This is a genomic window from Sporolactobacillus mangiferae (assembly GCF_023336505.1).
GTDB lineage: Bacteria > Bacillota > Bacilli > Bacillales > Sporolactobacillaceae > Sporolactobacillus > Sporolactobacillus mangiferae.
Genome location: NZ_JAMAST010000001.1, coordinates 461,374 through 504,529, shown reverse-complemented (window position 1 = coordinate 504,529; position 43,156 = coordinate 461,374). Strand labels below are relative to the sequence as shown.

Sequence of the window (43,156 nt, the reverse complement as noted above, 5' to 3'; positions counted from 1 at the left end):
CAGAAGGGCCGGTGCTTTTTTATGAAAAAAGAAAAAGAAAATAAAAGACTGTTGCAATTATGGTTAAAAGTTCCACGAGCATATAAAAAAATAGTTATGGAAATTTTATGGATTATTGGCTGGGGTACAGCGCTTTTTACTGCCTGTAAATTATTTTTCAACAAATAGCATGAGAAAGTAAATCCAATTGGTTAATTTCAGTTGGGCATCAAGTTTGGTAAGAGAATTGGCGATTTCTGCACCTGGAAAATCTTCATATTGAAAAGAATTATTACATGTTATTGGTAAAATATACAGATAAAGCAGTAAGCTTGCTAAGTAGAAAGGGCTCAAACAGCCTCGTGTGTACATCCAACCGCTATATGTGCGTACATATTTTGCAAATAAGTGGGAAAAATGGAGAAAGAATAAAGGGAGGAAAAACAATGGTCAATATACCTGATATCATGTCTGCAACGGTTGATACAATTAAAAGGCTGTCTGACAATGAAGAGCCCCCGGTCCATGTAGGTGAGGCAATGGCTTGCTGGACGTATCTGACTCATCTGGATGCTGTTCTGGTTTTTTGCCAGATCGAGATGAATACAACAAAAGATCAGGAAGTGAAACAAGTCGTTAAAGAGTCCGTCGATTTGGCTTTAAAACATCAAAAAGAATTACTCGAATTTGCAAAAAAAGAGCATATTCCGCCGTCCAAAGGATACCAGAAAAAGCCTGAGGGTAATCCTGATGCTGTACCGAACAGTGTAAAATTAACCGATGAAGAAATTATGAATACGGTGCAAATTAATATATTGGTTGGATTTGAGCAGTCTGCAAAAAATGTTGTGCAGTCCCTTCGAACTGATTTGCAAATGCTCTACTTTAAGAACATGGCTGACTTGATTGTTATTGGAAATAAAATACGTAAACTGTGTGAAAAAAAGGGATGGATCAAAACCCCACCAACTTATAATCCTGCGATTCCTGCTCAGCAATGATCGTGATGAATGGGAAAATGGACAAATGGTACATCATCGGGCTTTCTTTTGTGCGGGGCGCTGTTAATCTATACGGATAATTTTTCATATGCCTAAGAAAGTACACAACCTTTAAAAATGATTGCAAGAGCGCAAATCGGTGAATGATCCGGTTCAGAGTGAAAAACAGCATAAGGCATGGATGATTGATTTTACAAAGTGTAAATTATGATTGACTGGCATCCAATGAAAAGCCCCCATAAATGGGGGCGAGCAATGATATATAGTTACTGATTGGCACAATAATAAACCCATGCCACATGCATCACACACAGGATTACGCAGATTTCACCCGAAAATCAACGCGTCAAGACCGTACGCACCGGAACCGATCAAAACAGTACCAATGGAGACGGCCATAATGAGAAGGTTGTATTCATAGCCATTCTGAGTGGCCCAATAACCGTTCTTACCATGAACGGTAGCAATGGCAATCACCATCGTGCCTGCGATAATCAGCCCTGCAAGAGGGGTCAGCAAACCGGCAGCAAACAACAGTCCGCCAAGCAGCTCAGATAAACCTGCAAGAACGGCCATTAGAAAGCCCGGTTTTATCCCCGTTGATTCAAAGAATCCTGCAGTGTTCTTCAGTCCGGGCCCGCCGAACCATCCAAATAATTTTTGTGCGCCATGACCTACAAAGGATAATCCAAGCACCAGTCGAATAATAAGTATTCCTAAATCCAGCATTAAAATCACTCCATGATCTTTTTTGAAACAAGTGAATCATAAAAAAAATAAATGCCTAATTCAAGAATTATGCTTGAAAAATTTTTTGTGAGAAAGTATATAATTTTATCCTCTATTAACAAAACAGTGTCACGGATATCCATCAAGACAGAGGGTGAGATGCCTGCGGAAACATTCCTGCTGATCGCATACCTGTATCTCCACATAGATTCTCCTTTATCTGAGGAAGGCGACAAGTTAAATGTATACAGCCGCATTCACAGTGAAAGCAACTTTCGATAAACGTGTGCACATATTGTGTATCAAGTAAGAGCCCTGTATCCGAAAGTAAGTCTCATATGTATTGATTCTGCTGATTTTTACATAGGTATACAGTTAAAAGCCGCATCATTTGTTTGGCGGCAGCGGTATAAAGTCTAATGAATGGCTTTATACCGCTTTTTTTGCTTGCACGCGGTTAAAAAATAAGTTCGTTATACCTGAATATATAAACCTATAACAAAATGGTAAAATATGTCGATAGTGAATATGATAGGAAATATAGGGAGGAATTGTTGTATGTTCAATGCTCAGTATTCAATAGAAATTCAGTCGCAAACCAAAGAAGTAACCATTGCTGTCAGCGGAAGTTTCCAGGAAAAAGATGCGCAATCCTTTGTTAACAGCTATCAGAGTAAAGTGGGCTCAATTAATGCCGAAGAGTTTGATCTGATTGTTGATAGTAAATCATTGGTGGTGGTTTCACCCAAAATCCTTCCACTGCTTGAAGAATGTTACAAGATGTACAAAGCCAGTGGATTTAAAAGTATTAAATTTATAGCGGGCAGTGCAACGGTGGGCATGCAACTGAGGCGTATTGCCAGTAAAACCGAACTGAGTAATGTGGAAGTAGAAGTCATTTCAAAATAATTTCGTTATAGGCGCATCCGTGCTGCAAGACGCTGTGAAATACTGCTGTTGATTTTCGACTCATTTGCATCGATCATCGGCGCAAAATAAAGAATGATCACCTTCCTGGGTCAGACAAGCTGATGATGGTCAATCATGTGATGAAAAACAGCAGAATGCTTTAACCGAGTGATTGTTAAAAAAACGATGGTGTTTTTTTATTTGGGGGCATGTTAGTTGAAAATAACGATTCGTGCAGTCGGTGCATATCATCCGAAAACAAAAGTAACCAATGAATTTTTTCTTAAACATTTTCAAGATCAAGGTAAGGATATTGATCATTTGTTAAAACATATGGGACGAAAAAGCCGCTATATGATCCAGAACCAGGAAGAAAATGGATTGACCATGGGCATCGAAGCTGCTGAAGATGCTTTAAAACGTGCAGGCCTTAGTGGTGAAGATATCGATATGATCGTGTTTTCAACTCAGGTGCCGGAGTATACGTTCCCGACCAATGCAACTTTCATTCATCATGCCATTCATGCCGGATCACGGACAATTATTATGGATTCTAATGCGAATTGCGGCGGAATGACAGTAGCGGTCGATCATGCTTGCAGGTATATGCTTACCAATCCTGTTGTGAATCGGACATTGGTTGTCGGATCTGACTTCAATACGTTGCTTTGTGATCCAAATGACGAAGTGACCTATGCAAATTATGGCGATGCAGCCTGTGCCGTAATTCTGGAGAGAACAGAAGGGACATCTGGTTTTCTGGAATCCAGCTATTATTCGGATACATCGGAAAATAAAGATAACATTATCTACCCTTCACTTGGCTTATCACAGGCGTTGCGAGATGGGAGGAGCGGGCGTTATCTGAAATGGGTTCCTTTTGATGGAGCCTGCGCGCTTCCACCTGCTTATAAGAATATTCAGGAGCTTTTACATTCGGTTCAATTAAAGCCAAGCGATGTCAAAGCCTATTGCCTGTCCCAATTCTCACTCGCCAATATATTGGAGATTCAAAAACATTTTCATCTGAATGATGAACAAATTATTTACATAGGCGATCGATATGGCTATACGGGGACAAGCAGTCCATTCCTTGCCTTGTATGAAGGGATCGAAAGCGGGCGCATCCATCGAGGGGATTATGTGATTTTCTGGACGGTTGGTGCGGGTTTTCAAACTGTTGGCCTGCTTTTTAAATACTGATGGAATGAAACACAACATGTATATCAGGGTGTCTCAAAAATCGTTTGACGATGAGACATCCTTTTTTTAAACAAGCATGCTGGGTGTCGTGCTGCGTTCTTCTCTGACTGGCATTTATAAAAAAAGGCGGATTTTTCACTGCCTGCTTTTAATGGTTTGTCGATCAGCAGAAATACAGTGTTTGCAGCGGCCTGATTCATACAAATGGCGTGTATATTGCTTATTTTATATACAATACTCGTTCAATCTCTTTTTTACCATAGTACGTAACGGTTACATGAATTTGTTTAATCGGATATTTTTCATGGATCACAGCGGCGTAGAGTTTGTTAATTTTTCTTAATCCATCGCGTCGCGCGTTTTCGCTCGACCACTTTGATCCGTCCCAGCCATCGCCTTCAGCATGGACGGTCATTACCTGGTCTTTAACACGATAAAGAATAACACCGTCATCAAAGATTCGCGTGGCTGTATGGTGAAGAGTCACGGGATTGCCCAACGCACGATACGCAAAAGCCACACAAGAAATAAAAATGATTGCCATTAAAATAATTTCAATACCAGTTCTTAGGTTATGGCGTGACATAGTGTGGACCGCCTTACTTTAAAAATTTCACTGATCCATATAATCATAAAATAGTTGACATAAAGATGCATAATGAATTGCATCTTTGTGTCAGATGAGCATATGATCAACCGTAGATATAAAACAGATATAAACCATTAATAAGATGCAGGAAGATGAAGCTGGTGGCCATTGAAAGCGCACGCCGGTCAGACTCATGTTATCGATAGCTATCACCCTGTCTTTTGCAGGAATATTCAGCTTCCTAAAGAATACAATAACTGGGAGGTGTTGTCGCTTGCAAACAACAGGCATTCCACGTTTTAACTTTATTGAACACAGAGAGAATCACAAGCATTCGGAACACATGTATTTTGTTACCACAGACGTACATGAAGCGGTTGCCCATTATCTTCAGCGCATCCAGGAAGGGAAACCGATTTATATGACGATCAGCTCCGTTGACGGCAAGGTCTGTTTGGCAGAGTCACATGGGTTAGACAGCGATCATGCGAAACCAAGGATCATTGCAAAAGCACAAATCAATGACAGGTACTATAAAGCATTTACTTGTGAATTTATGAGCGTCTTTGCGCATCATTACGCAAGAACGAACCGATGAATTTCGCGAAGATAGCGAAACCATATGTTCCCCTTAAGCCGGGTGGATAAATGACATTCGGCTTAAGGGTTTTTCATAGGAACTATTATCGCGACAATTCAAAAAAATGGTTAGTATAGATTTGTTGATGGCATTCTTTAAAAGAGATAAAGTTATGCTGCGTAAGTTTTTTCATTCTGGTGATCTCAGATTATCCTATTTAGATTTTGGGGTGGGGTAAACTTATAGATTAACTGTTTTTTGATAAAAGCGGGCATACCATCCATGATTGTGAATCGTCAGGCTGTATTTCTTAAACTAATTCATTAGAAAGATTGGTTTCGCAGGATCTGATTAATATGTAGAGCGTGTACATTCAAGACAAAAAAATCCTACACAGAGGTAGGATTAAAATGAGATGATTGTTGTGTAATTAATTGTATCACAAATGTTCGAAAGTGATCTATTAATTTCTGTTATGTTTACAATTAGTATGTATGAGTAACACAAAATTTGGTTTCAGATGTGTGTTGTTCATGTGTTGCTTCTTTATTGCCTGCGGTGAAGTGTCTGTGGACGAGTTTCTTTCAAAGTGGCTTGGTAAAGACGAATCGTCCCTTTGGCAGGCCTTGCGGCATCCGCATTTGGGGTGAAATCATCATTCAGCGTGATGGACCAAACGGCCTGATCTGCATGCTTCAGAACCACTGCCAATGTTCCAAACTGTTCAATCTGATTCCACTGGAAACGTTCCGTTTTGCCGTTTGCGGTGACACTTATTCCATGGGTATCCGATGCCACTTCTGCCTCATTCGATTGCCAGGTTCCTTGAATTTCTGCCGCTACATGGCTGTAACCGCCGTTGCCGCGGCTGCCATAGGTGGCGAGATACTGCCGGAGCTGTTGATCCGCTGACCGATAGGTGAGTGCGGCAACATCAGAAGTAATCCATTTAATCTTAATCGGTTTTTGCGGCAGGCCGGGCAGTGCTTCTTTGGCACGTACAAAAATCCAATAATATGGTCGGTAGTAGATCGTTCGGCCGGAACGACGATCCGTTTTGACAACAAGCAGACGCTGCTGGTCAGGCGACAGACTGGTTGTCAGGCCTTCGTCATGGCCCACACCGGCAACCAGTATCCCACTGATTACGATGAAGAAAGCGGCAATGCCGCCAATCAGGTACTGACTTTTTTTCTTTAGTGTCAGTAAAAAGATGAGGGCCAGCGACAGACTGCAGAGACAAAGGCTGTTGATGAGATAAAAATAGCGTTTATCAAAATATTCGATGCCGAACTGCAGGTGCAACCAAAAATAACCGCACTGCAATCCGAAGAAGCCAAGGGAAAGAGCGAAGCATAGCCCGCCTATGGTCTGCTTAATCCGTTTCATCTGCAGCCACCTCCTTCAAGAAGGTCCATGTACGTCCCTGATCTCTGGAAATGAATTTTCCTTTGACTTTATTGCCTTTATAATCGCCGCTTTCTCCCTGATTGATCAGGAGCATCAAGTGATCATCTTCATATTCCGGCGTCTCAGCCTGAACAAAGACATGACTGTACTTGGACGGCATGTGTATGCTTGCCTGCAGCCAGTGCTTTCCACCGTCACGTGTCACATAAAGACGCGGCCTGTCCGGATTGATCGTCCCATAAGACATGAACCCATTTAGAGCACTGACAAACCCGCCGTCAGCAATCAATGCAGTCGTTGCCGGGCTTTTGGTTTTCTTCCATGTATCTCCACCGTCCGGGGTCAAATAAATATATGTTCCTTCCTGCGCCATTGTCCGGTCGGCGGAAACGATGACATAACCGAATTGGGAAGCCGGAAAGCCTATTTTTCGAAAACGAATGCCAGGTACATAGCTGGTCACCACTGCATGTCGCCAGGTTTTTCCTTGATCCTCCGACATGACAAGCGCGAGTTTCATTTCATTGTGATCTGTAGCTTGTTCTGTTAAGAAAACAGTTTGACTTTTCGTCAGCAGATAGCTGCCATCAATCAATTCCTGCCGATTGCCGCTGTATTCTCCTCCGAACAACTGATCCTTGCTGACGGGGACGGTTGTCCATTGCTTTCCCTTGTCATAGGTGACATGCAGTTGATTATTTTGCAGTGTATAGCTGATTTTCTGCGTCGTCTCCGCATACAACGGGTTTTTTGCCTTTACCGCTTTTTGCGGGTGATTTTTCTGGAAAAGTACGTGAAAGGATCCGGCGACAAGGTCACTTGTCTGGTAATAAATCGTGACTGCGATCAATGCCGCAGCCATCAGTATCGCCGTCCAAAGCATAAACCGTTTCATTGGCGAACTCCTTTTTTATACTCTTGAAAGTATATAAATTTTAAGGAACATAGTATAAGTGCGATGGCGGCTTCGCTTTCGCCAGAAGCTTGGCGAAGCCAAGTTTTCTAATGGAATAAGGGATGTGGGCTTGCTTCTATTCATTTTTTCAGGGCGCACCGAGTCTGGGTGGATCGTGTATGAGAGAGGGGGCGGCATATCGCTTGTTAGCTTGCTCAGGGTTAATCATACGTTACTGAGCCGAGCGATTTATTTCTATGTATAGTCAAAAACTAGCATAAGATCTTTGAATGTTCAAGGAAAAGTATGGTGGTTTATCACTTATGCAAGAGCGGACCTCGAACGATCTGGCAGACAATAATGAAGAAAAATGCCCTTTTCCAGGATATAGTCGGGAAAAGACGTATCAGGGATTGTTTTCCATTGTCCCAATCGGTTATACTAAAGAAGTTGTTGTTTAAAAATAAGGCAAAAAAACACTTGCAATTCACATGAAATAGTGATAATATTTTAAAAGTCGGCGGCGAGATTTCGTGCCTGTGGTTATTGTGGCCCGTTCGTCAAGTGGTTAAGACACCACCCTTTCACGGTGGGTTCATGGGTTCAAATCCCGTACGGGTCATTGTTTTTCTTGATTTTTGATCAGCCATGTATTAGAATGTAATGGTGTTTTTAGTGGCTTGTTCAAACTTAATCTGGAGGATTAGCTCAGCTGGGAGAGCGTCTGCCTTACAAGCAGAGGGTCATAGGTTCGAGCCCTATATCCTCCACCATATCATCGCGGGGTGGAGCAGTCTGGTAGCTCGTCGGGCTCATAACCCGAAGGTCGCAGGTTCAAATCCTGTCCCCGCAATTATTGTGGATCCGTGGTGTAGGGGTTAACATGCCTGCCTGTCACGCAGGAGATCGGCGGTTCAAATCCGCTCGGATCCGCCATTTATTATTTTTACTATTAACAGCAACTGGCTGTCACATATTTATACATAATGGCTCGATAGCTCAGTCGGTAGAGCAGAGGACTGAAAATCCTCGTGTCGGTGGTTCGATTCCGCCTCGAGCCACCATTTATGCCGGTCTAGCTCAATTGGTAGAGCAACTGACTTGTAATCAGTAGGTTGGGGGTTCAAGTCCTCTGACCGGCACCATTTTATTTTATATCCTTTTATTGTGGAGGGATAGCGAAGAGGCTAAACGCGACGGACTGTAAATCCGTTCCCTACGGGTTCGAAGGTTCGAATCCTTCTCCCTCCATTACATAATTATAGGGGTATAGTTTAAAGGTAGAACAGAGGTCTCCAAAACCTCCAGTGTGGGTTCAATTCCTACTACCCCTGTTGTTTTAAATAAATGTTTAAAATGGAAAAAAGGGCGCGGGAGCAGGTCAGATCATCGGCTTCGGCAGCGTTTTTCCCATGATTTTAAACAGTCACTATTATTATGGCGGTTATGGTGAAGTGGTTAACACACCGGATTGTGGTTCCGGCATGCGTGGGTTCGATCCCCACTAACCGCCCCATTTATTGGCCCATAGCCAAGCGGTAAGGCAACGGTTTTTGGTGCCGTCATGCGCTGGTTCGAATCCAGCTGGGCCAGTTTTATGCGGAAGTAGTTCAGTGATAGAACATCACCTTGCCATGGTGAGGGTCGCGGGTTTGAATCCCGTCTTCCGCTCCATTATTATTTCAATATGGCGGCATAGCCAAGCGGTAAGGCACGGGTCTGCAAAACCCTTATCCCCGGTTCGATTCCGGGTGTCGCCTCCATTTAAATTTTAAATTATTTTGTTGTGCCGGTGTGGCGGAATTGGCAGACGCGCACGACTCAAAATCGTGTTCCTTCGGGAGTGTCGGTTCGACCCCGACCACCGGTATTTTGAGATGAATTTTGATGAAGTTATAAACTTCCGGAAAGCTTGTAAATCCTTGATCTAATGGGATTTATGAGCTTTTTTCATTTTTGGAGAATACGATAGAAAACGATAGGATTCTGAACCATTTTGCACATTTATTGCACAAGCAAGAAGGTCATCAAAAATCTTTACTGCTATTGATTCGTCACGTTGATGCTGTTCTTTGAGCATATCCCCTGATAAATTTGGTTCGGCCCCAAAAAAATTTAAAATTAATCTGAACGAACAGATCAATGATGATGACGTATAGAGTTGACGGAAAGGGCATTTATGTATAACTGTTATATTGTATATACAATAATTACGTGTTATTGTATATACATCATAATGCTTGCATACAATAGAAAGGAGAATATTGTGATGGAGCGTGAAATGACATTGGAACGCAAAATTTTTAAGATGGGCAACAGTTATGGTACAACCTATCCAAAAGAAGTTTTAAAACATCTTGGTGTGACTGCCGGTGATGAGGTTACGTTTGAAAATTTGGATGACGGCACGGTTAAAATAAGTAAACGTAAAGCCATAAAACTTCCAGAGGGAATCGATACAGAATTTATTGAGATGGTCAATGAAATCGTTAAGGAAAATGATTCTGTCTTTAAAGGCCTTGTTGATCGATGACCTATTATCTGACTAAAACCCAAGTGATTTACTTAAATGCTTTTCTGATCAGGAAATACTCCCCGGAAGAAGATATTGGAATTAAAGACGCTCACTTATTGGAAAGTGCCATTAACCGTCCGAGAGCATCAGCATTCGGAGCAGATGCCTATCCGACTTTATTTACGAAAGCTGCCGCATTATTTCAAAGCTTAGCTCAGAATCATGCTTTCTTTAATGCAAACAAAAGAACAGCTTACGCGTCACTGGAAGTTTTTTTGAGAAAAAATGGCTATAAAATACATGCGGATCCAAATGAAAAAGAAGATTTTACAGTTAAGATATCTGATCAAGAGAATAAGATCGCCACTTCTCAAATTAGTACATGGATAGAAAAACATTCTATTAAAGTATGAGAGATCATTAATGGTGGTCATACTGCCTCAAGCTCTATCGAAATACGGTAGAGACAACAGCTATGTCCTCCTAATGTATTAAAGTTCCATCTTTCGGGAATTGAAGATCTTCAAAATTCTTTGCTGCGATATTTTGTTCGTGTGAGTTTCTCCCCTTAATACATGAGCCTAATGCTCTTTAACGGGGCAGTACTGTTTTTCTGTTCAGGAAAAAAGCAACATTGGATGAAAGGTTTCGGAATTACTAGATCTTCGGTGCAGATCAACCTGTCGTTCAACGGTCTTGTGTGAAAAATCCACTTTTATTATAATGAAGGTAAGCTTAACCTGGTAAGGGAAGGATAGATCGTATGCAATCAGCCAGACTTCGTTTCGTACATTGAAGAATTTGTAATTAAATACTTCAATGGCTCTGTTGTGATCAGAGTTAAACGGAATAAGTCTGTCCATTTTTATAATGTCTGGTAAACACAGGAATAAGACGGGAAGGTGGATTTTCTGCCTTTCTTTTTTATGGATTATTATTGGGGTTAAGCTGTCTCTGGTTCGAGTTGTTCTCTCTTTTTTTCTGATCACCACAGGCCATTTGGTGATTGATTAAGGAGGATACAATGAGAAAAACCAGGCACAGGTACAGTAATAAGAAGCTGAGCCGCGGTGAACCCCCAAATTTTACAGGACAGCACTTGATGCACAATAAAAGGACCGTTCAGGATATTGTGAATAAAGCATCAATCAGAAAAAGTGATACGGTCATTGAATTTGGTGCGGGTAAAGGCGCGCTGACGAGTGAACTCGCCCACAGGTCAAATCATGTACTGGCAGTTGAAATCGATGAAAAATTTGTAGCGGTTTTAAACAAAAAACTTGCTTCATATGAAAATGTGAAGATCATCAAACAGGATATTTTAAGCGTTCATTTACCGCGAAAGGAATTTATCGTCGTTTCAAATATTCCGTATGCGATCACGACGCCTATTATGAAGATGTTGCTTAATCATCCAAAGCGGAAGCTGGTAAGAGGTATCATTGTTATGGAAAAAGGGGCTGCCAGACGGTTTGTATCCAGGCGGATAAAAGATGCTTATGTTCTTCAGTGGCGGATGTACTTTGATCTGCGGATCGAAAGAACGATACCGAAGACACACTTTTCACCGCCGCCCAAGGTGGAGTCAGCGATGCTCAGCATCCGAAGAAGGGATAAGCCGATTATCCCCATTCAATACGCAGAACAGTTCAGAACATTAGCCAAAGCCTTATTACGAAAACCGGATGAATCGGCAGGGACCGTTTTGGCATGCCTGTTCACAGCCAAACAATTAAAGCATCTGAGGCGGAGATTAAGTATAAAAGACGAATGTAAAGTGGGCTGTCTCAGCGAGGAACAGTGGGGCATTATCTTTAATACAGTCATCAAATACGCACCCCATCATCTAAAACGGAAGGCATAATGATTGCTTTAATACAACGGTCTATGTCCAATGATCATCTTTTGCGGTTTTTACGGCTGATGGTAAACAGATTACGGGCATCGTCAATAATTAAAAAACAGCATTTAAACAGAGGGGACGAGAAATTAAATGATTTTTCGTCCGCTTTTATTATACTACAAGAAAGTATATAAATTTTAAGGAAAATAGTATAAGCGGTCCGAAAAAACGCCGCGTCCTGCGGCTTAAAGGCTTGGCAAAGCCAAGTTTTCTAAAAAGATAAGAAAGTATATAATTTTTTGGTTTAGTAATACAGTGCAAACCAGACACGAAGGCGCGAGACGCCTGCGGGATCAGCGAGCCAGGGGAGACCCCGCAGATTAGTGATTGTTTGAGGAGGCTCCCGGATCGCCCGCGGCAAGCGAGCAGCTGGAGTGTCGCATAAGCACAAGGTCGATAGCAAAGGACCGGGCGCTTTTTGCCCGGTTTTTCTTATCGACTAATTTCTTTACGGTTCAAGTAATGCTGCATTATACTTAAAATCAAATCAGGATCTGAAGAAACAGGCCGGGTGATGCTATGGATTATCTAATTGTTGATTTTGAAGCAAATACAAGCCATGTATATGCAAATGGGATTGATGAAATTATTCAGTTTAGCTGCGGAATCTATCACGATCACACATCTGAGGATAAAATCAAGTTTTTTAATTCCTACATTAAACCCAACTTTGGCATTCAGAACTACATCCGGAAACTGACCGGAATAACGATGAACGATGTCAGTCACGCTCCGTATTTTTCTGCCTTTGTATCTGCGTTGAACCGGCAATTTTTTGAATCGGTTATCTTTGTCAGCTTTAGCCATGACGACATCCGTTTTTTCTTAGACAATGCTTTCAAATATCACGCCAATACAAATTGGATTAAAGGTTATATGAATCTTCAGGAGATCATCATGGCAGATCATCAGTTAACGGCTCAGCCGAGTCTGCGCACAGCTTTATCATTATATGGCATTGATTTTAAAGGGAAATGGCATAATGCTAACGATGACGTATTAAACACCACACGACTATTCCGACATATCGAAAAAAATCACACCAATCTGAATAGATGGATTTATAATCGCCAGCAATTTTTTGAAAAATTCAATATACTGCTGCGGGCAGATAAGGATGGATATATCGTCATCACAAAGCAAGGTAAGAAAATACTGCGTAACTTAGTAAACCGTTATCCGGATCGAGATGTAAACTTCCTTATGCATACAGGAATCATGAAAAAAACTCTGGAAAAAAATCGGATAGACAACCAGGAGAAGAAAAAAATGAAAGCTCTTCGTCGTTACATCCAACACCTTTACAATGAGAGGCGGTATGCGGTATTTTCAGACGATGACCATTTATCCAGGCATCATTGAATGCTTTTCCGGTGAAATTTCCGACAAATTCAAGATATAAAAAATATTACTGCGTTATAAATAACCTGAATAATCTGGGTTCCATTGTCACAGGAAATCTATTTTTTTGTACATGTCTCCCATTTCCGAATCCGAAAAAAGAATCATGAGGGCCTTTATATCCCCTAACAAAATCTACACATTTACTGGTTAGAATGAGAGAATTCAGTAATTATGATGCCCCTCCTGATCTGGATGAATGAATCGTGATTCCTTTATACTAAAATTTATGAATTGTCTTTTGCAAAAAATTTTGGTACATAAGTGAACGATGCTTGTGGGATCTACGGGTTGCAGGTAATCGAAAGCCGAGGCAGATGATGAGCATGGAAAAAATAACTATTTTGATGGTCGACGATGATTGGAAACTGCGTAACCTGCTACGCATCTATTTATCAAAAGTAGGTTTTGTTCCTGTTGAAGCGGCCGATGGACACGAGGCACTTTCGAAGATGAAGCATCAATCATTCGATCTGGTTATTCTAGATGTGATGATGCCGGGCATGGATGGCTGGGAGGTCTGTCGGTCAATTCGTATGGCCCAATCGGTTCCCATTTTGATGCTGACCGCTTTAGATGAAACAAAAGAAAAGGTTCAGGGACTTGAACTTGGGGCGGATGACTATTTGACCAAACCGTTTGATCCGGAAGAACTGATTGCCCGTATCCGCGCGCTGATTCGGCGCGCTTCTCTGACTTTACTGAAGCAAATTGAGAATCATATGCTCCGTTTTCCTGAACTGGCGATTGACAGTGAAGGACGTCAGATTTTTGTCCGTGATACACCGATCGACTTAACGCATAAGGAATTTGAGCTGTTTCTTACACTGGCTGAAAATAAGGGGCGGGTTCTTTCGCGAGAACAGCTTATTGAAAAAATATGGGGCTTTGATTTTGAAGGAGACATTCGTGTGGTTGATATACATGTGAAAAATATCAGAGAAAAATTAAAAAAAGCACATCTTCCTTATCAGCCGATACAGACGAGTTGGGGTGTTGGCTATAAGTTCGAAACAGGAGCCATGCAATCATGAACCTCAATCGAATCGAGATTAAGCTGGGGACGGTGATGATGATCATGATGATCGTGATTCTGGTTTCTCTGGGATTAGCTGTTGATCGACTCTTTACTAATTTCTATGAGAAGCAAATGAAAGAGGATACGGATCAGCTTGCCACGCATTTTGTTACAATGGCTGAATCCGGTGACGCCACTGCTCGATCAATGATTCGAACGTTTGCCGAATTTTCCGATGTGAGCGTTTTGCAGGTAAACCATCAGGGCGGCCTTCTGCCTTACCCTGGTGAAAAGAAGAAGTATTCCGAATTAATCAAAACGAGAGATATCCGTCGCCTGCTTAGAGGACATTCGGATTCCTTTATGAGAAGAGATGCCCACGGGAAACCTTTTTATGTTGTCGGCAAATCCATTCAAAGTGGAACGTCGGCACCTTCGGCTATTTATGTGATTGCTTCGATGGAGAAAATGGAAGCCTCTTTGGCGCAGCTTCGGAATTTGTTGATGCTTTCCGGACTTGGCGCGTTTTTGCTCGCTCTTGGTTTCATTCTTATGATAAGCAAACTGCTCTCAAGGCCGCTTCTGCAGATGCAGCAAATGACCGAAAAAATGGCTGATGGTGACTGGGATGCCCGGCTTCGTCTGAGAAGTCGGGATGAACTTGGCAGGCTGGGGCATTCAATTAACGGTCTGGCGGCCAGTCTGCAAAGATATCGAGACTCGCGGCGTACTTTTTTCTCAAATATTTCACATGAACTGCGAACCCCGGTCACCTATCTGCAGGGCTATGCCAAAGTCTTAAATGATGGATTAGTGAATACTGATGAAGAGAAAAAACAATCGCTTTCGATCATTTATCAGGAGTCTGTCCGTCTGGAACAGCTGATTCATGATCTGTTTGATCTGGCCAAAATGGAGGAAGGTCAGCTTTCGCTCGCCATAGAACCTGTTGACCTCAAAGAAGTCGCACAGACAGCCGCACAAAAAGTCATGATCAAAGCAGAACAGAAAAACATAGGTCTGCATGTTGAACTGCCTGATCACATGCCGCACCTGCTTGGCGATCGTGGAAGAATGGAACAGATCCTGCTGAATTTGTTGGAAAACGCGATTCGGTACACGGAAAACGGACGGGTTTCTGTTCAACTGATCGATCAAAAGAAGACGGCTGTAATGACGGTATCGGATACAGGAATCGGCATCCCTGAGGATGAGCTTCCGTATATTTTTGAACGTTTTTATCGTGTGGAAAAATCCCGGGCACGTCAGTATGGCGGAACCGGCCTGGGTCTGTCGATTGTGAAAACATATGTTGAGATGCAGGACGGGACGATCCAAGTGACCAGCCGGAGGGGCAAAGGAACGACATTTACTTTACGTTTTCCTTATAAAAAACATCGGGGAAAGGAAAACACTCCGTCATGAAAAAAATCGATTGGTTCTTCTCACTTTTCCTTATTATTATGGGCCTGACTTGTCTGCTTTTCTCCGCTAATGCCTTTGGACATGAAAGTTTTCACGTTTTCGGGAAAACACTCGTTAAGGTCTGTATGTGGGCAGCCTGCCCCGTAATTGCCTTTTGCAGCCTCTACTTGTGGCTGCACTATAGAGCCAAGAGAAAATGAAACCTAAAATTTTAAATGACGTGTTTCCTCATGGTTTCCACACAGATTCCACACATTTCTTTCTTAAACTGGTGATTGATGAAGGAGAGGAGGAAGAAATCGATGGATTGGTCCTGGCTGGCGCTGCTTGCCTGTCCGCTGATGATGCTTCCGATGATGTTGCTGATGATGAGAGGAAATCATCAACAGAGTGGAGACGATCATTCGGAACACGGGAGAGGCGCAGCTGAATTAGATGAGTTAAAAAAACAGAATACCCTTTTGCGTGAACAATTGCAGCAACAAAAAGGCAAAAATTAATCGAGGTGTGATGATCATGAACTGTTGTGGCAACCATGACCAGCATGGGAAAGAAAATGAAAACAACAGTCAGCAAGGGCGACAGCAACACAATCATAGCCTGATGCTGGCAGTCTGCATAATCATTCCGATTATTGTCATCGCCGGTCTGTTTCTCAGCGGCGGTGTTTCAGGGTCCGGTAATCTGCTTTTACTGGCCGCGGTGCTCATTTGTCCGCTGATGCATCTGTTTATGATGCCGCGTATGATGAAAAAAGGAAATGAGCATCATCACTAATTAAAAACTCAAATAGAGGGGACGGAAAATTGATCGATTTTTCGTTCCCTTTTATTTATTTTCGAAGGCAGCAGCATTGTTTCAAAGTTTCGCTCAAAAACATGCTTCTATGAATGTAAACAAAAGAACGGCAGTCACATCGCTTGAAGTTCCATGAGAAAGAAGTTAACAAAGCGAAGTTCAGGGGAATTGTAAGACAATCGTACTGAATTGTACTTTTTACGCGCCGCGCTGCACATCCGTATGCAGCTGTTTGATGTTTTTCAGAATCTTTCTTGATTGGGATTCCAATGCAGTGATTGCTACGGCTTGCTGATCCGACAGCTGATGGACGATGTCCTGAAAAAGAAGCTCCATCTCTTCAAGACTGTCGGCAGCTGCGCCGTTGTAGGTGATTACATCGGTGTAGCGATCACTTTTAAAAATCGCGGTTTCAATAAACGGTGCATATGTTGCGGTCAGACGGGGCAGATAAGCATTGAGATAGCTGATTCCTTTTTTGATGGCGTGAATGGTTTCTGAAAAATCATCCAGTGGCTTCATGGCATGGCGAATGTTCCGATTGAGACGTTCATCCCAGTCTGTGAAAAGTCCGATCAGTAAGGTCGGCAGCGAACCGTACCAGATGGCATTGCCGGCAAATTTGATTCCACCGGAAATTGATTCTGAGATGCCTTCCAAAGTGGCTAAGGTGCCATAAATCGTGCCGACAACTGGGGTCAGCTCCGTTTGCAGCTTCATTTTAAATTCGTTTTTTGCATGATTGACTTGAATGGCTTTTGTTTTTGTCCTGTAGGGCAGGTTATTTGATGGTTCAAGTGAAGGGCCGACTGAGGAATGAACGGAGATTTGATTGGATGGAGTCGCTCCGCTGCCTGCCGCTACCGCAATATCGGCGTTCTGAAAATTTCTGCCGGTTTCTCTCACTTGTTTCCGATAGATTTCAATTTGCCGGTACAGCGTTTTATGGTGTTTGCCGACGATGACTTCATGTTTGTAGAACGCATCAACAACCGCATCAGCCGCACCTGTTGTTTCATTGGCGATCAGGCGTGGAAGATCTTGTTTCACGATTCTGGACGTATTGCGACTGAGTTGGTCAAAATGATGGCGCAGGTCATGAACCGAGCGCAGTGCTTGATCGATTAAACCCGATAAACCAAGTCCTTTTACTGAGACGAATTGGGTTATTTTTGCAGGCGGGGAGAAAATAGTGTGCTCAATCGAACGAACACAGACATCGATGTTCAGTAATTGCTGTTGCAGGTGATCAAGCACGCTCTGTATCATGTACCCGCCGGCAGCCATTCCTTTAAATAACGGACTGTTGCCAAATCCATCTTCAAGAATCGATTCAAACTGTTTTTCGAGTTTTGCCAGACGGTGTGCCCGTTGTGCTTTTTCAGCAGCGACAATTTCATTGGCATTCTGAATATAATCACTTGCACGCTTCAGGCGTGCCAATACCTGACTTTTCAGCGCATCGGCCAGTGTATCCAGACTTGCTTTGTTGATCTTGATTCGTCCTGAACTGCCACCATACAATGGCTCACCGGTCCAAATACTTGTGACGATGTGTTCATCGGCTGCGATCTCGATTGTGCCGTAACCGGGTTCACCTTTTTTGCCGATTTCGATCGTTTGCGGATCTTCGCCATTGTAGCCGACATGATTGGACGCGAAGGCCCTAGAAAAATAAGGTACACCGGAATTAATTTGATAGATTCTGCCGGGAAAACGATCACCCAGATTTAAACCCAATTCTCCGCGTGTCAGGCCGTCATACTTGGTAAAATAGTTGGTTACATTCGGATATTCGCGATCCGCTTTCACCATACCTTCAGGTAAAATTGCCGGATCAAGCGTGACGGCGCGAACGTTCTTATGATGAACCGCTACGCTGTTAGCAAGCGCGCCGCCTAAGGAGTTGCCGCATACCGAGTGAACACCGTATTTTTTATTCATCCGATCAAAGTAAGCACGTGCGGCTTTCACCTGTTCCGGTTCGGTGCTGCCGAGGAGCTGAATGTCGGTGATCATGTCATGCATGCCGTATTTGCCCTTGACTTGCGTGCCCTGAAAGACAACGGTGTATTCACTAGTTTTTAGATTTTTAATAACTATAGCATTTAAACCAGTTTTATCTTTTACTTTATTACGAATTACATATTCATGACCCTGTATCCAAATCTCAGTACCAACTTTGTATTCCTTATACGCATAAAAGCCTGCTATTTTAACAAGATCTTTATCCGAAGTTCTGTTGTTCAAATGATCAAGATCTTTAGCTTTTATTTCTTTCATGTTAACGTACACCTCCCCTTACGTCAGTATTTTATAATTTCCTTTGGATCTCCTCGTTCCAAAGAGTTTTGCTTTTGTCCATTATCATCCTTTTTATTAATTTTATTGTCATGAAGCAAGATAGTATATGCACCTGGTGGAATATTTTTAATTTTTTCAATATCTATAACCAATTGTTTAAAAACTTGTTTATTAGGTTCTTGATCAAGATCTTTCATATATAATTGAATTGTTATAAAAACGAGTTTAGGATTGACCTCTACATCTTCTGTTCTATTCCTCCATTCATTATGATTCCTATGCGGATGATTTAAATATTCCTTAAAAAGATCTGTACTAAATGCATCTTCGGATATAGATAGGTAGTAATAAGGTGTGCTGTATCTATCACCGCCAACATTTTCAACTGCTTTTTTATTTAACCCAATAACTGGGTATACTGATACAAACTTTTCTAGCAGGTTATCTAAATTTTTAAATTCTCGATCATAGATCATTGCATAAATTCCAGTTCTGATGGCATCTTCAACTTGCCCTTCTTCAGAAAATACATGATCGGTTGCGATTTTCTGTTCGTTGATAGGCACAACGGCATACGTATAAAAATGTGGTTCACCGATTGATTCAACGAAAACAGTGACCCCGTCTTTGTTGCCGACAAGGTTGTGGACTTTGACCTTGGTTTTGTATTTGCTTAAAAAGAACTTTTCAGCAGCTTTAATGACTTCATCACGATGGGCTTCTGCGATTTTATCGTTTTCTTCGCCTCCATCAAGTGAATAGCCTTGACCGGTGTATTTTTGCACACTTATAAAATTGTTTTCATATTGTTTTTCCTGCTGTTTTTTTGTCGATGAAGCATCTTGATGATCGTTATTCAAAGTGGAACAGCCTCCTAAGAGTAAGGACAGGATGAGGGCGGGGATCACAAGTTTCATAGCTTTCAATAGATGAGCCTCCCAATATGGAGTGATGTAGGAGTTATAAACGATTTCAATTCTTACTTTTTTTAACGCTGCATAGTGATCATTTGAACATTTTATGACGCATTCGCGAAAAATAAGGATGAAGTCCCAGTTTTGAAGAAGGCATTTGTGCCTAAGTGCTGTGTTTTGGGTGATTAAACGGCGATGGAAAGCGTTGTAGGATTTCATTGGCATTCTGAATATTGTCACTCACACGTTTCAGACTGCGCATACTTGATTCTCCTGTACGTTAGCAAGCGCGCCGCCTAAGGAGTTGCCGCATACTGAGTGAACACCGTATTTTTTATTCATCCGATCAAAGTAAGCACGTGCGGCTTTCACCTGTTCCGGTTCGGTGCTGCCGAGGAGCTGAATGTCGGTGATCATGTCATGCATGCCGTATTTGCCCCTGACTTGCGTGCCCTGAAAGACAACGGTGTATTCACCAGTGTCGACATTTTGGACGGTCATGGCATCGAGACCGGTTTTATTTTCTTTTGGACCAATTATGCTCACAATTTGATATTTTTTATCATTCACTTTAATAAAGCGATATCTTTCCCCCTCTTTTATTTTATATGATTGAAAACCAGCTAATTCCACTAAATCTTTATGGTTTGTTACACTGCTAACCTTATTTACGGTTCGTTTTAAAATGATTGGCAAATTTATTCCTCCTTTCGTTATTAATATTTAATAATTTGATTTGGATTAGCTCTCTCCAGTTCATTTTTTTCTTCTCCTCTTGCAGTAGCCTTATTAATACGATTACTATGAAGAATAATATTGTAGGAACCTGGAGGAAATGCTTTGCCATTTTTCAGACCAGTTACGATTTCATTCATAATCGCTTTATTTGGTTTTCCAACTGTTTTTTTCATATAGAATTGCACAACAATACTCACAAGCTTTGGATCAATTTGAGCATTTGTGAGTGCTTTTTTCCACTCATTTTTCCCCCACTTCGAATGTTTAAGATACAATCTATTCAAATCAATGTTTACAACGGTGTCACTCGTCATAGAAACGTAATAATAGGGTGTGCTATACCCATTACCGCCAACATTTTCTATGGCTTCTTGCTTTAATCCAATAATCGGATATTTTAATACTAATCGTTGAATATAGTTATCCAGACTCTTGAACTGCTGATCATAAACTAAAGCATAAATCCCAGTTCTGATTGCATCATCAACTTCTTCCTTCTGTGACCAAACTTGATTCACTAAGATCTTTTCATTCTTAATTGGAACCACAGCGTACGTATAAAAATGTGGTTCACCGATTGATTCAACGAAAACAGTGACCCCGTCTCTGTTGCCAACAAGGTTATGGACTTTGACCTTGGTTTTGTACCTGGTTAAAAAAACTTTTCAGCGGCCTTAATGACTTCATCGCGATGGGCTTCTGCGATTCTATCATTTTCTTCGCCGCCATCAAGTGAATAGCCTTGGCCAGTGTATTTCTGCACACTCATAAATGGACTATCTGATGTTTTTTCCTGTTCTTCTTTAGGCGTTGAATTTGATTGTTGGTTATTATTCAAAATAGAACAGCCTCCTAAGAGTAAGGATAGGATGAGAGCGGGGATCACAAGTTTCATAGCTTTCAATAGATGAGCCTCCCAATATGGAGTGATGTAGGAGTTATAAACGATTTCAATTCTTACTTATTTTAACGCTGTATAGTGATCATTTGAACATTCTGTGGCAGCATTCGCGAAAAATAAGGATGAAGTCCCGGTTTTGAAGAAGGCATTTGTGCCTAAGTGCCGTGTTTTGGGTGGTTAAACGGCGATGGAAACAGGAAAACAAAAGACAAGATCATCTGAATTTTATATATTAAAGTCATGGTATGGGATCTCTCTTAGCTTTTAATATTTAATTTCATTTCAAAGTAAAAATCATTGCTTCACACAAAGTAGAAAATTGAAATTATGGAAGGAAATTTACCATATATTGTCGAATATTCATGTATTATAGTGTTATTTATTAACTTTTGTTTACAAAAAATTTATACATTGGTCTCTATAAAGCCTTATTAAATCAGTACTTTGACAATAAATTCGACCCGAACCGTGGATCGGGAATTGAAAATACATCTCAAAAATAGTTTAGGAGCCAAACAATGAACTTTGGTAAATCCATTCGCATTTTTCTAATTGAAGGTGATTCGAACAGCCGATGGGTTTGCGAGCTCTCGAATTGGACGGGAAAGGCATATAAGATTCCTCGTACCATGGTCAAGAGCAGTTCTGACCGAGAGGAACTTACGCATACAGGCATTTATTTTCTGTTTGGAAAAAATGATGAAGATGGCTCGAATCAGGTATATATTGGGGAAGCAGAGAATATCTATGATCGACTGAATCAGCATCTATCAAGCAAGGAATTTTGGACTGAATGTATTGTCTTTATTAGCAAAGATGATCATTTGAATAAAGCGCATATCAAATATCTGGAAAGTCGCATTTATTCCATAGCCAGGGAAGCCAATCGTTATCAATTAATGAATAGGACCATCCCGACGCAATCTTCTTTATCAGAGGCGGATTGTGCAGAGATGGAAGAGTTCATTGAAAATACAAAATTACTGATGAGTGCTTTAGGGCATAAGGTATTAGAACCGGCCATTGACTATAGCAATAATAAGGAAAATGATGACTATTTTTATATTCATGCGATTCGCGGTGCAAATGCAAAAGGCAAGCCGGTCGTTGATGGTTTTGCCGTAACAAAAGGCTCTGCTATCGCGACACAGGTTACGACTTCGATGTCTGCTTCATTAAGAAAATTACGTAAAGATTTGATCGCTACAAATATTATCGATGACAATTATATATTTACAAAGGATAGAATTTTTTCCAGTCCCTCTTTGGCAGCATCAATTGTCATGGGGCGCAATGCGAATGGCAGAACTGCATGGAAAAATAAAGATGGGAAGACCTTAAAATCCATTGAAACGGAAAAATAAGCTGTCAGACTTGCTATAAACTGTCTTTTCACTCTTTCTAATCGGTAGTTCAATAGCATGTTCGAGAATGAATAAAAAAGATCGTGTTACGGGCAGTTACAACGGTAACCTAAAATTTGGACAGACAATCCGTCTCTTTCTGCTGAAAAATCAGGTATTAATAACAAGATACCAGCTGTAACCATCAATCCAGCTATTTTGGGGTTAAACAAACGCCCAAAGGAATGCAAAAAAAGTGAGAACGAGTGATAATGGAAGCAGTTCTATTTTTCGTGCCGTGAATCTGACGAAGTGATCGTTGCCTAGTCATTGGGGGGGAATCACTTGCTTAAATTGCCAAAGGAGTATTTGGATGATGTGCTGGTTCGTTTTGCGCACCATTCCACTGCTATTGAGGGGAACACTTTGTCCCTGACGGAAACGATATCCATTGTTCTTTATGATACGGTGCCGCCTTCTAAGAGAAGTGTGAATTTAAGAGAGATTTATGAGGTCAAAAATCATGAACAGGCTTTTTATTATGTTTTGGCCGAATTGGATAATAGTCATCTTCTGACTATGACAACTGTTAGAACGATTCATGCAGCGCTGACTGATCGCCTGCAGCATGACCGTGGTCAATTTAAAAGTGCTGATAATGCCATACTTGGTGCCGAGTTTCAGACGGCCAGTGCAGTGGAGACACCACTTTTGATGAGTCAATGGGTCGATCATTTAAATGATCGTTTGGAACATACGCAATCAGACGACGAGCGTTATCTGGCCGTCAGCGAAGCCCATATCGCTTTTGAGTGTATTCATCCGTTTTCAGATGGTAATGGACGTACCGGACGAATGTTGATGAACTATTCATTGTTGCAGCATAATTTACCTCCAGTCGTTATCAGGAGTCAGAAAAAGTCGCAGTATATAGCTTATTTGGCTACTCAGGATGGGAAGGGGTTAAGCCGATTTATTCAGGGAGAGGCCCAGGAAGAATTGGACCGTATGAGACGTTTTCAGAATATGCAGGATCAGGCGGTACAGGTGAAACCTTCTGGAGAGACACGGCAGAATAACAAGGGAAATACGAACCGATGTAAAAGGTAACCATTTTAAACCTCCATAATACGTTTGATGTTAACTTTCTCATCGGCTTGTTGCCTGAAAAATCAATACAGAACATCCCAAAGAATGACTTTTAAGTGATCATTAGCATCGATACGAACCTTTTAAAGTGCCGGCGTTAGAGGATCAATGAGTCGTGGCGCTATGTTCACAGCTACTTGAGCTGTTTTACAGCATGAAAAGTTGATCATTATACATGTGAAAATGAATACGCCGACACCGGAAGGGCAGGACGCTTACATTTTTAACTTTTCTCAGGTGACGTGGGTGGCCAAGAATCCATAAAAGGAAAGTATTGAATGACTGCATGTGTGGACACTCGAAAAAAAGCCCCAACTGTGTTGGTGATGATGCGCATAAAAAATATTTGCAATGAGTTTAAGATGTGGATGATCCACTATTTGCTGCTTCAAGAACGATATGCATTTTCCTCGCATCCTCAATGTTGTTTCTACTAAAATATTTCCCGAGTAAGAGTCAGCACGTTCATTCTATTTACTCGATTCAAGGATATGAAACGTATTTTTTATACAAAGGAAAGTCAATGAAAAATAGATCCATATAGCAATTACTTGAAGAAAAATATTTTTCGTGGTATGAAATAAATTACAAATTGATTATTTTGTGATAAAAGTCATGGCTTTTTAATGAATCTCAAATTTTTTTAAAGAAAAATTAATTTTTTTATATTAATATGTTCGCAAAGCTAGATGGAGGGATTACTGATGAAAGATACAACGGTTCTGTATCAGCATGGGACACTGGCAACGCTTGTGGCTGGACTGCTGGAAGGTACGACTACGGCTGGTGCGCTGCTGCAGCATGTTGACACCGGAATTGGCACTGGAGAAGGCCTCGATGGTGAACTCATTATTTTAAATGGACAGGCTTATAAGGTTGATGGGCAGGGGCAGGTCACCCTAGTCCCCGATTCGTTTAAAATTCCATTCGCCAATGCCCACTTTGCTGATTTTACGGATGGGGATCACTTTGAAAAGATAAGCAGCAAAGCGTTCCAGGACAAGCTGCTGAAGGAAAAGCATCTGGAAAATATTTTCTTTGCCGTCCAGGCACAGGGAACGTTCCAGCATATGAAAACCCGAGTTGTCGAACAGCAGCAGCCTCCCTATCCGACATTAGCGGAGATCGCAAGCCAGCAAAAACTGTTTGAGGCGATTAATGTGAGTGGAACGCTGATTGGTTATTATTCACCAGACATTTTCAATGGAGTTTCTGCTGCCGGCTACCATATTCACTTCCTGGCGGATGATCACAGCATCGGCGGTCATGTATTGGATTACACAATCAAACAGGCCAAGGTTCAGCTTCAGGTACTGGAGACATTGGAACAGCATCTGCCTGTACAGAATGCTGCCTATCTGGAACATGACTTCGCTCAGCACGATATTATCGGCGATATTGCGCGATCAGAATAAAAGGTTGCTTTGTCATTGAAAAAGTGACAGGTTACTGTGACAAATCATGGAGTAAAGGAAAAGCTGAATCATCGAAGACCGGTTGCATCGCGGATCTCGATGATTCAGCTGTTTCAAGGTTCATAAGGGGGGCGTCAAGAGTATGCGTTACCTGGTATGCATTCGGACGGAGGGGCCTTATTCCTGAAAAAAGATTTCCATCCGCTCTTTTTCTTTACCCAAGTTCCTCCTTTTCAGGTGGATCGGGCCAATCTCTCCCGTCCGGTGAAGATGTGTGCCGCCGCACGGGACCTGAGCGAAGCCTTCAATTCTCCAATACCTTCGTTGATTTTGCTCATCACTGAATGCGCTAATGATCGGCAAATCCTCCTCAATCATCTGATTGACGCGCCGTGTCAGTTCAGAAAAAATCGTTGCAATGCTGCCCTCCCAATAGAAATCAATCCGCGCTTTATCTTCATTAATATTTGCACCGATTTTCTCCGGATGATTAAAGAACTGGTACACATTTTCGAGCACCAGTTCCGCCGCGAAATGAAGCCGCATCAGCCGATAGCGCTGAGGCCAGGCAATTAATTGTCACGATAACGTTCTCTCCAACATGCAAGCGGTGCGATTCAGGGCAATTCATAGCGAATCTCCTTGCCGTCTTTTTCTGCGGAAAGAATCGGCCATCCACCAATTGTTCCGGTATCTGATGACTGTCCCCCGTTAAAAGTATAGGCGACGGTTTGACTGAGGGTGACAGCCTGTGCAGATACTGAGGTAATCGTTGCGTCGATTTGCGTTAAATAAGGATCCTCCCAAAATACCTTTCTTACAGCCATCATCGATACCTCCGCGGACATTTGAATTTGAACTAAGTATACTAAAACACAATGAACAATTATTTAAGCATTTTTTGGTTTATCAATGTCTCTATTCTCATCCTGGTTGTTGTTATGGTTTTAATTTTCTGGATACGTTCACTCATCCTGCATGGATAATCAGCTTATCCATATTTGCAATCGGAATGATTTGTCAGCCGACATTCTTGGGACATCACGTTTGTTATCTCAGGTTCAGCATCAAATACCGTTTTCTTTAAGGTGTACCTGTCACTCTGCATTTAATTTTGTTATAGTTAGGCTAATTGGTATTCTTTTAAGAAGGATCTGTAAACGTTTGATAATAAGACAACGTCTTCGCAGCTCTCTGGCTATTTTGGGGAGCCTTGCATCACGTTGATTTTTTGATTCGGACAAAACGATGAAAATGTTGTGTGTAATAGTGATAAATGAAGCGAATAGGTGTGTAGGTATACATGGTTCAATTAACAGAAAAAATAATAAAAAACTATTTTTCCCCAATAATCTATCAACGCGGATACAGCTATTATAGTGAAGGACATGTCGAAAGCCTGCATTTTGATCCAGACACCGATTCTTGGCAAGCGGAGGTTGAGGGGACAGACTACTATCTGGTTGATATACATTTTGAAGGACGATCGCTCGTCTATCACTGCGACTGCCCGGCAGCCGAGCAATTCTCATCGCCTTGCAAGCATGTTGCCGCTGTTCTTTTAGAAATAAAAGAATATCAGGAGGATGGATGGGGCATATCGAGCTATAATGCGACCGAGCATTCCAATGAGGGGTTAATGAATCAATTGATTGATACGTTTGCGCGCGTTCAGCAGAAGAACCATGATCGGCAGCATGGTGACCGAAAACTGGTGTTGCAAACGGAATGGACGATCGGCCTTCACTCATCGTGGTTGACACTGCAGATGAGAACAGGCATCAAAAGGCTGTACGTTGTCAAAAAGATCAGAGATTTTATTCAGGCGGTGATTAACCAATATCCGCATACATTTACACAAAAGTTCTCGTTTATCCCATCGGAGCACAGATTCACACCTGAAGATCAAGCGGTGATTGAGATGCTTGGTCAGCAAATGGGCTACCGAAATTACAGGATGATGCAGAACGCGTATATCGGGAGTTACTCAGGTTCCGATGAGCGCCAGTTCATCATTCCGCCGATGCTGTTTCCAAAGCTCCTGAACCAGCTCCAATTCTGCTCTCTGAATTTTGACAATGGCTTTTTGGGTGGGAGCCGGATGACGTTACATAAAAATGAAATTCCATTTGAATTTCGTCTGGAAGAGCATTCACAGGGTGGTTATGAGGTGGATCTGTCCGATCTGAAAGAGGCAGACTATTTAGATCAATATGGTTATCTTTTAAAAGATGGGGCATTCTATTCCCTTTCTTCCGACCAGCAAGGGCTGATTGGTAAGCTCTTCTCGATTGTCAACCGTTCCGGTGTGACCACGCTGCCGATTGGAAAAGATCAGATTGAGCCGTTTCTTTCCAATGTCGCACCCGGTTTGAAAAAAATCAGCAAACTGACGATTACCGATACAGTTTCCGAACGCATCGCATGGCATCCGCTGCACGCGAAACTGATGGTTGATCGTGAAGAGGATCAATTGATTGTTCAGCTTGAGTACCATTATGGACAAGCGGTTGTGAGACCCTTTGAACAGAATAAAGAGACCGGCGTGGAGGATCAGATCTTTATTCGCGATGCGGAAAAAGAACAGACCATTATGGATATGCTCGAAGCCTCTACACTCAAAATCAGTGGGAAACGGCTCTACGCCGAAGGAGAGGAGGCCATCTACGAATTTCTGTATGAGGCACTCCCGGAACTGGAAAACGTTGCGGAAATTTTGTTGACCGGTTCAGTCCGAACGCTTCTGATGCCCGAACAAAAGACACCGTTCGCGAAAATTGATATGGACTCAAGCGAAAATTGGCTCGATGTCCGCTTCCAGCTCGACGGAATCAATGAGAATGAGATCCAGAACATTCTTCAATCCCTTGTTGAAAAGAAGCGCTACTATCGCCTCCCGAGCGGCACCTTTGTCCCTTTGGAGGATGAGACATTCTTGCCTGTCAAACAGATGCTGGACGAACTGAATGTGTCTAAGAAAGAACTTCAGGATAATCAACTGAACGTGCCGATTTACCGCGGCGGGCAAATTGACTCGATACTGGGTGAAAAGCACGCGTCCGTTGGGTTTGGCAAAGGCTTTCGACGCTTTTTGAACCGACTGAGGAACCCGGATTTGATTGAATTTGAGTTGCCCGATTCGCTCCACGCCGACCTCAGAGACTATCAATATTATGGCTATCAATGGCTGAAAACATTGGGAAATTATGGTCTTGGCGGCATTCTGGCCGACGAGATGGGTCTGGGTAAGACGGTACAGGGGATCGCGTTTCTTTTATCGGAAAAAGAAACAAAGCCCGAGGTTAAGCCGGCATTGATTGTCACGCCGGCCTCGCTGATCTACAACTGGAAGAATGAACTGGCAAAATTCGCGCCTGACCTGGAGGCTGTTGTTGCATCCGGAACAGTGCGGGAACGGCAGGCATTGTTTCAGCAGGGACAGAGCCCGGATGTCTGGATTACGTCCTACCAAACGCTGCGTCAGGACATCGACGCTTATGAAAATGAGACATTTAGTACACTGATCCTTGATGAAGCCCAGACCATCAAGAACTTTAATACAAAGACCGCCAAATCTGTCCGTAAAATCAATGCTCGAAATCGGTTCGCAATGAGCGGAACACCGATTGAGAACTCAATTGATGAGCTCTGGTCGATTTTCCAAACGCTATTACCTGGATTCTTTCCGGGACTTTCCGAGTTTAAAAAGATGGAGCAGGAAAAAATCGCGAAAATGATTCGGCCGTTTCTGCTGCGCCGCGTGAAAAAGGACGTACTATCGGAACTTCCGGACAAAATTGAAACGATCCAGAGCTCCGAACTGACAAAAGATCAGAAAGAGCTTTATTTGGCCTACCTTGAAAAAATTCAGAAAGAAACAAAGGATTCACTTGAAAAGGAAGGATTCCAGAAGAGCCGGATCAAGATCCTTGCCGGACTCACCCGTCTGCGGCAAATTTGCTGCCATCCTGCTCTCTTTCTGGAAGACTATCATGGAGAATCCGGGAAGCTGGAGCAGCTGCTTGAAATGATCACCGATTATCTTGAGAACGGGCGGCATATCCTTATTTTTTCTCAATTTACCAGCATGCTGGCGATTATCCGTACGGCCTTAGAGGAGAAGGGCTTGAGTTTCTTTTATCTGGACGGCCAGACCCCGGCAAAACAACGCGTCGACATGGTTGACCGGTTCAACCAAGGGGAACATCCCATCTTCTTGCTGTCGCTTAAGGCGGGAAACACAGGGCTGAATCTGACCGGCGCCGATACGGTCATCCTTTACGATTTGTGGTGGAATCCGGCGGTTGAAGACCAGGCGGTCGGTCGGGCGCACCGTATTGGCCAGCGCCATGTCGTGCAGGTGGTTCGCATGCTCACCCAAGGCACAATTGAAGAAAAAATACACGAACTGCAGCAGAAGAAAAAGGATCTCATTGAATCGGTCGTTGAATCCGGTGATCAATCCCTGTCACGAATGACTGAACAAGAAATTAAAGAGATTTTGAGTATATGAGCGGGGTTTCCCGGTGAAAAAGAAATAATAAAAAAGTGCCGTCCACTGAAATGAGCGTGCGGCGCTAATGACATTCTTTCAAGCGATGACACTAATGATTAGTTTTGGAGTGCTTATCTTAATGCTGTCAGACAGAAAGAAATAATTCGCCTCATATGCTCTTGCAGGAGCTGAAGCCGATATTGCCATCCCGTCAGTGTTCGAAGCACTGCCGGATTTATTTTGCTTTGAACTAATATTAGTTTACACTATTCGGATAATTTAATGCAATGGTTTTTTTCTTCTCACAGCACCATTAATCCAGGAAAGATTCAATCGAACAGTCCGGTTGAAGAGGCAGTGAGCAAAAACAAACGGATACTGTCCTAAAAAGATTGGCACAATAACTGCCCACTTAAAGATTCGAACATACATTCCATGATATAATTTTAGACAGGCAATAGATGATGCATATGAGCGGATGCGGTGACACCCTTGTGAAAGGGGGTGACGCCAATGACAGTATTTCAAGCGATGACACTTATGATTAGTTTTGGAGTGCTTATCTTGATGCTGTCAGACAGAAAAAAATAATCCGCCTCATATGCTCTGGCAGGAGCTGAAGCGGATCGGTCAATAGAAACGATTTAGCTAGAAGGCACTGCATCCGCTCTACGCGGATATTGCCAGCCGTCAGTGTTCGCAGCACTGGCGGATTTATTTTGCCTTAATCTAATTTTATTATACACAGTTCGCGCGAGTTAATGCAATGTATCTTCTCTTCTCACAGCATCATTAATCCAGGACAGTGTTCAATTGGAATTTCCAGCATTGTGGGGACGAGGGATCCTTCGGGCGGATCGACTACATGTCATTCACCGCTGCTTCGGCTTGGTGTCTCACCTTGAGAGATCTTTTGGATTTGGGTGTTGTTCAATCTGAATTGAACACCGTCCGCTGAAATGAGCTGGAGACGATTTTTAGTGATGTTAAACATGATGACTGTGTATCAACACACCTAATTTTTCAGCTATTCAAAGAGGAATACAGTTTTTCGTGGGGTATAAAGACCTTTTAACTGAATACAATGTTTAACGAAATTGACAAATCGTTAATCAAGCATAAAATGGAGGTAAAGTAGATGATACAAGTGCCATCAGCCATTTCAGATAAAACGAAAGAAGAAATTGAGCGCGGAGTTCATGGTCAAGATGCTGATACGGTGTATGAAGCCTTGGAAGGGGTATTTTCTACTTTAATACTTAAATTTCAACGCATCTATAGCAAACGAATTTGAAGTATCATTGTAGATACCCAAGAAATGATTGATACATTTAAAATTTATCGTCTACCTCTGCAAGCACAAAAATAATGTTGACGCGCCATTTTAATACTACGTGGGTGGAAATCATGAAGTTTTTGGAAAGTTTGAAGAATCATAAGAAAATCGCGATCTCCGCAGCAGCTGCTGTGCTGATCGCAGGCGGTTCCCTGACCGCTTTGGGCGTTGCCCATGCAAATCAGGAGGCATACAGCAATAGGGTTAACTCGGAAATCTCATACGTAAGCAAGGCTAAGGACCAGTTCAAGGGGACCAACGACAACCGGTTGGCAGCCCTAAAGAACCTGGAGGGGTCATACAGCTCGTACCTGAAGCGTGACTCAGCCACGCAGGATGGCAAGGTTGTGGATAAGTTCAAATCCACCATTGCATCCGAGAAGCTGTACCTGAAAACCAGGTTAGATAAGGAAATCAAGGACTTGGAGTCCACGGTGGTTAAGTCATCTGAGGATTCGTTAAATGACCGCTTGGATGTGTTAAATGGTGAGAGCAAGGTTGTTTCAAGCTACACTGGTACGGTTTTGACGAAGGATGAGGAAGCCACATTCAGTAAAAGAATTGATAGCCTGAGCAATACTGCTAAGTCTGATATTAAGGCGATCAAGGAGAAAAAGGCAGCTGCTAAGAAAAAGGCTGAGGAGAAAAAGATTGCTGACGCGAAGGCGGCAGCTGCAAAGAAATCTGCAAGTAACGGATCTGATGGATCAACAAGCGGCGCAGACGCTAATGGCAACGGTGGTAACGGATCCAGTGCGGCAAGTTTGTCAAATGGGTCCAGTAAAACGTACAAAGCTTCTGGTTCCCCAAGCAGCGCCACAAGATCATCCGGAAGCTCAACAGCAAGTAGGTCTTCTAAAGGATCAAGCTCAAGTTCAAGTAAAGCATCAAGCGGAACAACAAGTGCAAAGAAATCCAGCGGTGGGGGAAGTGTAACGACTCATAGTTATGGCGGGTATGACAAAAAACATATGCATAGTGTAGGCACAGCAAAATGGACTGATAAATCTGTGGAAGTTTACGATAATAGTGGTAATCATTCAGGTGGGGCAAATTTCGGTGATTGATTAATATTAGTGGGAGAAATCCCGCTTTTTCATTTATAACCTTTATTGCCAGAATATAATGTATAATTTAACAGCAGGAGGTGTGAATGGTGATATGCGAAATATGCGATAATTCGTATCGCAAAGGATATAAGGATGGAATTAAATTATGTTCCTCGTGTCGAGAGAGAATACAAAATGAACTACCAACTGGTAATATAAATGCAGATAGTATATTGAAATCCCCGAATATAACTGAAATGGATAAATACATAAATAATGATGGTAATGTTACTTACTTGGAGATAAAATATAAAAAATTAACATTCCACTACTTTAAATGCTCTGAGTGCAATGAATGGTTCTTAAAAATTAGGAATGCTAGGAATTTGTATGATAGGATGAAGGTAAATAGACCTGTATTGTGCAGTAGAAAATGCGCCAACAGATCCATTAACTGGAGATGCTAGTTGAATGGGTGCATCATTTTGCTGCATCCAATTCCAATAGCTCTGATGTCGAATTTGGCAAACTTAAAATTGACTTGGAATTCTTGTTTCTCGAGTTCGGTGGTAAAGAAATCAGCTTTGAATACAAAGATGATTATCTCCTGACACCAAAAGAAGCAGAAAAAGAATTAAAAATATCTAATGCAACGTTTAGCAAATATGTTGGAAATAGCCGATACAACGCGCCATAAAAAAGTTCCAAAATATGTTGTTGAACTTTGGAATGATCCCGGCTATTGTTTCAAAATGCAAATGATCTATCAAAAGAAGAAGTCAATCATCCAGTCTCCGGAAGAACGATTAAAAGAAATAGATGAAGAAATCGTTGCATTGCAAATGAAGTATCACTGCGAGCATTATTTGGATGCTTTTAAGGCTTACAATGGCGATGATATGGACGATCCTACTGATTATTGGAACTGGCAGGACCTTGAGGAAGAACGATCACAAATACTAAGGGATATTAAAGAAAATTAACATGGACGTTCCTAATACAAATCGGTCATTGTTACGTCCGGCAAACATCTATAGTATCCTTCCAGAATACAATGATCTATTTCAAGAATACCCCTATGTATCCACAATGTCACACACAAGTTGTCAAGTATAAATCTAGTGGACTTGAAGGATGGATTCCGCTAAAAGAGCATAGTACCTATGGAATAACAGGCATTCATTTTGTAGAAAAATAGGATCATGCTGGATATGTAAGAAGATATAATTACGAATGGAAATGCTTTTATCCAATACAAGGTATTCAACAAAGCCACATTATTAGTTGGGGAAATGACCCGCACAAGCACCAGGTACTGATCCTTCATTAATCACAGAAACCGAGCCTCATCACTGCCATTACTGCAAAGAAAATAGGCGGTTGAGAAGAGAAAAGAATCGGTAAGAACCTTGGAAATGGCATTTACATTTATTTCCTATTACATTAGAAATGATATTCCATACGACGAGAACAAACCATACTTGAGATGAAAGGTTATGGAAATAAAAAGAAAGAAGAATAAAAGGTAACAGTGATTCAGATCGAATTGATGTTGCTTTCTTAATTTCTATCGATATTTTTGCAAATAATCCAATTTATTGAAGGGATTTTACCACTTATTGTCGAAATATGGTTCTTAAGATACATAACGATTCAGCTTATTTCCGATCACTTATTGAGGCGATGATCATGCCGATGAAAATGTACGTTGGGATTACGGATTTTGATTGGTTTAAGACGTTAAAAAAGGCAAACTGTGATGAGGTGAATTTCTGGAAGCCTGGTGGGCGTACAAACTTTAAAGCTTTGAATGAGGGAGATCTGTTTTTATTCAAAACGCATAGTCCGCAGAATTATATTGTTGGCGGTGGGTTCTTTTTGAAATTTTCCATTCTCCCGTCTTCACTGGCGTGGGAAGCTTTTGGAATCGCAAATGGTGCGAGTAGTTTAATGGCACTCAATGAACGTATTTATAAATACAGAAGAACAAACCGTTTTTCTGACCCCGATCCTCAAATAGGCTGCATCATCCTCTCATTGCCCTTTTACTTTGATGAGAAGGATTGGATTCCTCAACCCAAAGACTGGAACAGTAATATCGTACAGGGCAAAACCTATCAAACGACTGAACCTGTTGGCTTATCATTATTCGAACAAGTACAGGATCGACTGAGAAATAGAGAAGCCATTGAGTCGTATCTCATCAAAGAAGATACTTTAACTAATCGGTATGGCAAAGAACGATTAATCAAACCACGTGTCGGTCAAGGCGCATTTAAAGTGATGATTGCAGACGCCTATCACAGAAGGTGCGCCATAACGGGTGAAAAAACCCTGCCGGTACTCGAAGCTGCTCATATTAAACCGTACAGCATGAACGGTCCCCATGAGATAAAAAATGGTTTGCTGCTGAGAAGTGACTTTCATACTTTATTTGACCGTGGCTATATCACCATTGATGATTCTCTAATGGTAGAAGTGAGTCACCATATTAAAGAAGACTTCGGTAATGGCAAGGAGTATTATGCCTTCCATGGCAGTAAGTTGGCTGTCGTGCCTGAGCGCGGCGATCAGCTTCCAGATCGGCATTATCTTGAATGGCACAATGAGAATGTATATCTGGGGTAGCAAGTACTATTCAGATGAATTTGTTAAGCAAAATATTTGGCAATTGACTGTCTTCCAAAGTCTATGTCTTGAATGCGAGAAAAGTGGCTCGTTTTAAAAAAGGCAATGATAGATAGCCTAAAAACGATCGTATCGACGCCTAGGTCATCGCAGACCACTTGAAAAAGAAATGATTGATGCGCTTGGTGTGTTAAACAGGAGCAAAGATCTGGGGGAGATTAAATTAACAATCCAAAAACTTTTTTAAAGACTACTGGCGATGGTTACATTGATTTTGATTACCAGGATCCCGAATTACCTTCTGTTGACTAAGTAGGCAACCCCCAGTACTAGAAGATATTGATCATGATGATCCTCAATCGATGCCAGTGAAAATATCGTTGTTTTCCAAAGATTGCTATTACAACGAAACAAGATTACGAATAAGAGAATGGTACAATTCTGATGACGAACTTTATCAATATAGGTATTGCATTGGGGAAAATGGTCGTCCTACTGGAAATCATTCCATTAATCGAAAATTCATAGAGAAAGGTGTCCCCCAATGGCTGAACATAATACAAATCCTAGGGTTGATGAATTTTTAACGAAACCAAGCAAGTGGACGGAATGTTACGCGCGGCTCAGAACGATCGTTCTTGAATGCGGGTTGACTGAAGACTTTAAGTGGATGCACCCTTGCTATACGGTCAATGGAAAAAATGTCGTGCTCATTCATGGTTTCAAAGATTATTGCGCGCTGCTGTTTCACAAAGGGGCTTTGCTGAAGGATGCCCGTGGCATTTTGATTCAGCAGACCGAAAATGTCCAGGCGGCGCGCCAGATTCGCTTTACCACAGTGCAGGAAATTGAGTCTCTGGAAGACGTGATTAAGGATTATATTCGTGAAGCAATTGATGTTGAAAAAGCGGGCCTGGAGGTAAAGCTTAAGAAGCGAGCGGAAGTCAGCATTCCTGAAGAACTGCAAAGTAAGTTTGAAGAACTGCCTGAATTAAGGCCTGCTTTTGACGCGTTGACACCGGGACGGCAAAAAGCCTATATTTTTCATTTCTCGCAAGCGAAACGATCGGCCACTCGGACAGCACGAATTGAGAAAAGTGTGCCAAGAATCCTCAAGGGAAAAGGATTAAATGATTGTATATGCGGACATTCGAAAAGGTATCCGAATTGTGATGGTTCGCATAAGTTTTTTCAATAAACGTGAAAAAGGCGGCTTTGTTCCAAGTAAATAAAATATATGATTTTGACCCATATGAAAACCAATAAACCAGTGTCTGACCGAGATTCAAAGCGGAGGTACGCTGGCGCCTGCGGGATCAGCGAGCCAGGGATACCCGCAGGAATTTGCCTGCCCGTGGAGGCTTCCGGATCGCCAGTGGCAAGCGAGCAGCTGAAGCGCCGATTCAGTACTGTAAAGGCATGAACCCAGTTCGATTACAGAGTAAAAGGAACTTCCACTAATGTAGGGAATTTTCAATAGCTATAAGGAACTTTCGCTGGTTGAAAAGGAACTTCCACTAATGTAAGGAACTTTTTTAATAACTATAAAGAACTTTCGCTAAGTGCGCATATGTCCTGTATGCAACGCGAAAGCCATCACATCCTGTGAAAGTGTGCCATGGCGTTTTTGCCCGGTTTTCTAAATGTGGTCAAATGGGTTGTAAGAAAGCCTGACTATGTTCTTGCTGGATTCATTGGCCAGCTGTTATTATAGAGCGAAAGGGGGGGGGGTTAACTATGTCTGAGGAACTGAACATGATCATGCAGGCGATTAAAGAAGTGGACGCGAACGTTAAGGGTATGCGCGTTGAGATGGACGAGATGAAACAGGATATTGTTGAGATGAAACAAGAAATTACTGAAATGAAACAAGACATTACTGAAATGAAACAAGATATAGCGGATATTAAGCATGAACTGAAAAAAACGAATCGGCGATTGGATGACATGTATGAAGACTTGTCTGATCAGATTAAAATGGTTCATGATGAGCACTGGGAAACGCGTAAAGAGGTTCTGAAACTCAAAAAGAAAATTGATATGTGATACAACCCAACCACCCTCCTTCCATGAATGAACAGATTCTCTCTATGTTTGAGTGTCTCTCTGTACGGCGATGATTCGTGTATATATTTGTTCTGCAACGATTTAATCCACGTCAGATTTCTTCAATAAAGAACGCCCACTTTGTTTAAATGGCTTTGAATGGTTCACAATTAGTAAAAAACAATGATACGGTTCAGTCATCAGGCGCTGCGTCTTTTTGTATGGTCACAGTCGTCCCCTTATCAATTTCGGAGTCAACATGAATGCGCAAAGAAAGGCGGTCGGCCACTTCTTTTGCCAGAAAGAAGCCGAGACCGGTTGCTTTTTTGTCGCGGCGGCCGTTGTAGCCGGTGAAGCCATGCTCGAACAGGCGCGGCAGATCCTCTTTTAAGATACCGATGCCTGTGTCGCTTATTTGAATGGCGTCGGTGGAGATACCAATGGTGACATGGCCTGTCTCAGTATATTTAACGGCATTGCTGATGATTTGTTCGAGGGCGAAGGAAAGCCATTTCTCGTCCGTAGTCCACAGAGCTTCTCCATTGATCGATACACTGAGTCCTTTTCGGATAAACAGCGGCGCGAACTTGCGCACGATTGCCTGAATCAGCGGTTTTAACGGTACATGAGTAAAGCGGTAGTCGGTTTGCTCGTGGTTCAGGCGCAGATAATGGAGCAGCATGTCCAGATAATTCTCCAGTTGAAATGTCTGATCTTTCAATTCGTCTCGCGTAAATTCTCCGGTCTGTCCCATCAAATCGAGGACCGAAAGCGGTACTTTCATCTGGTGGCTCCACATACGCACGACATCGGTTAAGTCTTCATCGAACTGCTTGATCCGTGACAGCTTGTTTTCGTAGTATTCCTTTTGTTCATCCAGCAGGCGAAGCATATCCTTTTCCGCAGTGGACTCTGGTTCTAATTCGATATGCGGAACGACTTGCTGGATGCGTTCGTGGTGGCGGCGCAGACACTGATAGTAGTCATAAGCGCTGAAAATGGTGAGAACGGTGGCACCGAACAGCAGGGCGGACCAGAATACACGCATGGGCAGGGCCCATAGATAAAAGGTCAGACTGATGACTGTGACAATCACAAGGATGGCATAAATATAATATTTCCGTTCACGCCAGTACATAGCCGACACCTCGCACGGTTCCAATATGGTCGAAGCCGAGAGCACTCAGTTTCCTGCGCATGCGGGCGATGTTGACCTGCAGTGCATTGGCATCCATATATTCATCTGATTCCCAGAGCCTTCCGAGCAGTGTGTCTTTGGCTACAGTCTGATTAGGGTGCTCGAATAAGATGCGCAGCAGCTTGGCCTCGGTTGGTGTCAGTTCCACTTTAGCCGTTCCTTTTTTCAGTTCCGTTCCTTCAAGTACAAATCCGTTGAAGGTCAGCTGAGCCTGTGAAAAACTGTACGTTCGGCGTAGCAGGGCATTGATTTTCGCTTTCAGCAGCTCGACTGAAAACGGTTTGGTCACATAATCATCTGCACCCATGTTCATCGCCATGACCTGATTCATTTCATCATCCGCAGAACTGAGAAAGATGATCGGAGTGGTCGCTTTCCTGCGGATTTCAGTCGTCCAGTAAAAGCCATTAAAATAAGGCAACGTAATGTCCATTAAAATTAAGTCCGGTGCTTCTGATTCTATTTCCTGGCGGACGCTGCGAAAATTCTGAACAGCCACCATTGTATATTCCTCAAGTGCAGAGGTCAGCTGCTTCACAATTGCTGCATCGTCTTCTACAATGAAAATTTTAGTCATCCAAAAAACTCCTAGTCAATCGGTTACCTTCATTCTACTGATTTTAAAGGTGCAGGACAAATGCGAAAAGGACACCCCAATCATGGGATGCCCTTTGAACGTTCATCGTTCAACAATTCGATAATACGCCCGGCTTGTTTGTTTGTAGATCAGATAGTAAATCACGGCGACAACGGTGATAGTACCGGTACTGGTCAGAAGCAGCAGGCCGAGTCGTGTAGGCCCGAATAAATTGATCAGCTTTTGAATCATGATAAAGGCGAAGCCAAAGTGGATGATGGCAACAGTGATTGGCAGAAAAAACACGAGCAGAACCTGTGAGCGAATCGTTTGCCGCACTTCCGCACCACTCAATCCGACTTCCTGCAGGATTTCAAAGCTGCGCTTGTCCTGTTCCCCTTCAGAAATCTGCTTATAGTAGATGATCAATGCGGTCCCGAGGATAAAAGTGAACCCTAAGACGAGTCCGATAAACAGGAATCCGCCGGCAAAAGACAGGAAACGCTCGTGCAAGTCATCATAGCTTTGCAGAGTCGGCGGCATGCCGGCAAGCGTTTTCGCTTCGCCACGATCATCCTGATCAATGTCCGTCTCTGAATTCTGGGTGCTCTGAATCGGCCTGTCTCCGTTCGCACGATAATAAGACAATGCGGTTTGAAGTTTCTTTACGTCCTTCGCCGGTATATCTGCGCTGATGGTCGTATCGAATCCGAGTTTGTTCTGCCCGCCGGCCGCTTTGCCTGCATCGTCCAGGATGGGCTGAATCTGTGCTTTCGAATTGACGATCAGAATCAGCCAGTTTGACGCTGTCATACTGATTGATGGGAAATTGCTGATTCCGTAGATTGTGTCTTTTATTTCAAATGTGTGATTCCCAAATGTTGCGCTGTCATCATTAAAACGGCCGACCGCCGGATAAGCAATGGCTTCATTGCCATGTAAATGAACTTTTTTCCCGGTCAGCTGCTCGTAGGTGTCTGCGGTCATAAAATTTACCATTGTCAGAGTGGAAAGTGTCTGTTTATTCTCAAATGTACCGTCTTTCATTGATCCAATCAGGCTGTTCGACATTTCGTAGACGATTTTATGCTTCAAAGGGACTCCGTTTTTTTCCGCTACCTTGTCTACGAGCGCATTGCTTCGCTGCTCGGTCGAATTGACATTAATAATTGTATTCTGAACGAAATAGTCATCAAGAAATCCGTTAATACTGGAATACAGGCCGACCGTGGTTGCCAGAGTGACGAACGTCATGGTTACCAGTACCGTAATATTTGCCAGCCCGACTGCGTTTTGTTTCATGCGGTAGAGCATGCTTGAAACAGTAATAAAATGCTTGGGCTGATAATAATAGTTTTTATTTTTTTTCTGCCGTTTCAGCAGCCAGATCGTGAAGCTCATATAGAAGAGCAGCGTGCCGACGATAACAAACAGCACGGCGATAAAAAATTTCGTCAGCGCGTCAAGCGGGGAAGTCACCGTAACGGCAAGATAATAACCGGTCATGAGACAAAGGATGCCAAGCCATGCGAGAATGGCGCGTGATTTTGGCTCTTTCTCCCCTTTATTTGCGTTCTTCAGCAAATCAAGGCTTGACTTGCGCCGAATCGAGAAGCTGCCGATAGCCATCAGCAGCAGATAAATCAACGCAAAAGCTGCAGCTACAATGATAACCGCCAGTGGACTCCATTGCAGCTCAAAGTAATTTTCACCAAGCAGACGCACTAAAATAAGGTATAAAAATTTGGCGAAAACAATACCCAGAAGCGTTCCGGCGACAATGGTTGCGGCGAACATGATGAACAATTCCAGCACGGAAATCCGTATGATCTGCCGCTTTTTCAGTCCGAGAATGTTATAAAGTCCGAATTCTTTCGTTCTTCGTTTCAGTAAAAATCGGTAACTGTAGACCATAAAAATTGCTGCAAAGAGTGACAGAACGACCAGACCGAGACAGAGCAGCAGCGACAGGCTTGAAGAACCTTTCAGATTTTTTAAACTCGGGCTCAGCAAAATCGTTGCGACCATCAGGTTCATCATAAACATCACAACACTTGACAGCGCGAACGGAAGAAAATTGCTGATGGATTTACGGATGTTACGGCTCGCTAATTTGAAATAAAACATGTTACCGCACCTCGGTTCCAAGCAGGTTGGTCATCGTCATGCTGATCTCCTGCATAAAATCGGATGACTCTCGATTGGCCCGGTACAGCTGATGAAAAATGAGACCGTCTTTAATGAACAGCACGCGTTTTGCGTGACTTGCGGCAATGGCGGAGTGCGTCACCATCAGAATTGTCTGTCCGGTTGCATTGATTTCTTCCAGAAGGGTGAGCAGTCTTTCACTGTTTTTGAAGTCAAGCGCCGCGGTCGGTTCATCGGCAAGGACAATGTCCGGCTCGGTGATCAGTGCCCGTGTGATCGCCACACGCTGTTTCTGACCACCGGATAATTCAAATGGCTGTTTGCTCAGCAAATCAGTGATGGCGAGTCTTGGGGCCAGTTTTTCCAGACGCTCCTCCATCACGTGGATTTTCTTTCGCCCAAGAACGAGCGGTAAGTAAATATTATCGCGAATAGACAGCGTATCAAGGAGATTGAAATCCTGAAAGACAAAACCGAGATGCGAACGCCGGAATTCTGCGAGCTTGTTTTCTTTTATCTTCGTTACATCCCGACCGCTCAGCAAAACGGATCCGGAAGTCGGTTTCTCAAGGGTGGCCAATATGTTAAGAAGCGTGGTCTTTCCCGATCCGCTTTCCCCCATAATGGCGATGTATTCGCCCTCTTCAACACTGAAATTCACATCCCGCAGCGCAGTAGTTTTTTCTTTACTGAAGCGCGTCTGAAAAATTTTCTGCAAATGACTGACTTGTAATAACATTTTGTTTGCTCCCTGCCCATCGTTATTTGATAAGTTCAGTATACAAGGTGCCATACTTGCCACACTGACAGTTCCAGCATGTGAACTTACAGATCTGTCAGATTCATGCAGGCTGTTTTCTGAAATAAAGATTAGGGCACCTGGCTGTGAACGAAGGCAAAACGTCCACGCTGCAAGAAAGACACACAACGCGGAAGAACATTAATATTATATACTTTCTCATCGCATAGAAATAAAGCTGCCTGAATAGGCAGCTCGCGTGTTATGATACGTACTTTATGAATGGTTGCTGGTTTCGTCATTTTGATATTCCAGAATATCTCCGGGCTGACAATTGAGCGCCCTGCAAATACCTTCCAAGGTTGAAAAGCGAATGGCCTTGGCCTTTCCGTTTTTTAATATGGAAAGGTTGGCCATGGTTAGCCCGACTTTCTCGGAAAGCTCGGTGACGCTCATTTTCCGCTTTGCCAGCATGACATCCAGATGGATGATAATTGCCACGCACTTCACCTCATACCGTTAAGTCATTTTCTGATTTGATATCAATAGCATTCTTTAACAGCTTCTGAAGGACGGCGGCAAAGACCGCGACTACGACGCAGCCGAAAATAATCACCAGGACAACGATGATCAGACCGGGTGCATCGTCCGCATCCGCCATCAGATAAAAGAGCGGCATGAATAGCGTGTATAAAGCACCGATGGCAATGGCACAGTACTTGATCTTCTTTAAGGAGGTTACCGAACGTTCGGAAAATGCCTGATTTTCATCGATATAATTTAAAAGCTTTAAAGCCTGGTGCAGCGCTGCAAAATAGAAGACTGCAGTAACACAGAATCCGGCAAAAAAGGGATATTCCAAATAAGCGAGTCTTGGCATTAATACCGCAAAATAATGTGTGAACTTTGGTAACGCCAAAATGCACCAGGCAAGAACAGGAAGCCCTATGAGTATCACGGCGAACTTCAGAAAGCGTGTTTCATGTCTCATAAAAAGTCCCTCACAGAGTGATTTAATTTATAAGATTAAGAAGGTATTAAAACCCGGGTCCGTGCAAAAGGGGCATACATCAGCATCGGAAATACAGATCGGAGATTATGCCTGATCTTTTTTTATTTTAGCATGCCGTTTGCTGATTATCAATAAAATTTTATTAATAAACAATATACACGGACGCACCAACTGATTGGCATGGCGCAAGCCTCTACGATGGAAAAGTTCTTTTGAAAACGAAGTGGACAGATCCCGTATTCATGAGCTGAGAATATCGGTTAATGCGCGAATGAGCTGATCCATTTCTTCGTCAGTCCCGATCGTGATTCTCAGATAGTTTGAGATACGTGGCTGTTTGAAATAGCGTACAAGCACCCCACGGTCACGCAGTGCATGAAAAATCAGTTCAGCATTTACTTCCGTGTGGCTGGCAAAAATAAAGTTTGCCTGTGACGGGATAACATGAAAACGCATTTTTCGAAGCTGCTCAATTGTCTGCTCACGTGTGACCATAATTTTCTGCGCCATTTTCTTTGAGTAACCGTCATCATCAATAGCCGCAACAGCACCCGCAAGCGCAAGCCGATCAATGGTGTAAGAATTAAATGAATTTTTGACGGTATTTAGCCCATTGATCAGATCTTTCTGCCCTAAGGCAAAGCCAACGCGGATACCGGCGAGTGCCGAATATTTGGAGAGGGTGCGCACAATGAGCAGATTCGGATAATCTTTAATCAGCGGAACGGCCGATTTCCCGCCAAAATCAATGTAGGCTTCATCGATGATCACGACCCGATCCGGATGCGCATCAAGTATTTGCTGAATGG

The 43,156-nt window shown here is 42.5% G+C and carries 40 protein-coding genes, 13 tRNA genes and 1 pseudogene (1 of these 54 cut by a window edge); 37 read left to right on the top strand and 17 right to left on the bottom strand.

Translation table 11 applies throughout. The features are described from left to right. Window positions 1-425: 425 nt before the first annotated feature. Window positions 426-980: a DUF3231 family protein gene (locus tag M3N64_RS02440; protein ID WP_249096811.1), complete on the top strand. Its 555-nt coding sequence runs from the start codon at window positions 426-428 to the stop codon at window positions 978-980. Window positions 981-1,307: 327 nt separating this feature from the next. Here the strand turns inward: M3N64_RS02440 and M3N64_RS02435 are convergent, their stop codons facing one another. After that, a complete protein-coding gene (locus M3N64_RS02435; protein ID WP_249096806.1) occupies window positions 1,308-1,709 on the bottom strand; it encodes a DoxX family protein in 402 nt (133 codons plus the stop codon). A 558-nt stretch (window positions 1,710-2,267) separates the two neighbouring features. Between M3N64_RS02435 and M3N64_RS02430 the strand changes: the two genes are divergently transcribed. Beyond that, the gene (locus tag M3N64_RS02430) at window positions 2,268-2,618 is read left to right on the top strand and encodes a hypothetical protein (protein WP_249096804.1); all 351 of its coding nucleotides are present in this window, start codon (window positions 2,268-2,270) and stop codon (window positions 2,616-2,618) included. Between the two features lie 216 nt (window positions 2,619-2,834). Beyond that, window positions 2,835-3,821, top strand: a complete 987-nt coding sequence (locus M3N64_RS02425; RefSeq protein ID WP_249096802.1) for a ketoacyl-ACP synthase III — start codon at window positions 2,835-2,837, stop codon at window positions 3,819-3,821. Window positions 3,822-4,041: 220 nt separating this feature from the next. Here the strand turns inward: M3N64_RS02425 and M3N64_RS02420 are convergent, their stop codons facing one another. Then, a complete protein-coding gene (locus M3N64_RS02420; RefSeq protein WP_249096800.1) occupies window positions 4,042-4,407 on the bottom strand; it encodes a hypothetical protein in 366 nt (121 codons plus the stop codon). Window positions 4,408-4,684: 277 nt separating this feature from the next. Between M3N64_RS02420 and M3N64_RS02415 the strand changes: the two genes are divergently transcribed. After that, entirely contained in the window at window positions 4,685-5,008 is a 324-nt protein-coding gene (locus M3N64_RS02415; protein ID WP_249096797.1) for a hypothetical protein, read from the top strand. Between the two features lie 528 nt (window positions 5,009-5,536). Here the strand turns inward: M3N64_RS02415 and M3N64_RS02410 are convergent. Beyond that, a complete protein-coding gene (locus tag M3N64_RS02410) occupies window positions 5,537-6,379 on the bottom strand; it encodes a hypothetical protein (protein ID WP_249096789.1) in 843 nt (280 codons plus the stop codon). Then, window positions 6,366-7,295: a WD40/YVTN/BNR-like repeat-containing protein gene (locus M3N64_RS02405; RefSeq protein WP_249096786.1), complete on the bottom strand. Its 930-nt coding sequence runs from the start codon at window positions 7,293-7,295 to the stop codon at window positions 6,366-6,368. Before M3N64_RS02405 ends, M3N64_RS02410 begins: the two co-directional genes overlap by 14 nt. A gap of 323 nt (window positions 7,296-7,618) precedes the next feature. On the opposite strand from M3N64_RS02405, the gene M3N64_RS02400 reads away from it, so the two are divergent. The 22 genes from M3N64_RS02400 to M3N64_RS02295 all read left to right on the top strand — a co-directional run bounded on the left by M3N64_RS02400 (window position 7,619) and on the right by M3N64_RS02295 (window position 16,334). After that, entirely contained in the window at window positions 7,619-7,756 is a 138-nt protein-coding gene (locus M3N64_RS02400) for a hypothetical protein (protein ID WP_249096783.1), read from the top strand. Window positions 7,757-7,845: 89 nt separating this feature from the next. Next, window positions 7,846-7,917, top strand: a tRNA-Glu gene (locus tag M3N64_RS02395). Window positions 7,918-7,992: 75 nt separating this feature from the next. Then, window positions 7,993-8,068: transfer RNA gene (locus M3N64_RS02390), tRNA-Val, on the top strand. Between the two features lie 6 nt (window positions 8,069-8,074). Next, a tRNA-Met gene (locus tag M3N64_RS02385) sits at window positions 8,075-8,148 on the top strand. 7 nt (window positions 8,149-8,155) lie between these two features. After that, a tRNA-Asp gene (locus M3N64_RS02380) sits at window positions 8,156-8,231 on the top strand. 52 nt (window positions 8,232-8,283) lie between these two features. After that, a tRNA-Phe gene (locus M3N64_RS02375) sits at window positions 8,284-8,359 on the top strand. 5 nt (window positions 8,360-8,364) lie between these two features. Beyond that, window positions 8,365-8,440 (top strand) — tRNA-Thr (locus tag M3N64_RS02370). A gap of 24 nt (window positions 8,441-8,464) precedes the next feature. Then, window positions 8,465-8,546, top strand: a tRNA-Tyr gene (locus M3N64_RS02365). 12 nt (window positions 8,547-8,558) lie between these two features. After that, window positions 8,559-8,629 (top strand) — tRNA-Trp (locus M3N64_RS02360). A 106-nt stretch (window positions 8,630-8,735) separates the two neighbouring features. Next, window positions 8,736-8,811 (top strand) — tRNA-His (locus M3N64_RS02355). A 5-nt stretch (window positions 8,812-8,816) separates the two neighbouring features. Further along, window positions 8,817-8,888, top strand: a tRNA-Gln gene (locus M3N64_RS02350). Between the two features lie 6 nt (window positions 8,889-8,894). Beyond that, window positions 8,895-8,969: transfer RNA gene (locus M3N64_RS02345), tRNA-Gly, on the top strand. A 15-nt stretch (window positions 8,970-8,984) separates the two neighbouring features. Continuing rightward, a tRNA-Cys gene (locus M3N64_RS02340) sits at window positions 8,985-9,058 on the top strand. A gap of 25 nt (window positions 9,059-9,083) precedes the next feature. After that, window positions 9,084-9,165 (top strand) — tRNA-Leu (locus M3N64_RS02335). Window positions 9,166-9,564: 399 nt separating this feature from the next. Beyond that, window positions 9,565-9,828: an AbrB/MazE/SpoVT family DNA-binding domain-containing protein gene (locus tag M3N64_RS02330; RefSeq protein WP_249096780.1), complete on the top strand. Its 264-nt coding sequence runs from the start codon at window positions 9,565-9,567 to the stop codon at window positions 9,826-9,828. Then, complete coding sequence (locus M3N64_RS02325; protein WP_249096772.1) at window positions 9,825-10,223, top strand: type II toxin-antitoxin system death-on-curing family toxin; 399 nt, start codon at window positions 9,825-9,827, stop codon at window positions 10,221-10,223. The genes M3N64_RS02330 and M3N64_RS02325 overlap by 4 nt, the downstream gene beginning before the upstream one ends. Before the next feature lie 611 nt (window positions 10,224-10,834). Then, complete coding sequence (erm, locus tag M3N64_RS02320) at window positions 10,835-11,674, top strand: 23S ribosomal RNA methyltransferase Erm (protein ID WP_249096769.1); 840 nt, start codon at window positions 10,835-10,837, stop codon at window positions 11,672-11,674. A gap of 558 nt (window positions 11,675-12,232) precedes the next feature. Further along, on the top strand, window positions 12,233-13,075 hold the full coding sequence (locus M3N64_RS02315) for a 3'-5' exonuclease (protein WP_249096767.1): 843 nt from the start codon (window positions 12,233-12,235) through the stop codon (window positions 13,073-13,075). Window positions 13,076-13,434: 359 nt separating this feature from the next. Next, a complete protein-coding gene (locus tag M3N64_RS02310) occupies window positions 13,435-14,148 on the top strand; it encodes a response regulator transcription factor (protein ID WP_249096766.1) in 714 nt (237 codons plus the stop codon). Beyond that, window positions 14,145-15,557 (top strand): sensor histidine kinase, encoded by a 1,413-nt coding sequence (locus M3N64_RS02305; RefSeq protein ID WP_249096761.1) that lies wholly within the window; start codon window positions 14,145-14,147, stop codon window positions 15,555-15,557. Before M3N64_RS02310 ends, M3N64_RS02305 begins: the two co-directional genes overlap by 4 nt. Before the next feature lie 302 nt (window positions 15,558-15,859). After that, on the top strand, window positions 15,860-16,057 hold the full coding sequence (locus M3N64_RS02300; protein WP_249096753.1) for a hypothetical protein: 198 nt from the start codon (window positions 15,860-15,862) through the stop codon (window positions 16,055-16,057). Window positions 16,058-16,073: 16 nt separating this feature from the next. Further along, window positions 16,074-16,334 carry a DUF2933 domain-containing protein gene (locus M3N64_RS02295; RefSeq protein WP_249096750.1) on the top strand — a complete coding sequence of 87 codons (261 nt, stop codon included), beginning with the start codon at window positions 16,074-16,076 and terminating at the stop codon, window positions 16,332-16,334. Between the two features lie 219 nt (window positions 16,335-16,553). On the opposite strand, the gene M3N64_RS02290 is transcribed toward M3N64_RS02295, so the two are convergent. The 4 genes and pseudogenes from M3N64_RS02290 to M3N64_RS02275 form a co-directional block, all read right to left on the bottom strand. Beyond that, the gene (locus M3N64_RS02290) at window positions 16,554-18,638 is read right to left on the bottom strand and encodes an SA1320 family protein (RefSeq protein ID WP_249096749.1); all 2,085 of its coding nucleotides are present in this window, start codon (window positions 18,636-18,638) and stop codon (window positions 16,554-16,556) included. A gap of 23 nt (window positions 18,639-18,661) precedes the next feature. Further along, complete coding sequence (locus tag M3N64_RS02285; protein ID WP_249096910.1) at window positions 18,662-19,576, bottom strand: DUF1672 family protein; 915 nt, start codon at window positions 19,574-19,576, stop codon at window positions 18,662-18,664. Window positions 19,577-19,822: 246 nt separating this feature from the next. Further along, on the bottom strand, window positions 19,823-20,269 hold the full coding sequence (locus M3N64_RS02280) for a hypothetical protein (RefSeq protein WP_249096748.1): 447 nt from the start codon (window positions 20,267-20,269) through the stop codon (window positions 19,823-19,825). 20 nt (window positions 20,270-20,289) lie between these two features. Further along, window positions 20,290-21,080: pseudogene (locus M3N64_RS02275) on the bottom strand (DUF1672 family protein). A gap of 650 nt (window positions 21,081-21,730) precedes the next feature. Here M3N64_RS02275 and M3N64_RS02270 point away from each other — a divergent pair. From M3N64_RS02270 to budA, 3 genes are all read left to right on the top strand, one after another. After that, window positions 21,731-22,576 (top strand): GIY-YIG nuclease family protein, encoded by an 846-nt coding sequence (locus M3N64_RS02270; RefSeq protein WP_249096746.1) that lies wholly within the window; start codon window positions 21,731-21,733, stop codon window positions 22,574-22,576. 324 nt (window positions 22,577-22,900) lie between these two features. Continuing rightward, on the top strand, window positions 22,901-23,665 hold the full coding sequence (locus M3N64_RS02265; protein ID WP_249096744.1) for a Fic family protein: 765 nt from the start codon (window positions 22,901-22,903) through the stop codon (window positions 23,663-23,665). Window positions 23,666-24,408: 743 nt separating this feature from the next. Next, window positions 24,409-25,119, top strand: coding sequence for an acetolactate decarboxylase (gene budA / locus M3N64_RS02260; RefSeq protein WP_249096733.1), 711 nt, complete (start codon window positions 24,409-24,411; stop codon window positions 25,117-25,119). A gap of 177 nt (window positions 25,120-25,296) precedes the next feature. On the opposite strand, the gene M3N64_RS02255 is transcribed toward budA, so the two are convergent. Continuing rightward, window positions 25,297-25,665, bottom strand: a complete 369-nt coding sequence (locus M3N64_RS02255) for an alanyl-tRNA editing protein (protein ID WP_249096730.1) — start codon at window positions 25,663-25,665, stop codon at window positions 25,297-25,299. Between the two features lie 71 nt (window positions 25,666-25,736). Next, a complete protein-coding gene (locus M3N64_RS02250; RefSeq protein WP_249096727.1) occupies window positions 25,737-25,946 on the bottom strand; it encodes an alanyl-tRNA editing protein in 210 nt (69 codons plus the stop codon). 476 nt (window positions 25,947-26,422) lie between these two features. On the opposite strand from M3N64_RS02250, the gene M3N64_RS02245 reads away from it, so the two are divergent. From M3N64_RS02245 to M3N64_RS02215, 8 genes are all read left to right on the top strand, one after another. Further along, a complete protein-coding gene (locus M3N64_RS02245; RefSeq protein WP_249096723.1) occupies window positions 26,423-29,632 on the top strand; it encodes a DEAD/DEAH box helicase in 3,210 nt (1,069 codons plus the stop codon). Window positions 29,633-30,127: 495 nt separating this feature from the next. Beyond that, entirely contained in the window at window positions 30,128-30,205 is a 78-nt protein-coding gene (locus M3N64_RS14160; RefSeq protein ID WP_353949365.1) for a putative holin-like toxin, read from the top strand. A gap of 547 nt (window positions 30,206-30,752) precedes the next feature. After that, window positions 30,753-30,908: a hypothetical protein gene (locus M3N64_RS02240; RefSeq protein ID WP_249096721.1), complete on the top strand. Its 156-nt coding sequence runs from the start codon at window positions 30,753-30,755 to the stop codon at window positions 30,906-30,908. Between the two features lie 113 nt (window positions 30,909-31,021). Further along, window positions 31,022-32,017: a hypothetical protein gene (locus M3N64_RS02235; protein ID WP_249096718.1), complete on the top strand. Its 996-nt coding sequence runs from the start codon at window positions 31,022-31,024 to the stop codon at window positions 32,015-32,017. A gap of 629 nt (window positions 32,018-32,646) precedes the next feature. After that, window positions 32,647-32,982, top strand: coding sequence for a hypothetical protein (locus M3N64_RS02230; RefSeq protein ID WP_249096716.1), 336 nt, complete (start codon window positions 32,647-32,649; stop codon window positions 32,980-32,982). Window positions 32,983-33,688: 706 nt separating this feature from the next. Next, a complete protein-coding gene (locus M3N64_RS02225) occupies window positions 33,689-34,627 on the top strand; it encodes an HNH endonuclease (RefSeq protein ID WP_249096714.1) in 939 nt (312 codons plus the stop codon). A gap of 544 nt (window positions 34,628-35,171) precedes the next feature. Then, window positions 35,172-35,825: a DUF1801 domain-containing protein gene (locus tag M3N64_RS02220; RefSeq protein ID WP_249096711.1), complete on the top strand. Its 654-nt coding sequence runs from the start codon at window positions 35,172-35,174 to the stop codon at window positions 35,823-35,825. Window positions 35,826-36,364: 539 nt separating this feature from the next. Further along, on the top strand, window positions 36,365-36,673 hold the full coding sequence (locus M3N64_RS02215) for a coiled-coil domain-containing protein (protein WP_249096707.1): 309 nt from the start codon (window positions 36,365-36,367) through the stop codon (window positions 36,671-36,673). 193 nt (window positions 36,674-36,866) lie between these two features. Here the strand turns inward: M3N64_RS02215 and M3N64_RS02210 are convergent, their stop codons facing one another. The 7 genes from M3N64_RS02210 to hisC form a co-directional block, all read right to left on the bottom strand. Then, window positions 36,867-37,811, bottom strand: coding sequence for a sensor histidine kinase (locus tag M3N64_RS02210; RefSeq protein ID WP_249096704.1), 945 nt, complete (start codon window positions 37,809-37,811; stop codon window positions 36,867-36,869). Beyond that, window positions 37,798-38,448 (bottom strand): response regulator transcription factor, encoded by a 651-nt coding sequence (locus tag M3N64_RS02205; protein ID WP_249096701.1) that lies wholly within the window; start codon window positions 38,446-38,448, stop codon window positions 37,798-37,800. The genes M3N64_RS02210 and M3N64_RS02205 overlap by 14 nt, the downstream gene beginning before the upstream one ends. A gap of 102 nt (window positions 38,449-38,550) precedes the next feature. Continuing rightward, entirely contained in the window at window positions 38,551-40,575 is a 2,025-nt protein-coding gene (locus M3N64_RS02200) for an FtsX-like permease family protein (protein ID WP_249096699.1), read from the bottom strand. 1 nt (window position 40,576) lies between these two features. Continuing rightward, the gene (locus tag M3N64_RS02195) at window positions 40,577-41,335 is read right to left on the bottom strand and encodes an ABC transporter ATP-binding protein (protein WP_249096697.1); all 759 of its coding nucleotides are present in this window, start codon (window positions 41,333-41,335) and stop codon (window positions 40,577-40,579) included. 276 nt (window positions 41,336-41,611) lie between these two features. After that, the gene (locus tag M3N64_RS02190; RefSeq protein WP_249096694.1) at window positions 41,612-41,836 is read right to left on the bottom strand and encodes a helix-turn-helix domain-containing protein; all 225 of its coding nucleotides are present in this window, start codon (window positions 41,834-41,836) and stop codon (window positions 41,612-41,614) included. Between the two features lie 10 nt (window positions 41,837-41,846). After that, the gene (locus tag M3N64_RS02185; RefSeq protein ID WP_249096690.1) at window positions 41,847-42,326 is read right to left on the bottom strand and encodes a DUF2975 domain-containing protein; all 480 of its coding nucleotides are present in this window, start codon (window positions 42,324-42,326) and stop codon (window positions 41,847-41,849) included. A 261-nt stretch (window positions 42,327-42,587) separates the two neighbouring features. Then, a protein-coding gene (hisC, locus tag M3N64_RS02180; RefSeq protein WP_249096687.1) for a histidinol-phosphate transaminase crosses the window boundary here: on the bottom strand, window positions 42,588-43,156 show its 3' portion. 493 nt of this gene lie beyond the right edge of the window; the window shows 569 of its 1,062 coding nt (coding positions 494-1,062); its start codon lies beyond the right edge, outside the window — the gene reads right to left on this strand; its stop codon occupies window positions 42,588-42,590.

Bases quoted from the DNA above. Each gene is read 5' to 3' on its own strand.
- M3N64_RS02440 (WP_249096811.1), top strand. From the start codon at position 426: ATGGTCAATATACCTGATATCATGTCTGCAACGGTTGATACAATTAAA.
- M3N64_RS02295 (WP_249096750.1), top strand. From the start codon at position 16,074: ATGAACTGTTGTGGCAACCATGACCAGCATGGGAAAGAAAATGAAAAC.
- M3N64_RS02245 (WP_249096723.1), top strand. From the start codon at position 26,423: ATGGTTCAATTAACAGAAAAAATAATAAAAAACTATTTTTCCCCAATA.
- M3N64_RS02305 (WP_249096761.1), top strand. From the start codon at position 14,145: ATGAACCTCAATCGAATCGAGATTAAGCTGGGGACGGTGATGATGATC.
- M3N64_RS02230 (WP_249096716.1), top strand. From the start codon at position 32,647: ATGCAACGTTTAGCAAATATGTTGGAAATAGCCGATACAACGCGCCAT.
- M3N64_RS02195 (WP_249096697.1), bottom strand. From the start codon at position 41,335: ATGTTATTACAAGTCAGTCATTTGCAGAAAATTTTTCAGACGCGCTTC.
- M3N64_RS02255 (WP_249096730.1), bottom strand. From the start codon at position 25,665: ATGCGGCTTCATTTCGCGGCGGAACTGGTGCTCGAAAATGTGTACCAG.
- M3N64_RS02400 (WP_249096783.1), top strand. From the start codon at position 7,619: ATGCAAGAGCGGACCTCGAACGATCTGGCAGACAATAATGAAGAAAAA.
- erm (WP_249096769.1), top strand. From the start codon at position 10,835: ATGAGAAAAACCAGGCACAGGTACAGTAATAAGAAGCTGAGCCGCGGT.
- M3N64_RS02185 (WP_249096690.1), bottom strand. From the start codon at position 42,326: ATGAGACATGAAACACGCTTTCTGAAGTTCGCCGTGATACTCATAGGG.
- M3N64_RS02220 (WP_249096711.1), top strand. From the start codon at position 35,172: ATGGCTGAACATAATACAAATCCTAGGGTTGATGAATTTTTAACGAAA.
- M3N64_RS02210 (WP_249096704.1), bottom strand. From the start codon at position 37,811: ATGTACTGGCGTGAACGGAAATATTATATTTATGCCATCCTTGTGATT.
- M3N64_RS02330 (WP_249096780.1), top strand. From the start codon at position 9,565: ATGGAGCGTGAAATGACATTGGAACGCAAAATTTTTAAGATGGGCAAC.
- M3N64_RS02410 (WP_249096789.1), bottom strand. From the start codon at position 6,379: ATGAAACGGATTAAGCAGACCATAGGCGGGCTATGCTTCGCTCTTTCC.
- M3N64_RS02240 (WP_249096721.1), top strand. From the start codon at position 30,753: ATGATACAAGTGCCATCAGCCATTTCAGATAAAACGAAAGAAGAAATT.
- M3N64_RS02315 (WP_249096767.1), top strand. From the start codon at position 12,233: ATGGATTATCTAATTGTTGATTTTGAAGCAAATACAAGCCATGTATAT.
- M3N64_RS02285 (WP_249096910.1), bottom strand. From the start codon at position 19,576: ATGAAACTTGTGATCCCCGCCCTCATCCTGTCCTTACTCTTAGGAGGC.
- M3N64_RS02270 (WP_249096746.1), top strand. From the start codon at position 21,731: ATGAACTTTGGTAAATCCATTCGCATTTTTCTAATTGAAGGTGATTCG.
- budA (WP_249096733.1), top strand. From the start codon at position 24,409: ATGAAAGATACAACGGTTCTGTATCAGCATGGGACACTGGCAACGCTT.
- M3N64_RS02290 (WP_249096749.1), bottom strand. From the start codon at position 18,638: ATGAAAGAAATAAAAGCTAAAGATCTTGATCATTTGAACAACAGAACT.
- M3N64_RS02420 (WP_249096800.1), bottom strand. From the start codon at position 4,407: ATGTCACGCCATAACCTAAGAACTGGTATTGAAATTATTTTAATGGCA.
- M3N64_RS02325 (WP_249096772.1), top strand. From the start codon at position 9,825: ATGACCTATTATCTGACTAAAACCCAAGTGATTTACTTAAATGCTTTT.
- M3N64_RS02235 (WP_249096718.1), top strand. From the start codon at position 31,022: ATGAAGTTTTTGGAAAGTTTGAAGAATCATAAGAAAATCGCGATCTCC.
- M3N64_RS02405 (WP_249096786.1), bottom strand. From the start codon at position 7,295: ATGAAACGGTTTATGCTTTGGACGGCGATACTGATGGCTGCGGCATTG.
- M3N64_RS02250 (WP_249096727.1), bottom strand. From the start codon at position 25,946: ATGGCTGTAAGAAAGGTATTTTGGGAGGATCCTTATTTAACGCAAATC.
- M3N64_RS02200 (WP_249096699.1), bottom strand. From the start codon at position 40,575: ATGTTTTATTTCAAATTAGCGAGCCGTAACATCCGTAAATCCATCAGC.
- M3N64_RS02225 (WP_249096714.1), top strand. From the start codon at position 33,689: ATGCCGATGAAAATGTACGTTGGGATTACGGATTTTGATTGGTTTAAG.
- M3N64_RS14160 (WP_353949365.1), top strand. From the start codon at position 30,128: ATGACAGTATTTCAAGCGATGACACTTATGATTAGTTTTGGAGTGCTT.
- M3N64_RS02215 (WP_249096707.1), top strand. From the start codon at position 36,365: ATGTCTGAGGAACTGAACATGATCATGCAGGCGATTAAAGAAGTGGAC.
- M3N64_RS02205 (WP_249096701.1), bottom strand. From the start codon at position 38,448: ATGACTAAAATTTTCATTGTAGAAGACGATGCAGCAATTGTGAAGCAG.
- M3N64_RS02310 (WP_249096766.1), top strand. From the start codon at position 13,435: ATGAGCATGGAAAAAATAACTATTTTGATGGTCGACGATGATTGGAAA.
- M3N64_RS02430 (WP_249096804.1), top strand. From the start codon at position 2,268: ATGTTCAATGCTCAGTATTCAATAGAAATTCAGTCGCAAACCAAAGAA.
- M3N64_RS02435 (WP_249096806.1), bottom strand. From the start codon at position 1,709: ATGCTGGATTTAGGAATACTTATTATTCGACTGGTGCTTGGATTATCC.
- M3N64_RS02300 (WP_249096753.1), top strand. From the start codon at position 15,860: ATGGATTGGTCCTGGCTGGCGCTGCTTGCCTGTCCGCTGATGATGCTT.